Source organism: Clostridium acetobutylicum ATCC 824, from assembly GCF_000008765.1.
Taxonomy (GTDB): Bacteria; Bacillota; Clostridia; order Clostridiales; family Clostridiaceae; genus Clostridium_S; species Clostridium_S acetobutylicum.
The window spans coordinates 400,172-457,842 of record NC_003030.1 but is presented as its reverse complement, the minus strand read 5'-3'; the positions used below and the strand labels follow the sequence as shown (position 1 = coordinate 457,842).

Genomic DNA, 57,671 nt, shown 5'->3' with positions numbered 1-57,671 from the left:
GTTCTGTCAACCATGGATACAGGAATACCTCTCTCTTTTATGCTGAGCAAAAATTCCTCATTATAGCCCGTACTATTAACTATAATTCCCTCAACTCTTTGATCTAAAAGAGATTTTATATATTCCTCTTCCTGCTTAACATCATTATCTGAATTTGCAATAACCATGTTGTAACCCCTAGCCTTGCATTCATCTCCGATTCCTTTGATTATTATGGATGAAAATGGGTTTGTAAGGTCCGCTATTACAACTCCTATAAGTTTGCTTTTATTTGATTTTAAGCTTCTAGCTATGTTGTTAGGTCTATAATTAAGTTCTTCAATGGATTCTTTTATTCTGTCCTTAGTTTTTTCTGACATGTATTCAAATTTTCCATTTAGGTACCTAGATATAGTTGCCTTAGAAACTCCAGCTAATTTAGCCACGTCGTCTATTACTACCTTTTTATTATTGTCCATTTTTCACCATCCTTTAGTAACCGGTTTCCCAAATACATCATACTACTAAGACAAGTAGATTGCAATAAGGAAATTGAATTTTAAATTACAGATAAGGTATTTTTGATAGACTTTATCAGTAATAAAAAACTTTATTGGGTAGTATTATTACTTTTGTATTAATTATAGCTTAACAGATAATTTTTTTCAATTGTACAACTACAAATGTAATTTAAATATTTTACATTTATTTGAAATAACCTGTCTTATTTAAATCATTATAACAGAAAACGTTTAAATACAGTATTTTACATTTATGTATTTTAGATGTATGTTATATATGTATTAAAAATAAAATTTACAGGGGGATTAAAAATGAGAAACTTAAAAATGAAAGCTTTATCTTTAGGAATTATGTCTACTGTTTTAATTTCTTCAACTGCATTTGCTGCTACTGATAATACAAAAGCACAGGTACCTGCTACCGCTACTGCTACTGCTGCAAATACAATCCATGAGTCATTTAACTATGGTCCAAGCGGTGGTCCAAACATTGTTGCAATTTTAAATGGTGGCGGAATTGTTCAAGATGGTGATATTGGATATGCTGTCAAGGAAGTTCAAACTGGCCTCTACTATTACTTCAATAGACATCACATAGATGACGGTCAAAAATATGGTGCTACTGGATCTGAATCTGCTTTCGAAGATGGCATCTTCGGTTACAATACTCTATGCCTTGTAGAATTATTCCAAAAATATAACGGATTAGCTACAGATGGTAAGGTTGGTTCTCAAACTTGGGCTAAATTAGGCCCATGGGATCTATAGACGGCATTTTAGTTAGAAGATATATATAATAGCATACTTAATTGATAATTACTCTACCTCAAAACAAGACTTAGATTCTATACTCTAATTTTTGTTTTGGGGTAGTATTTTTATATTCATAATTAATATGTATTTACACACTATTCTGAAGTTTTACTGGTGAAAATACCCATGCCAACTTACATATCATATTAATTTTGTTTCCTTTTTTGAAAGACGGATTGCTTTGAGTTCATGATTCTAATGGGCTCCGCCCAAACCCCTGAAGGTGTACCAACGGTTTTAAGCCATTCCTTAAATTCATTATACTCCTCTATCACCATTAACAAATAATTTCCTTAAAATCTTTACAAAGCACATGAAAAAATCACCTGTAGGCTTTTATTATGAAAGCTTCACGGTGATTTTATTTTTTCTTTAGAATGGAAAAATCAATAAAAATTCTTCCATTCTTGATTCGATCATAAATTGAATATCATTTTTTCAATAAATAATTATAAATTAACTTACCCATGAGAATATTTTCTACTCAAGTGCTATTTTGAAATTCTCAATTAAATCTTCTATGTCCTCAAGTCCAACAGATACTCTTATTAGATTGTCACCTATTCCAAGTTTAATCCTTTCATTATGAGGGATTTCTGCATGGGACATTTTAGCTGGATATGAGACTATAGTTTCTACTCCCCCAAGACTTACGCCAACGGCAGCACATTTCACTTTTTTCATAAAGCTTTTTGCTTTTTCAGTGCTGCATGCTTCAAAGGACAATACAGCTCCTGCTCCTGAGGCTTGGGAAAGGTGTATTTCTCTGCCTTCATGGCTAGGCATTCCTGGATAGTGTACTCTATCAACAAATTTGTTAAGTAGAAGCCATTTTGCAAGCTCTGTGGCATTATTTTGTTGATAATTTAGCCTTACCTTAAGGGTTTTCATTCCTCTCAATAATAACCATGAATCTTGTGGACTAAGCACTGCTCCAAAGGCATTTTGAACAAAGTAAATCTTATCCGCTAGCTCTTTATTTTTCGCAACAACAAGGCCTGCAACAATGTCACTGTGTCCATTTAAAAATTTTGTAGCACTATGAACTACTATATCCGCTCCAAGCTCTAGTGGTCTTTGAAGATATGGTGACATAAATGTATTGTCTGCAATAACCAATAACTTGTATTCTCTTGCAAGTTCAACTATTGCCCTTATATCTGTTATTTTCATAAGTGGGTTTGATGGTGTTTCTATATAAATTGCTTTTGTGTTCTTTTTTATTGCTCTCTGAACTTCATTTATATCTGTTGTATCTACAAATTCACACTCAACTTCAAACCTTGAAAAAAATTGTGTTGTTATTCTGTAGGTTCCTCCATAAACGTCTTTTGGTACGATTATGTGATCATGGGCTGAAAAAATGCTCAAAACCGAGGAAATTGCCGCCATGCCTGATGAAAAAGCAAAGCCTTTGTAACCTCCTTCTAAAAGAGCTATTGTATTTTCTAATGCTTCACGTGTAGGATTTCCTGATCTTGCGTAATCATAAGTTACATGTCCATCTATGTTTTCTTGATGAAAGGTTGAAGTTTGATATATGGGAGTACTTATAGCTCCTGTTGCCTTATCTCCTTCAAATCCGCTGTGTATAAGCTTGGTTCCAAATTTCATTTTAAAATCCCCCTTAATATTTATGCTTGCAATGCTTTATCTAAGTCTTTTATTAAATCATCTACATTTTCGATTCCCACAGAAAATCTAAGAAGCTTATCTGTAACGCCTAGCCTTTTCCTTATATCATCTGGAATATCTGCATGAGTTTGAGTATAAGGATAGGTTATTAAACTTTCCACTCCACCAAGGCTTTCAGCAAAAATTATTACTTTTACGCTTTCAAGTACTTTTTCTACGGTTTCTTTACTATCTACGTAAAAGGAAATCATTGCTCCAAAACCTGATGCTTCACTTTTTAAAATATCATGACCAACGTGCTCCTCTAATCCTGGATAAAGAACCTTTGTAATTTTCTTATGTTTTTTTAAGAAGTTTGCTATTTTAATTGCGTTTTCCTGCTGTCTATCAAGTCTTATGTGAAGGGTTTTTATTCCTCTTAAAATTAGCCAACTATCAAAAGGTGCAAGCACAGCTCCAACAGAGTTTTGTATAAATCTAAGCTTTTCAATTAACCTTTCATCATTTAAAATGACAAAACCTGCTAAGGCATCATTATGTCCACAAAGATACTTAGTTCCGCTGTGAAGAACTATGTCTGCTCCAAGCTCTAGTGGTTTTTGATAGTAAGGCGTCATAAAAGTATTGTCCACTATAAGTAAAGTATTATGTTCTTTTGCTAATTTACTAACCTCTCTTATATCAGTAATTTTCATAAGAGGGTTTGTTGGAGTTTCTAGGTATATGGCTTTTGTATTTTCCCTCAATTCCTTTTCTATATTTTCAGTGCTTGTTGTATCTGTATATGTGACTTCAATTCCATAATGTTCATATATCTCCTCAAATATTCTATAGGTTCCTCCATACAAGTCATCTGAAACGATTATATGATCTCCACCTTTAAATATGGTAAGAACACTTGATATTGCAGCCATACCAGAGGAGTATGCGAGACACGCTCTACCATTTTCAAGTGCTGCAACTGTCTTTTCAACTTCATCTCTAGTGGGATTTCCTGTTCTTGAATAATCATATCCAGTTCCTTTATTTAAGCCTTCATGTCTAAAGGTAGAACTTTGGTATATTGGGTAGCTTATTGCCCCAGTTCTGCTCTCAAAACCACTCTCCCCATGAACTGCTTTTGTCTCAAAATTTCTACAATCTATTTCTCCCATAATCTTCTCCTCCTAATAATAAAAAAATAAAACTGCTTCTTATCCATTAAAAAATAAGAAGCAGTTTTAAAAACATTCTCATCTCTCAGGATAAACCTGTAGGAATTAGCACATCTCCAAAATAATTGGATGTTGCCGGACTTCATAGGGCCTATCCCTCCGTCACTCTTGATAAGAAACAATTATTTAGTTTTCGAACTTGTTTAATATGATTATTATATGTTCTATTATTTTAATTGTCAAGAATATTTTTCTATGCTAGCTTATTAGCCACTCTAAATATTCCTTTAATGCAATGTTTTATGTTTTTAATTTATTTCGCTGATAATTTTAGTCGGTATATTTTTATTTGATAAAAGACGGATTGATTGGGGTTTATGATTCTAATGGGCTCTGCCAAAACCTCTGGCCTAATTTATATGTTGTATTAGAGTTTATTAGCTTTGATAAAAGATGAGTTAATTTGAGTTCATAATCCTAATGTACTTTGTCACCCTCCCTATACTAACTTACATATCTTATTAATTTTATTTTCTTTGAACTATTTGAATTGATATTTTGAAGTTTTAATACCTATTATTAGCCTTAGCACAAAACATTTTTCTTTATAAATACCTATATGTAGTGCTTGACTCCTAAATTTTCTACCTTTATAATATGTTTTAAATGTAAACTTTAATATTAGTTATAATAATTTTAAATAATTATATTATAATATAAACAAGTTTTTACAATTAACAAAGGATGTGTAATTTAGTGAAAGAAAAAAAGATAAAAATTCTTTGCAGTATTGCTATAATGTTTATGATACTATTATCAGTAGGTTGCTCAAAAACAGGTCAATCCGACGATAATTCATCAAAGTCTAAAGCTTCCGTTAAATCAAAGTGGATACCTAGTAACACTAGTACTAATTTAAAATCAAAATATAGCGTAACTCGAAGTAAATTTGTATCTCAAGGACAAAATATAATAGATAAATTGAAATTAATATGTGATAAATATGGAATTAAATATACTTTGAATGATAAATATTCTAAAGGTAATTGGTTAGCTTTTAATGCTAAAGATATAAAAGAAAATGGCAATAATGGAAATGTGTATGATATTTCATATACTGGTGATATTATAACTGATGGAAAGGGAAATACAACAGCTTATAACAATGTTGAGTTGGATGTAAGACAAAAAAACAATAAACATTTTGATACTAGATATTGTAAGTTTCTAAGGGAATTTATAACCAGCTTAACTGGAAATAGCAATTATGATTTTAAAGACTTTAATTCTTCGGTAAAGCAGGTAGATAAAGATTATACTAAAAAAGTTTTAGCAAATAGAGTAAAAAATAATGCTAAATCCTTTGAGACTATAAGAGTTGTTCAATATAATGATAATGAAAATACTTTAGAATATAGATTTGTTACGGGCTCAATGCCTTTAAAATAATTAAAAAACACGCCCTAGCTTTCATATGAAATTTATTTTTCATTAGCTAAGACGTGTTTTTTAGGTTGTTACCCCATTGCAACTTATTTGTCTTTTAATACTACCTATATTAAAGGTAGAGGTGTATTTATATGAATTTTTGTAGCTAGCATTATTATTTGAGTGATAATCGTAGAAATAGTATAGCGTAATGATGGATTTACGCTATCTTTCCAACCCCCTTTATTAACAACATCCTTAATTAGCTTATTTTCTTTTTTGAATGACGTGTTTTTTCTAAGTTCATGATTATAATGGGCTCCGCCCAAACCTCTTTATTAACGACATCCTTAATTAGTTTATTTTCTTTTTTGAATGACGTGTTTTTTCTAAGTTCATGAATATAATGGGCTCCGCCCAAACCTCTTTATTAACGACATCCTTAATTAGTTTATTTTCTTTTTTGAATGACGTGTTTTTTCTAAGTTCATGAATATAATGGGCTCCGCCCAAACCTCTTTATTAACGACATCCTTAATTAGTTTATTTTCTTTTTTGAATGACGTGTTTTTTCTAAGTTCATGAATATAATGGGCTCCGCCCAAACCTCTTTATTAACGACATCCTTAATTAGTTTATTTTCTTTTTTGAATGACGTGTTTTTTCTAAGTTCATGAATATAATGGGCTCCGCCCAAACCTCTTTAGGTGTACATTTTTTTGACGAAGTCTTGGACATTCTTTAATTTTAGGAGATCCTTTTTAGGGAACGCTCTATCCATTACACCATTTGACATTTTTAATTTTATGTTTAGTGGCTGAGGTCCTCCATTTGTTTTTAAATCCTCATAGAATTGATCGTATCTTTCTTGTTCTGTTCCTTCATAAGTACACTCTTTGTAGTTAAAGTAATCTGTTGAGAAAGAGTACTCAATTTTAAATTCCTCTAAGCTTCCTGTGATTTTTATCTTAAATAATTTCATTTTAATCCTCCTAAAATAATATAGTTTGTGGGTTTATGTATATGAAAACCAGGCAAACTTAACTATCCACACTGTTCCCCCCTGAATACTAATATGGGTAAGCTAAGTTTTACCTTAGTTTTCCTTCAGTACATATTCTTTACAGGGTTAATCCAAAGCTTAATTTAGATTAACCTTAGATTTCTATTCTGCTTCTCCAGATATCTCTTCTTGATAGTATTGTTTATCAAGACTTTTGAAGAATGGGAAGTAAACTATAGCAGCTATTGCAATTATTATAAGCTGGAGTACCGCTCCTCTCCAACCTGCAACTATAAGACCCGATAGTACAGGCGGTGTAGTCCATATTGCTTGAACAGCTGTAAAGCAAGGTACTAAACCAGTATATATTGCGAAGTAAGTTAGTATTCCTGAAACAAGAGGACAAATCAAAAATGGTATAAACATAAGTGGATTTAAAACTATTGGTAAACCAAATAGAACTGGCTCATTTATATTAAAGCAACCTGGAACTAAGGCTAATTTACCTAACTGTTTAAGACGTTGTGATCTAGCGAATAAGAAACATGCTGCAACTAGTCCTAAAGTTATTCCTGAACCTCCTAAGGTTACAAAGTTATCTTGGAACTGCTGACATACTATGTGAGCATTTTTTCCAGCTCCTGAAGCTATTAATTTATGTCCAGCTTTGAAAACATCCTGGTTTGCTAATGTATTTGCTTGGTATATAGAGTTCATAACACCACCGATAAGAGTAGCACCATGAACACCAAACCACCAGAAGAAAGATATAACAAATGGTATTGCTATTGCTCCACCTAATGAGTCCGTTATTCCTTGTAGTGGAATTTGTAATACTTTATAAATCCATTCAAGTGCAGTTGCACCTGTAACAATATTAAAGAATATGAATATTAACATAGAACCTGTTATAATAACAGCACCTGGAATTAATGCTGAGAAAGCATTTGAAACACCTGATGGTACGCTTTCTGGAAGTTTGATTCTTATATCACGTTTTAAGAACCACGAATAAATATAACCTGTAAGTACACCAATAATTAAAGCGGCTATCATTCCTTTACCGCCGGTCCAAGCTTTTGGTATTACACTTTGAACCTTGTCGGCATGTTTCATAACAATTCCACCAACTTTATCACCTATATTTATTGGTGAATAACTTGGCATGATAATTAAAAATGCTACTGCACCTAAAAGTCCTGCTGTAACTGGATCCTGGCCTTCATTTTTTGAATATTGAGCTGCTATTCCTATTACAGCCGCAATTGCCATTATATCGAAGGTTGAACCTGAAACCTGAGTTAATGGAACAGCCCAATTTGGTCCAAATATTGCTGTCATCCAAGAGTTCCAGGATTTAATTGGAAAGTTAGCAATCAATAAAAATATTGATCCAACTAGAGTAAGTGGCATTGTGATTATAACTCCATCCTTTATGGCAGTTATAATTTTAGAGTTAGCAAATTTCATTATTGGCGGTATGAGTTTTTCTTGAATGGTATCTACTTTACTCATTATTATAATTCCTCCTCGATAATTTTATATGGTATATAAATTAAGTCCTGTTTAAACTATATATTTTTACCTCTTTCTTCTATTACTTTTTTATACCAATAAAATGATAATTTCTTCTTTCTATCTAAATTGTGTTTATGGTCTACATATATAAAACCATACTGTTTTTTGTATCCGTTAAGCCAACTTAAAAGATCGATTACTGACCAAGCGTAATATCCTTTAAGGTTTATCCCCCTACTTATAGCTTCTTTTATTGCTCTTAAATGAGCTTCTATGAATTTTATTCTAGGCATATCAAGAATTTCATCTTCTATTATTGGATCCTGATCGCCTAAACCGTTTTCAGTAATATAAATTTTGATATCACCATACTGTTCTTTCAATTTCTCAAGCCCCAAAATTAATGATTCAGGTGATATCTCCCAGCCCCATTTAGTGTAAGTTTTGTCGTCCATTTTTACTGTTCTATAAAATCCATCAAAGGATGCATTTCCAGGTGCCCCTGTAGAGTTCTCCCTTGTTCTTTCAATTTTTTCCCCTGTGTCATGATTTTTAATTACTCTTTGAGGTTGATAGTAGTTAAGTCCTATAAAGTCATTAAGCGGAGCTGCCTCCCTTAATGTATTCAATTCCTCATCTGTCCAATCTGGTAAAAATCCTTGTTTTTCTATATTTTTAATTACATATTCGGGGTATTTTCCCTTTAATATTGGATCGTAATACCAGGTAATCTCATATTGATTTGCATGATATGCAGCAGCCTTATTTTCTTCCTTATCATCAACACTGAAGGCTGGTGAGAATACATGCGTTATTCCTATTTCGCCATACTGTTTTAATTTTTTATATTCAATAACTGATCTGGCATGAGCTGTAAATACATTGTGTGTTGCTTGAAAATACTTTTTAACATCTCCTGTTATACCAGGCGGGTGAGCTCCACTTAAGTATCCATTGCTGCAAAACACTATAGTCTCATTAAAAGTAATCCAGCGCTTTACCCTATCTCCAAACGCTTCAAAACACGCTTTAGCATACTTTACAAAGGCATCTACAGTTTTTTTATTTGTCCATCCTCCAGCCTTCTCCAGTACCTCTGGCATATCCCAGTGATACAAGGTAACAAATGGTACAATGCCATATTTAAGGCACTCATCGATCAAATTATTGTAAAACTCTATTCCCTTTTGATTTATTTCTCCATCACCATCTGGTATTATTCTTGGCCAAGAAACGGAGAATCTGTATGAATCAAGTCCCATTTCTGCCATCAGTTTTACGTCTTCTTTGTATCTATGGTAGTGGTCTACTGCAACATCTCCATTAGTACCTTCAAAAGTTTTTCCTGGTATTTTGGTAAATACATCCCAGTTAGATACTCCCTTTCCATCTTCATTCCAGGCACCCTCTACCTGGTATGATGCAGAAGCAGCACCTAAAAAGAAATCCTTTGGAAATTTCATTTTCTACCTCCTTAAGTTTGTCTTTTATTTTCCTAAAACCTTTAATGCATGATCTAAAACCTTTTCACCATTGAGCATTCCATAATCAGCTGAATTTATTACTTCTACTGGTACTCCCTTTGGATCAAATACTCCTTTTGCTTTTGGTAAAAGAAATTTAATTTGAGGCCCAAGTAATGCTATATCAGCCTTGTCGGCATAATCAGCCATCTGTGCTTGAGGATAAGCCTCTATAAATGCTTCTATATTTTTTGCTTCAGCTGCCTTTTTCATTTTTGAAACTAACATACTAGTTGACATTCCTGCACTACAAAATAATAAAATTCTAACCATAATTGTTCCTCCTAACATTTTCTTTTTATTTATTGGACAAAGCATTTATATCCTTTGTCATTTCAATCATTTCAGTTATAAGATTTTTTTCTGAAATTGTGGTCATTAATTGATCCTGCGCATGTACAAATAATATTGAAACCTTTAGTGCCTCGCCCTCTGCTTCTTTTTGAAGCATTGAAGTCTGTATATCATGAGCCTTTCCTATAGCATCATTTGCTTGCTTTATTAAGCCATTTATCTCATCATACTTTCCTTCTCTTGCCTTGCTAAGCGCTTCATACATGTAGCTCCTAGCATCGCCGGAATAAATTATTATATTCATTATTATTTGCTCTATATCCATTCGTACCCCTCCAGTCAAATACTTTTTTTCTCACTTAACTATTAAAGCAAACATCATGCCAAACACTTTTTTGCTTCTTAAAGTCTTTATTTATCAACAATTTTATTTAGTGTTTAAATTAAAAGCATAGTGTTTATATGTAAACATTTTAGTGTTCAAACACTTTTATACAATACATAGAAATAGTGATTTTTTTGTTGTATAATCAATATTAAGTAATTTTATACGGGGGATTACATTATGAATAGAAAAGAACAAATATACAATAAATTGTATGAGATGCCTGAGGGCACTAAGATAAGTGCGAAGGAGCTTGCTGAAGTACTAAATATGAGCAGAGCTAACGTAAGTCATGAACTAAATAACCTGTGCAAGGAAGGAAAAATATTTAAAACAAATGGCAGACCTGTTTTATTTTTTATTTCAAACACTATAAACACTAAAATAAAAAAAAGCAAATTAGATGAATTCGTAAAAAATAATTTAAGTTTGAGGCAGGCCGTTGAACAATTAAAGGCGGCTATACTTTACCCTCCAAACGGTATGAACTGTTTAATACTAGGAAACACTGGAGTAGGTAAATCAATGTTTGCTTCTCTTATGCACGAATATGCAGTTGAAATGAGAGTAAAGGAAAAAGGCTCTCCTTTTATAACCTTCAATTGTGCAGATTACAGCAACAACCCTCAACTTCTAACTTCACAGCTTTTTGGAATAAAGAAAGGAACTTATACTGGTGCAGATAGTGACAGAATCGGTTTAATAGAAAAAGCAAATGGAGGTATATTGTTTTTAGACGAGGTTCACAGATTACCTCCAGAAGGCCAGGAAGCACTTTTTACCTTTCTAGATAAAGGAATTTTTAGACGAATGGGAGACGATAAATCAAGAAGTTCCAATGTTTTAATAATATCAGCAACCACTGAAAATCCTAACTCTTCTCTTTTAAAGACCTTTACTAGAAGAATTCCAATGCTAATTACAATACCTTCTCTTTCTGAAAGAACACTCGAAGAAAGATTATATTTAGTGAAAACCTTTTTTAAAGATGAAAGCAAAAAGCTTAATAGAGACATTTCTGTATCTCTTAATACAGTGAGAGCCTTCCTTTCGTATGATTGTCCCAATAATATAGGACAGCTTAAAAGCGACGTTCAACTTGTATGTGCTAGGGCCTATTCTGAATTTTTAACTGGCTCTATAAAAGATGTTAGAATTAATAGTCGCCTTATTCCTATTTATGTTAAAGAGGGTCTTTTTAAAGAAAAGGAACACAGAATACTTTGGAACAAGCTAATGGGTGATGAAATAGAATACTTTAAATTTTCAAGTAATGAAGCCTATGATATCAATGAAGATTCTCAAAATGCAAAAAAAAGCAATATTTATGAATATATAGAGCAAAAACTTCAAGCCCTAAAGCATAATGGCATTTCCAATATAGATATAGAAAACATTCTTGAAAAGGATATAACAAAATACTTCACAAAATATATTAGTGGTATTTCTGAAGAGTTGAACAAAAAAAATCTTATTACAATACTAGGAGAGGATACTTTAAACTTTGTAGATAAAATAATTTATCAAATCGTAACCTCCCTTAGAAAAAATATTAATAATAATGTGTATACTGCTCTTGCTCTTCATATAAACACTCTTATAACAAGAATAAACAGCAATAAAACTATAATTAATCCTGAACTTAGAAAAATAAAAAGTCTGTATCCTACAGAATACAAAATAGCCTTAAATGCAAAAAAACAGATTGAAAATTATATTAATCATCCTATTCCAGATGACGAAGCAGGTTATATAGCTTTATTCATTGTTAATAATGATGAAAAGTCTCCTTCAAAAGTAATAGACACTGTAAAAATAATTATAATTGCACATGGAAAATCAACTGCTACTTCTATGGCAGAGGTTGCCAACACACTTCTAGAGGAGAATTTTGTTATAGGTATAAACTGTCCTTTGGACATGAAACCATCAGTTGTACTTGGAGAACTTAAAGAGACCGTAAAAAGTAATTTATCAACAAGTGGTTATATACTTCTTGTTGATATGGGTTCCCTTACAACCTTTGGAGAGATTATAAAGAAGGAATTTAATATACCAGTAAAGGTTTTTCCTCTTGTATCAACTCTGCATGTAATTGAAGCTGCCAGAAAAGCCATGCTTGGACTTTCAATAGATGAGATTTTTAACAACATACTTACAATAAATTCATATCAACATATAACCCAACATTCTAGCGAACTTAACAATAAACCAATAAGAAAGAAAATAGCCATAGTAACTGCTTGTCTTACTGGCGAAGGAGGTTCTCTTGCTATAAAAAGCTTTCTAAATAGCAATTTAAAATACGATAAGGATTTATTTGAAATACTATGTTTAAATTGCCTTGATAAAAATCACTTTAAGAAGGAACTTTTATCAATAATTGAGCAAAAGGAAATTTTATTTTTAGTCTCCTCTTTTCCTGTTGACTTAAATATAAAACAGTATAATATGCATGATGTTTTAAGTATGAATGTGATTGACGAAATTCAACAGCTAGTGGATACAAAATCCGTAATTTTAAAGCTTTCCTTAATACTTAAAGAAAACATTGATAATATTGATGGAAAGCAGCTTTATGATGATATATATAGATTTGTAAAAAGAGTTGAATTCAAATTAAAATTAAAAGTAGATGATGAGGTTTTTATAGGTTTAGTACTTCACATTGCCTTTGCTATAAGTAGATTAAAGAAAGGAAGCCATTCCGCAGAATATCCTGATAAAGAAGACTTTATAAAAGACAATATGAAAGTTTACTCTGTTATAAAAGAAAATTTCGTTTATTTGTACAACAAGTATCTAGTAGATTTTTCAGATAATGAATTGTGCTATATTACAAATTTCTTTTTGAATTCACCAGCTTCTTAAAAATTAAAAAGATCATTTATAATTATGTCATATATAAATGATCTTTTTACTATCCAAAAGTATCAAACTTCTAATTGCATTTGCATCGTGTTAGTATTAAACTTATTATAGGTAAATTATTGAACTTAATGAAAAAAAGGGGAGAATTTATTATGGAAAATTCAAATGAAGTCATTCTAAATTTAATGAAAACTATTGCTGAAAATATGCCCGTTGTTTTTGATAACAAAGCCTGTATATTAGTAACCGATAAGGAAAAATACATAAAAGTAGTTAAAAGTTCTGGTTTATCCTTAAATGTTAACGAAGGTGAACCAATCACCAATGATTTAAAACAAATTATAAATAGTGGTACTCCTACTACAAAGGATATCAACGAAAGTTCTTTAAAAATACCTATTAGACGCTATACCTTACCAATTAAAAATGGTCATGGTGAATTTATAGGTTCTATTTCCATATCTAAAAGCATTGATGCAAAAAATAAACTTTTAGATTTATCTAGTGATTTAGCAGATACTATATCTAATGTATCAGCTGCTGTAGAAGAGTCTACTGCAAACATTCAAACGTTAAGTGAAAATAATAAGGATATTTTAGTAAATGTACATAAAGCAATAGAGCATACCAAAAATAGTGGAAGTGTATTAAAATTTGTACAGGGTGTTGCAAAAGAAACAAATCTTCTTGGCATAAATGCCGCCATTGAAGCAGCTAGAGCTGGTGAAGCTGGAAAAGGCTTTAGCGTTGTAGCTCAACATATTAGAAAATTATCTAATTCTACAAGCGATTCTATTAAGGAAATAAATGAAGTATTAAAAAATATAGAAGAATCTGTTCAACAAATAGCTGATAAAATCAGGAATTCCAACGAATCTTTTGACACACAAGCTGCTGCCCTTGAAGAAATTTCAGCTTCTGTTCAGGAAGTAAACAATAACGCAAAAACAGTTGAAGAAACTGCTAGAACTCTTTAATATATATTTTCAAATATATATAATGCAGAAGCCATCCTTAGCTTCTGCATTATCCATATTATAAAAACCCTACTCCCCATAATATATATACTTTTCTAAATAAATAAATTTACATTTCAATCCTCAGCTCTTTCAGCAACACCCCCCACTATAATAACTTTTTTCATCTTTATCCCTCCTTTACTATATTATTATATTAGAATATTCTAATATAATAGTCAATATAAATTTGATTTTATTTCAAAAAATAAAAATCCGATTTCATAAATTGAAATCGGATTTTTAAATATTTACTTATTTTGTGAACTATAGATATCATAACCAAACCATTTATTTGATAGTTTAGACAATGTTCCGTCCTTTTTAAGTTCATTATATGCCTTTTGATATGCATCTTTAAGAGTTTTATCTTGTTTTCTGAAAGCTGCTCCAACTGGCTCTTTTCCTAAGTACTTGCTTATTTTCTCATACTTGCCAGGATTCTTAGTAGTGTAATAATCTCCAACCATTGGGTCTGCTACTACTGCTTCTATTCTGTTATTTTCTAAATCTAAAAATGCATCTGTTGTCTGCTGATATTTCTTAGTTTCCTTTAAGCCATTAAACTTTTTAAGAGCATCTTCTGCTGTTGTACCAGCTTGACAGCCTACTACCTTACCCTTTAAATCCTCTGGTTTTTTTATTGTTGTGTTTGACTTTTTCACGAATACTGCAACTCCGCCATATATATACGGATCTGAAAATAGTAATGTACTTTTTCTTTCATCAGTTATACTTACACAGGATTGAACCATATCAAATTTTTTCGCTTTAAGTGCTACAAATATTCCATCAAAGGAGTTAGTAACTATTTGAACCTTTACTCCCATCTTTTTTCCTATAGCATTTATCATATCTATATCAAAACCCGATACTTTATTATTGCTATCTCTAAATTCCATTGGTGGATAATCATCTGAAAGTCCAACTTTAAGAACTCCAGCCTTTTTCACTTTACTGAGTGATTCATCGTTACTTGAACTTCCTGTACTTGAACATCCTGCTAGAAGTCCCACGCCGATTACTGCTGTTAATATTACTGCCATTATCTTTTTAACCGATTTTTTCATCAACCAAACACCTCTTTGAATTTTTATTCATATTATTTTAAACATAATTTCCTCACAACATAGTTATATTATACAAAAGCTTTTTAATTTAATCAAGCATTTTTATGCAAAATATACGAATATTTATTCAAACAAATCTATTTTGTCCTTTTATTCTTACCCTCCACTTCATATTTATATTCATTAATTTATTTAAGCATTCTACTTGATACATTTGATATATGACACTTCATACTTTCCACCGCTTTATCATAATTTCCTTGTCTTATTTCAGAAATTATTACTTCGTGCTCCTTAATTGCAACTTCTTTATACTTATTTAAGCTTCCTGATAATATAAGATATCTTTGTACAATAGTATTTATATCCTTAAGCATTCCATGTAGCCACTTATTATGCGTTAGCTCTCCTATAGCCACATGAAATTCATATTCCATTTTAATAAGTTCTTCATAGTTATCTTCCAAAACTGCTTTCTTCTGCCTACAAAGTATTTCTTCAAGCTTTTTAAGTTCATCTTCCCCTATATTATTCTCTAACTCTTTTACTGCTAAAGGCTCTAAAACCTCTCTAACAACAGTTATTTCTTCAACATCCTTTTGACCTATGTTTGCTACAATTACATTTCTAGATGAATTTATTTCAACCAAATGGTCATACGCTAATTTTCTTAGAGCAGCTCTAAGTGGAGTTCTACTTATTGCAAGCTGTTCTGCTAATTTTTCTTCAATTAAAAGTTCACCTGGTTTAAAAATATTAGTCATAATAGCATCTTTGATTATTTCATAAGCTTTATCTGTTAGCGAAATCTTTGTCCCTATCTCTGGTAACTTACTCATACTATTCCCCTCTGCTTCAAGATTGTATTTTTATGCAATAATACTTATAACAATTATGCTATCATATTAACCTCGAAATTTAAAGAATTTTGTTCAAAAAAGCCCTTGTTCTCTCTTCTTTAGGATTATTAAATATATCCTCTGGCTTTCCTTCTTCTACGATTTTTCCTCCATCCATGAATATAACCCTATCGGAAACCTCTCTTGCAAATCCCATCTCGTGTGTAACCACAACCATAGTCATTCCCTCTCTTGCAAGATCTTTCATTACGTTCAAAACTTCTCCAACAAGCTCTGGATCAAGTGCAGAAGTTGGTTCATCAAAGAGCATTATATCTGGCTGCATGCAAAGAGCTCTTGCTATTGCTACTCTTTGTTTTTGACCTCCTGAAAGCTTTGAAGGATATACATTACACTTATCAATAAGTCCAACTTTATCTATCAATTCTTCCGCTCTCTTTTTTACCACAGCTTTAGCTTCTTTTTTTACTGTTATTGGTGCCTCCATAACATTTTCTAGCACAGTCATATGAGGAAAAAGATTAAATCCTTGAAACACCATTCCCATCTTTTCTATTATTCCTTTATAAGTCTTCTTATTTTTACTATCTATTTTTTCTCCCTCTATTACAACACTTCCCTTCTCTGGAATTTCTAAATGATTAATACATCTTAAAAAAGTACTTTTGCCAGAACCTGAAGGTCCTATTATAACAAGCACCTCTCCTCTTTTTACCTTTATGTTCAAATCTTTAAATACTGTAAGCTTTCCAAATACTTTTGTTAATCCACAGGTCTCTATCATTGACATAATATCACCTCCTAATACAAAGATAATTTTTTCTCGATACGTGAAAATAAAAATGTAAATACTGTTGTAAGTACAAGATAAAATACTCCTGTTATAACATATGGTGTAACTGCATCACCTGAAGACGAAACCAAAAGCTGAGCTTTTCTTAAAAGTTCCTCCATCGTTATTACTGAAACTAATGATGTATCTTTTATAAGTGCTATAAACTCATTTCCCATTGGGGGGTTAATGACCTCTAACAGCTTGAGGCAAATATAACCTTCCTCATTGGTGGGCCCTTCCGGGAATCCTAACGCTTTTGACGCCTCAAACTGTCCCTTATCTATAGCAATTATTCCTCCTCTTATTATCTCTGCTATATAAGCTCCCGAATTTAGACTAAGGCCTAATATTGCAGCCTGAGTTGCACTTATATTTATATTTAACGCTGGAAGCCCATAGTAGAATACATATAATTGTAGTAGGAGTGGGGTCCCCCTAAATATCCATGTATAAAATCCTCCTACTGCATTTAGAAACTTATTAGCTGATACCTTTAAGATTGCTACTAAAAGAGCTATTATGCATCCAAAAATTATTGCCATGAAGGTAAGCTTTATTGTTACAAGTGTTCCCCGTAGTAATACTGGTATTACCTTATCCAATGTATTAAAATCCATTCTTTTCCCTCCTTTTTAAGCTATTCTCTTATTATAGGAAATGTCATGCAGTGTATTCCTCCACCACTTTTTAATAACTCATTTAAACTTATTTTTATAACTTCTATACCATAAGCTTCAAGCTTTTCATTTACTTTTTTATTATTGTAAAAAGACATAACCTTATTATTTCCTAAAGCTTCAATATTACAATAATGTTTAGCTATCCCTTCTTTAGGAACATCTATTAATTGAAATTTCTTTTCCTTTAAAACTCTAAGGAAATCCTGAGATAAAACTTCCACGCATGCTACTGCTAACCTTTCTGCAACAACATTAAAACACATGTCGAGATGTAAATTACCTTTTTCTGCTCTAGCAGCTATAACCTCATATCCAAACCGTTCTATCTGACGCCTAATCTCTTCTATCCCCTCTAAATTAGTCCTGTCCACAGTTCCAATGGCAATAGTTTTGTCATCTAGAAACCAAAAATCTCCTCCTTCAAATACTCCCTTTTCACACTTAGCTACACATGGAATTTCAAGTTCTTTTAATTTATCCTCATATTCTTTTGTTTCTTCTTTTCTTACAGTCTCTTTAAAATTTCCAAGTATATATCCCTCTTTTATAGTTGCTCCAAAATCTCTTGAAAATACTTGATTTTTTAATTTAGGCTTTCCATCAATTAATATTACCTCAATTCCATTTTGCTGATACGCTTGTACTAACTCCTCATGTTCTTTAATACATTCCTCTTTATTTATCTCATATTCTTTTTCATACCATGATTTTGATATCTCATCTATTGGTTCAATTTCAATATAATCTGGTCTGCAAAGTAATACCTTTTTTAAAACTCCTGTAGAATTAACAACAAAATTTCTTTCCATTATAGGACTAGCACTAAAGTTTCTTTCCATACTCAACACTCCTAACAAAACACTGTATTTGTATTTGTATACAATACTATTTAATATTTATACGAATATTTATTTATTAACTACGTTCCTTATTTATTAATTATTTTTTTAGTTTAGCACACTTATTTTAATACTTTAATAATATTATATTAATAATTTTGTTGATATGTTATCACTTTTTCTTTTGATTTACAATATGTTTTTTTAATTTGCTTTATATTTTTTACCATCTGGTACTGTTTTATTAATTTATCAATACTTTTTTATACTAAAATGTATTTTTGTTGAAGTATTTTTTAGCATTTCATTATTTTTAACATAGTGTTATTAATAATAGTCTATTTAAATATTAAGTAAATTTTATAATCATTAACTCATTGGTATTTTGCATAAATATGTATTGCGTTTTTTTGATATTATCTTAAAAAATGGTATTATTAATTAACAATATAGCATTTTATCGCAGTAATTTTAGACATTTTTCTTGACTTCATTATTATATAAATGTAAAATTACATTATACGAATTTGGATACAATGATTACAACTACTTCCTGTTAGTGGTCTTTTACACTATATTTATTTGCTTAGCACATTTAAATAAATTTAAGGAGAGTCCTAAAAATGAGTTGTACAATTAATCCATTAGTAAAAAAAATTGAATTATCGCCTATTAGAGAAATTTCTGATGCAGCCTTAAAATATAGTGATGCAATTAATCTTACTGTTGGACAACCTGATTTCACAACCCCTGAACACATAAAATTATCAGCCAAAAAAGCTATTGATAATAATCATACTTCCTATACTGCAAATTCAGGTATTTGTGAACTAAGAAAAGCTGCCAGCAATTTTATAAACAAAAAATATAATCTTAATTATAATTCTGATAAAGAAATCATTGTTACAAATGGTGCTACAGAAGCAATTGACATATCTCTTAGAACTATACTTGAAAAAGATGATGAAGTTCTTCTTCCTGCTCCAATCTATGTTGGTTACGAGCCCGTAATAAATTTTTGTGGTGCAAAGCCAGTATATATGGATACCTCCTCTAATAATTTCATTCTAAATGCAGAAATACTAGAAAAATACTTAACTCCAAAAACCAAGTGTTTAATTTTATGTTATCCTTGCAACCCTACAGGAAGTGCAATGGACAAAAATGCTTTAACTGAAATAGTGAATTTGCTAAAAAATAAAGACATATTCGTAATATCTGATGAGATTTACAGCGAATTGACTTTTAAAAAAAGGCACTTTTCAATAGCTGGTTTTGAAGACATGAGAAATAAAACAATTCTATTAAATGGTGTATCAAAATCCCATTCAATGACAGGTTGGAGAATAGGCTTTATTTTTGCTCCAGAATATCTAACTTCTGAAATATTTAAACTCCATCAATACGGTTCTACTTGTTCTTGCTCTATAAGCCAATATGCTGCTTTAGAGGCTCTTACAAACGGCTTTAATGACTCAGAATATATGAAAAAAGAATACATTAAAAGAAGGGATTTCATATACAAAGAACTGGTTTCTATGGATTTTGATGTTGTTAAACCTGAAGGAGCTTTTTATATCTTCCCATCAATAAAAAAATTTAATATGACCTCATTAAACTTTTCTCTTAAACTTTTAGAAAAAGAACATTTGGCCGTAGTTCCAGGAAGTGCCTTTTCTCATTATGGTGAAGGTTATATAAGAATTTCCTACGCTGCTTCCATGAAGGATTTAAAGGAAGGAATGATTAGATTAAGGAGATTCATACAATCCGTTAAATTATAATAGTAAGGGGATGCTTCTCTTACTATATAGCCATCCCCTTACTATTAAATACTTCTTTTTTATATTTTTTTTCTGCGCCAAAATACCCTATTAAGAGTGAAATAAAATATACCAAATATATAAATGCAGTTCCAAAGGAGAAATTAAACTTTAGATTAGAAATCTCAATATACACTACGCTCATAAATAAACTAAGAATAAGAGGTTTAAAAAATATAATAAAAAGTTTAAGTCTAATAAATCTTTTGAATTCATTTTGAGTAATTCCAATTATAAACATTTTATAATATAGTCTCTTAACTGAACGTATGTCAAAGGAAGTTTTGCAAAAAATAATACTTGAAAAAATAATAAAGCATAACAATATAGTAAACACATATATGAAAGTTACAAAATAGCCTTTATTTGCTGCAAACACATTACTCATGCCTTGATATCCTGTATCATACGTGTAGTAATTTATTCGTACATAAGATATGATTATAAAGCTCATAACTGAAAGCAAAAAAGTAAGCTTTTTATCCATTTCAAACATACTCTTGACACTTTTCATCTGCATGTATATATTATTTTTGCTTTTCTTTACTACTTTCCGTACAATCCACATAAACGGACTTGAAGATAAATATGCAAGAAATACACTTATAAAAATATTTGTCATGTAAAACTCCATATTTTGAGAAAAACCTTTTGACATCTTTTTATAAAGTATACACCCTAAAACTATAAGAATGAAAATTCTAAGCTTTCTATTTTCATGCTTCATTAATATAGGCGTACCTTTGTATTTAAGCAGTCTTTTTGCATCAAGAAAACTTGATATCTTATAACTTCTATATAGCATTAATGCAAGCATCCATAAAAAAAGAGATATGACATTAACATAATTCTTATATGTTATTTGAAAAGCCACATTTCTAAGACCACACAATTTAATTATTGAAAGGAAGAATATCTTAGAAAAAACAATTCCCAAAGACGCCCCTATAATAAATGCTACGCTTACTAAAATGAAACTTTCCATTATGAGTAATCGTCTCAATTCTACCTTTGTTACTCCAATTAAAATAAGAGCCTTAAATTCATCAGTTCTCCATTTAATATAATTATTATAAGAATACGTAATAAATATACCTATACATATTATTATGCATATAATCGAAAGCTTTACTACATAGTTTATAAAGGTTCTCCCATTGTTTTGGGGCATATGGGTACTTAAAGTTACAGTAGAATATATAAAAGTTATCATTATAGCAAAGCTTGAAGATATAATAAAGCCAACATAACTGAAAAAATTAATTTTCAAACTATTACTTAGAACCTTTTTATACTTCATCTACTTCACCGCCAATTATAGCAAGACAATCCAATATCCTATTAAAAAAATCCTCTTTTCCTTCTTTTTTACGAATTTCAGTATACATTTTTCCATCTTTTATAAAGAGTACTCTTTTACAAAAGCTTGCAGCATAAGAATCATGTGTAACCATAATTATAGTGCTATTTCTATTTTCATTTATCATTTGCATATACTTCATAAATTTAGTAGATGCCTTAGAATCCAAATTTCCTGTAGGCTCATCTGCCATTACTATTTTAGGATTTGTAATGAGTGCCCTACAAGCCGCTGCTCTTTGCTGCTGTCCCCCTGATACATTATGAGGATACTTATTTCTTTGTTCCCATATATTAAAAAATTTAAATAACTCTTCAACCCTATCCTTAACGTTTTCACTACTATCATCTTTAATAAAAAGAGGTAATACAGCATTTTCCTCCAAAGTCAAATCATCAAGCAAGTTAAAATCTTGAGATATTATTCCTAAATTTTCGCGTCTAAAGATAGCCATTTCATCTCTTGTAAACTTTGTTATATCCTTGCCCATTATTTTAATTTTTCCACGAGTAGCTTCATCTATTCCACTTAATATATTTAAAAGAGTTGTTTTTCCACTTCCCGAGGGCCCCATAATTGCAGTAAATTCTCCATCTTCAATATTTAAACTTATACCGTTTAGAGCATTGTTTGAATTAACCTCAAGCCTTCCGCCATAAACCTTGGTTACATTTTCTGCTTGAAGAACATACAAATTTTTCACATCCCTTACACAAAAATTATATATAAACAATTTAAAATTCAAATATTTTTCTCTATAATTATAGAAAAATTATATAAGTAAAGAAATCTTATTGTATTAATATTGACTTACATTTTTGTAAGCTAACTTTAAATCAAACTTTAGCCATGTATGTAATTTTAACTATAGTACCCTTATTAATTTCAGATTCTACTGATATTTCATGTCCAAGATTATCGGCTATTTTCTTACATATGTAAAGTCCTATACCTGTAGAATTTTCAAAATTCCTCCCATTTTCACCAGTAAAAAATGGCTCAAAAATTCTTTTCAAATCATACTTTGGTATTCCTACACCGTTATCTTTTATAACTAAATGCGTCTTATTATTAGACTGAACTATATTAAAATAAACATATCCCTTCTCCTCTTTTTTAGAGTACTTTATTGAATTTGAAATTATTTGATCGATTATAAAGGTACTCCACTTCTTATCTGTAAGCACCAATGCCTTATCTACATGAAATTCAACTTTAGGAAATGCATTTCCATATATGAATTGGTTTTTCTTTAAATTAATTGTCCTTTTTACAAGCTCTACTATATCAACTATCTCAGGTTCATAATCTCTTGAAAACTCATCTAGCCTTATTATATTTAGCACCTGATCCATACCATTTTTTATTTTATAATTTTCTTCTTCAATGTTCTTTATAACATCTCCGCTAAGTTTTTCTTTCTCCCTCTGCACTATTAAATCTATTACAGAAACGGGCGTTTTCATATTGTGAATCCATTGAGAAATAAAGTATTTTATATCAGAATTTTTATAATCTATCTCACTTATTTTAGCCGCATAATTTTTATGTATTTTAAGAATAGCTTCTTGTGCCATCCTTTGCTCAGGAGTCACTGATTCTAAATCATAGTACTCTCTTTCTATTCCCCTGGTTAAGTTAGCATTAAATCTGTAATATTTAAACCATTCGGTAACTATAAAAATAATATATATAGAAACCACCATAAAAATTGGATAAACCACATCTGTTATGTTCTTAGAAACGTAAAAATAAAAAAGTATAATTCCTGAACTTAAAAAAAAACTTATACTATATGAAAGCTTTTCCTTCATAAAATTCTTAATAATCTTTTTGTACATAAAAAAACCCCTAACACAATATAGTCTTTACCCCTTAAAGTCTAAGTAATATCCAATGCCCCTTTTATTTTTAACAACATTTTTTATCCCAACTTCACTTAGTTTATTCTTTATTCTTGTTACATTTACAGTTAGAGTATTATCATCCACAAAGGAAGATTCATCCCATAATTCTTCTAAAAGCTCCTCCCTTGTAACAACCTTGTTTATATTTTTTAAGAGCTTAGTTATAAGCTTAAGTTCATTTTTTGTAAGCTCTACCTCTTTATCTTTGTAGGTCATCTTAAAGGTGTTTTTATCTACTATAATACCACTAACTGTTAAAACCTCAGAGTTATCTTCAGAGTACTCTCCATAGGTTCTTCTAATAGATGCCTGAACCTTTGCCAAAAGTAATTCAAAACTAAAAGGCTTTGTTATATAATCGTCTGCACCCATCTCAAGACCTCTTATTTGCTCAATTTCACTGCTTCTAGCTGACATAAATATTATTGGTGCTTTTGATTTTCTTCTAAATATTCTACACAAATTAAAACCATCATAGTAAGGTAAGTTAACATCTAGAAGCACAAGCTCTGGATTTATTTTTTCAAATTCTTCCTCAACCTTCTTGAAATCAAATATTTTAAAAACCTCATAGTTATACCGTTTAAGATACTCCTCTGTAAATTCAGCAAGCTTTTTATCATCTTCTATAATTAAAATTTTATACATAGCTTCCTCCAATTGCAGTTCTTATAATGAATATGATCTTTATTGTCTCTATTATATACTCAAACAAGTTTTTAGCATATATTTCATTTGATTTTTTAATGTATATTTCTATTTTCCCAATAAACATATAGAAATATTTGTGTTTAAAAATTTAGTTTCATTATCCTTACTATAATTATACAAATCAAAACAGCAGGCTATTAGCTACAGCCTGCTGTTTCAATATTAAAAATTAATTTAGATTAATCTCTTTCAAGAACACTATACATTACTGGAACTATTATAAGTGTAAGTATTGTGGATACCACAAGACCTCCTATAACTACTATACCAAGACCTTGTGAAATTACTGCTCCCTCTGAGAAACCTGCCGCAAGAGGTGTAAGTGCCATTACTGTTGCTATTGCTGTCATAAATATAGGTCTCATTCTTATAGCTCCTGCTTCAATAAGTGCCTCACGTACCAGCATCCCTTTTTTCCTATTGCTCTGCACCCTATCTAACAGAACTATAGCATTGGTTACCACTATTCCTATGAGCATAAGCATTCCTATAAGCCCTGGAATACCCAAAGGTTGTCTTGTTATAAATAAAGCTACTATTGCTCCGATAGCTGCAAATGGTAGTGAGAATAATATTGCAAATGGTGCTTTAGGTTCTCCAAAGGCAAGTACCATTACTATATAAACCATAAACACAGCCACAAGCATTGCCATTCCCATTTGTGAGAAACTATCACTTATGCTCTTAGCACTTCCGTTCTGGGTAAAAGTAACCCCGTTTGGAATTCCCTTAATTGATTTTATTTTTTCCATCGCATTTTTAGATGCTGTTTGAGTATCCTTTGTTTTTACATCTGCTGTAATTGATGCATATTGGTTTCCGTTAAGCTCCTCTACGCTTACAGGTCCATCTGCAACCTGAACATCTGCTATATCGCTTAAATTAAAGCTTCCAGATGCTCCTTGAAGTTGTATTGTTTTAACCTTATCTAGGGAATTAATGTCCTTATTGTCATATCCCAAATACACATTTACATTATTTTTTCCTGATTGTATTGTAGTAACATTATTGTAGTTCATGATACCCTGAACCATTCCTGCTGCAATCATTGGAGATAGCCCTTCATTTGCTGCTTTTGCGCTATCTATTGCAACTGAAATTTCTGGTTTTTTGCTTGAAAGCGTATTGTTTACATTTGTAAGTTCTTTTACTCCTTTAAGAGCTTCTGTTGCCTTACTTGCTGCCGCTGTTATATCCTTCATGTTATTTCCGTTTACAACTATTTCAACATTATCCTTACTGCCACTTGTAAAGCTTTGAACTGTAACAGCAAATTTAGTATTTTTGCTTGACATATCTGTAGCTTTTTTTATAATTTCATCTGCTGATTTATCGTTATTAACTCCGTCTTTAAGAACTATAGTTATCTTACCAGAATTTCCTCCCTGCATAGACATTGCAGAGGATGAACTTGAACTATTATCACCAATTGAACTTACCACTGTTTTTACATCACTTCTATTTAAAAGATATTTCTCGAATTTTAAAGCTTCTTCATTAGTTTTTTCTGCGGAAGTTCCTGGTGCTGTAGTTATTGTTCCATTTAACACATTTGATGAACTAGAAGGTAAAAATTGAATACCTATACCTTTAATGAGGAAAAGCGATAGTACAAATAAAACTACTGAAACTCCCATAACTGCTGCTCTATGATTAAGTGCTCCATTAAGAACTTTCTTGTAGAAACCTACTATAGCTCCTTCACCTTTTTCAGGCTTCGGTTTTTCATTTAATATCATAAGTCTGCTCATTACAGGAACTACTGTTACTGCAACTAAAAGTGAAGCTAAAATACATATTACTACTGTTACCGCAAAAGGCACAAATACTTTTCCAACCATTCCGCTTATCATAGCTAGTGGTAAGAATACCGCTACAGTGGTTACTGTTGATGATGTAATTGCAGAGGAAACCTCGTCTGCTGCTACTTGAATTATCTTGCCCTTTTCAACATCATCTTTTAGAATCCTTCGATGAATATTTTCAATAACAACAATGGAGTCATCAACTATACGCCCTACTGCCACCGCCATTCCCGAAAGTGACATTATATTTAAAGTTATTCCAAATCTAGGTAGAAGTATAAGTGCTATAAGTATTGAAAGTGGTATAGAAACTACAGCTATTATGGTAGCCTTTATATTTTTTAAGAAAAATGCTATAACTACTATTGCAAAAAGAGCTCCTAAAACTCCCTCTCTAACCATTCCATTTACAGAATCCTTAACGTATTTTGATGAATCACTTATCTTATTAAACTTAATGCCGTTGTTGGATTTTTGTAAATCTTCAAGAGCACTTGCTACATCTTTTGCAACATTTACTGTATTTCCATCATCTGTCTTATAAATGTTAAGTATGATACTGTTTTTACTATTTGATCTTATAAAATAACTTTTATCTGCACTTCCTCTTGTTACAGTTGCCACATCTTTAAGGTATACAACTTTAATCTGCGATGCATTTGAACTGCTTGAAGAAGAACTACTGCCTAAGCTTGGTGCAGAGCTTGATTTTGCTGTTCCTTGGCTTGGAGCTGCGGTTTTCAATGATCCAGCTGAGCTGCTTAAAGCTTTACTACTTTCTATTTGCGCGCCCATAAGTTTATCAAGCTGAGCTTGAGCCTGCTGAAGCATACCTTGAGCTGCTGTTATAGTTGCCTGCGCCTTAGTCTTATCTTGAGCTGATGAGGTAGGGTTAGTCAAAACCTCCTGCTCTAATAATATTTGAGATTGCGCTTTTTGCATTTGATTTAATATTGCGATGGACTGTGTGTTTCCTCCAACCATCTGCCCCATTTGTCCCATGCCTTGGCCCATTTGACCAACAGCCTGTCCTAATTGTCCCATATTTTGTCCTAGTTGACCGACAGCCTGTCCTAATTGTGTCATTCCTCCCTGAACCTGTTGAAATGCCTCTCCTACAACCTTGGTTTGATTTGGAATAACAGCTATAGGCATAGCTTCTATATCCGCAGTAGTATACAGCTTCTTGGTCATTTCTATTGGAAGAGTACTATCTCCCACGTTTACACTTCCTGCTGGAATAGATATATTATTTCCCTGAAGTGCAGTCTTCACATCTGATAAAGTAAGTCCATTATTTTTAAGTTTATCATTATCAACTTTTACATATATATCATCATTGGAAGTTCCTTGCATCTCTACACTTGAAACTCCAGAAATTCCGCTGAGCTTTGGCTCAATCTTATCATTAACAATCTTAGTTAATTCATCTATACTTTTAGTGCTATTTATAGAATAAGTCATTATAGGTGCACTTCCCATACTTATTCTAGAAATTGTTGACTTCTTAGCACTCTCTGGAAATTTAATCTTATTAACAGCATCCTCTACATTTTTCTGAGCTTTATCCATATCAGCCGAATAATCAAATTGAGCAACTACTACAGATACATTTTCATTTGATGTAGTTTTTACATCCTGTATGCCCTGTATCCCTGAAATTGCTTTTTGTACTGGCCTCGATATATCGCTTGCAACCTGTTCTGGCGATGCACCTGGATAAACCGTTACTGCTGTTACAACTGGTATGTTTATATTAGGCATAGACTCCATATTTATAGTTTTTGTGGAATAAAGTCCTCCAACTGTAATCAAAATTATTATAAGAAATATTACAAACATATTCTTAAGCGAAAACTTGGTTAATCGATTCAATATTAATATCCCCCATTCATATAAAGCTTTTATTATATACCATTCTATATGATAAGGTGATGTTATAAAATTTATTATACTTAAAAAAGGCTTACAAAGTTGTAAGTCTTCTATAACATCAATTTAAATCAACAAACAAGTACTATATAATGAATATATATAATTTAAAAATGGAGGTGACCTTTAGCGGGAGTTTTTAAGAATATTTTATCTTCTCTCCCTAAAAACAAATATGAATAAAATAATATTAGAATCAGAAAGACTACTTTTGCGCCCATTGTCCTTTGATGACCTTATAAATATTGAAAAAGGAACTATTAATCTTATTAAAGTCCACATTAATCAAAACGCAATATTTGACTTTACTAAATCAGCAATCTCAAAAAAGATTAAAAAGATGGAGAAAGTACCTAAAGATATACATGAGTGGTATACTTACTGGCTCATTGTAGATAAGAATACCAAAAGTGGCATAGGTTTTATTGGTTTTAAAGGAACTCCAGATGAAGGAGGACACGTAGAAGTAGGTTACAGTATATCTTGTGCTTATAGAAAACAAGGTCTTATGACTGAAGCCCTATCTTTATTATCAAACTGGGCCTCAAAAAATCCTGACCTAAAGGGCATAACTGCTTGTAAGGTTTTAAAAACAAATACTGGCTCTAACAGAGTTCTTAAAAATTGCAATTTTAAGTTAGCTAGTTCTTCAGAAGAATTCAATTATTACCTTCTTGATATACACTAAAATGACTTGAGAGAAATAACAAAGCTTCTCTCAAGTCATTTTACCTTACTTATTTAAATATTCTACAATACCTTTTTCAACTATGGATATTGCCATATCTATTTCACTTTTTTCCACAGTAAGTGGTGCTATAAATCTAAGTACGTTATGCTCTGTTCCACAACCTAAAAGTATTAGATTATTATTTACTGCAACTTCTCTAATAAACGTTACTATATCACCATCTGGATTATTATTTTCTTTGCAAAACTCCATACCTATCATAAGTCCAATTCCTCTTATATCTCCTATACAAGCATATTTGTCCTTAAGCTTTAAAAGTTCTTCCTTTAAGTAATTTCCCATGTTATTTGCATTATCTAAAACTCCACTTTCTAGTTCCTTTATAGTCGCAAGTGAAGCTGCACAAGCCACAGGGTTTCCTCCAAAGGTTCCACCATGAGCCCCTGCTGGCCATTTTTCCATAAGTTCTTTTTTACCTATAACTGCGCTTAAAGGAAAACCTGAGGCAATTGCCTTTGCACAAGTAAAAATATCTGGCTCTACTTCAAAGTTCTCATGGGCAAAGATTTTTCCCGTTCTTCCAAAACCACATTGAACTTCATCAAAAATAAGGCATATTCCATACTTGTCGCAAATTTCTCTAACAGCTTTTAAGAACTTTTTAGGTGGAACAATATAGCCTCCCTCTCCTTGTACTGGCTCCATTATAATTGCAGCAACACTTTCAGGCTCAATAAGCTTTTTAAACATATCTTCAAATTGACTAATGCATTCCATATTGCAGCTTTCTTTATTTTGTTTATACGGGCATCTAAAACAATATGGATATTCTGCAAAATATACGCTTGGAAGAAGTCCTTCATAATTTTTTCTGTACTTAGAGCTTGAACCTGTTATAGAGGTTGTAGCTAAAGTTCTTCCATGAAAAGATCCTTTAAAAGATATTATAGCCTGCCTTTTAGTTATGTATTTTGCTAATTTTATAGCTCCTTCATTGGCTTCCGCACCACTGTTACTGAAATAAACCATTGTTTTATTACCTGTGAGTTCAACTATTTTTTCCGCAAGTTTTACATATGATTCATAGTAGACAACATTATGGCCACCATGTATAAGCTTGTCCATTTGTTCCTTTGCTGCCTTGATAACCGCTGGATTATTGTGCCCTAAGTTGCATACAGCAACGCCACTAGCAAAATCCAAGACCTTTCTACCATCCTCAGTATAAAGGTATGCCCCCTCTCCTCTTACTACTCCAAGTTTTGTAGCTCTTCCTGCTACCGGTGGGATAACCTTAAGACTTCTTTCATATAAACTGCTCATTTTCATTCTCTCCTATCTATATGTAGGAAACCAAATGTAAAATTAGCTTACATGGTCTCCTCTTTTTTTAATCTATAAAAACTTCTCTATTGTAAGCATTATTAATTTTGGAAGAACCTCAAAAGAATATGGCTTATAAACTCTTTCCGTCCACTTATGAGCATCCTTACCATAACATCCGTAGTTTATTGCTGGTATATTAAGATCTTTTATTTTTTGAACAGGAACGCCATATACCCTGTCCCACCCAGGAAAATTAGAGGTTAAGCTTTCTATTCCCTCACTATCATCATCTATTTTAAGATAGCTGCTATCTGATAAGCTAGGGAAGAATTGCATAACTTTAAATTCTTCATTTATACCTTCTTTTTCTTTTAACTGCTGAGCACACTCTTTTATTTTATTGATAATTTCCTTTTCCTTTTCATTCTTCACATTTAAAGTATTATGAGGACAATATGGTGGTGCAAAAAACATTACTATGCAGGGTTTCTTCTCTCCCCATATATTAAAAACTTTATCCACAACTCTAAGTGATATTTCCCTAATATCCACATAGTTATCAACAAGCCTTTGTTCGTAACTTTTAATTTCTTTGTCTAAATCCCCAGAAAATCTAGCTTTAGCTAAGGTGTACAACTGTGTATAAGTTATAACCTTTGCCTGAAAATTTAGAGGTTCGTACTTTTGATTTGTCATTTCACAATATTTTTTGTACCTATCATCATTCCTTTTAATCACTCTCTCAAAAGCCCTTTTAGCTGCTTTTTTTAATTTTTCTGACGCTTGTTTTGGTGATTCACTATGAACTGTATAATTAAAGTATGCAAATGATGAAAAAGGCGTTTGAACATTATAGCTTTCTTTTAAATCCTTAAACTTTAGAACTGAAGGCGGAAGTGTGTACTCTCCATTGTATTCATCACATAAATCTACATTTAAATCAATTTCATTTATTACCTCCGAAGCAATTACATCTGCATTTATTCCTTCAAAACATTGTCCAACATGAGTTTCCTTACCTACAAAATAAAAAGCAGGCAACAGCTTTCCAACTGTTCCAGTATATAAATACCTTGTATTATCTCCCTTATACATTGGACATATATAATCATTGTTTATTGCTAAGGTATATTCTAAACTATATTTTTCCTTTAACTTTTCAAGTGTGTCAAGAGCTTCACGAATTCCGTTATGCTCATTTTCCTCTACTGGATTTGACATAAATAATATATTGCCAGAGATATCCTTAACTCTTTTAGATAATTCCTTTAATACTACAAGATGAACTGCATCCCCACTTTTCATATCTGATGCTCCTCGTCCAAACATCCAATCACCACTATCAAGATCTTCTCTAACTTCTTCTGGCAATTCAATTTCTTTAAGCTTTTTTTGAAGAATATCTGGATCAAAAGCATAGTCCTTTAATGAACCATAATCATCTACTGCAACAGTATCCATGTGTCCATGTAAAATTATAGTTCTATTTGATTGTCCTTTTTCTCCTCTTATCAAAGCAAAAACATTACCTCTTCCAAGCTTGTCATTCTTAAGAGGTATTCTAAATGCATACTCCTCATGCTCCTTAAAATAATCAATCTCCTTTAAGTAACTTAAAATTTTATTTCCTATATTGCCCTCTCCCTCTGTTCCATTTACACTTGGCACCTTTACCAGCTCCACAGTTAAATTCTCTATTTCTTCACTGATTCTACTCATTTAAATCATCTCCAAATAAAATTCTATATTTTTAAAAACAAAGTCATAAATGGTATAGTCATCATTGATAAAATTGTTGTTATAAGCACTATCTTTGACGCATACTTAAAATTTCTATTGCAACTTTTTGCAAGTATAGGACAAAGGGTTCCTCCTGGCATAGCTTCACAAATAATAATTACCCCAATAACAATTTTATTAATCTGAAAGGGTTTAAGTGCAAAATAAATTATAAGAGGTATTATAATTAATCTTAAAATTGCTATATAATAAAGGCTCCAATCCTTAAAAATATCATTAAAATCTACACCTGCTAGTATAGAACCAATTACTATCATAGATAACGGTGCTGTCATAGACCCTATTAAATTGAAGGCTGAACTCATAACGTATGGTATTTTTATAGATAAGAGCATCAGAAAAACTCCAACAATAACCGCTATTATATTATGATTAAATAATATTTTCTTATAATCAATTTTTTCTCTCTTATCATTTATAATCACTATTCCAATTGTCCAAATAAATACGTTATATACCAGATTGAATATAGATGTATAAAGTACTCCTTTATTTCCATACACAACTTTTAGTACCGGAAATCCTATAAAACCACAGTTAGAAAATATACTCATAAACATCAATATATCTCTCTTATCCATAGCAAATTTAAATGAAATAATTTTTCCTATTACAATTGAAATAATGAAAGCTGCAACTGAAAATACAAGAAGATTTATGATAGTAATAACAGTTTTTCTTGAATACTCAACGTTAAAAGAAGTCAATATCATTAACGGAAGAGTTATGCTAACTATAAAATTTGATAAATGGCTTGTAGTGTCATCATCAATTATTTTTGACTTTGCAGCATAATATCCAATACCCATTATTAAAAATAGAATAACAATTTGCTCAAAAACATACATACTCTTCATAATTATTTATTATTTTTATCCTTTCATCTTATATGTAAAAACTCTGTATTTGTATTTGTATACAATGTGCCTTTAAAAAATTTAATCCTAATATCCCTTTTGTAAATCCACTATATTTTTAAGCTGTTCTCCTGCTTTATATCTTCTCATGTTTTCATAAACTAACTTATACTTTCTTTTAGCCATGTTTTGTGAAATCCAAGAATTGTGCGGAGTTATAATCACATTATTCATTTGCCAAAGAGGACTATCCTTACTTAAAGGCTCTTCTTCAACAACATCCAAAGCTGCAGCACGTATTTTACCATTCTTAAGAAACTTTATTAATTTCTCTTCTTCAACTACCTTACCCCTTGATGCATTTACAAAAACCACTCCATTTTTCATCAATAAAAAAATTCTTTCATTAATAAAGTGATGTGTCTCATCTGTAATAGGTAGAAGTGATACTACTACATCACACTCTTTAATCATTTCCTCTACCCTATCCTTAGCATAACATTCATTGAAATACTCTACTTTTCTGCCTGTAGTATTAAGTCCCAAAACATTAACCCCAAAAGCTTGAAGTCTTTTTGCTGTTTCAATAGCTATATGTCCAGTGCCAAGTATTCCTACAGTTTCTCCAAAAATCTCTCTAAGAGAGGTTCTAAGCTTCCATTTTTTATCCTGCTTATTCTGAAAGAAAATATTTGCCTCTTTGTAGGTAGATAAAATGCTCCAAACTATCCACTCTGAAATAGGCACACTATAGCCATTTTTATTATTAGTAACTATAATTCCGTTATTTTTAGTATACTCCTTTGGAATTTGTTCAAAACCATCACTTTCAAGTTGAATCCACTTTAATTTTTTAAGCTTAGCTATATCGAAATGCTTAAATGGATTATAGGTAAACATAAACTCTACATCTTCAAGCTCTTTTGTATATTTTAAGTCTTTTTCTCTTCTCAAGATTATTTCAAACCCAAGTTCTTCAAGATTTTTTATTTCATCCTCAGAAAAATGAAAAGTAAATAAAGCCTTAGTTTTCAATCCGCACTCTCCCTTCGCCTTTTATCATTTTGTCAATTTATTGTGGTTTATTTTAATAATATGTTATCATATTTATGTATTTTTTACAACATATTATTAATTTTTAGGATATTTTATATTTTGTATAAATAAATTTTATTTATACAAAACTGAGACATTAAAGCCCTCATTTTTTATCTCTTCTTCTGTTATATTTTCATCAAGATGCATACAAAACACCTTATTTCTAAACTCCTTTGGAATTGCTTCACAAAGCTTTTTTAAGGATAGATGAACATTTCCCTCATAATTTAAACCACACGTATCCTGGTATGCCATGGAAATACAACCGCTCTTAATTTTATTTATAATTTTTTTCTGGTAATTTGTTACCATCTCCACTGTAATAAACTAAGTTATCAGACATTCCAATTAAAAAACCATATGCTGGTATTACTCCTACATGAGATGCAGGTATAAATTCTATATTTAAATCTCCAAACTCCGGAGCTGTTAAATTAACCTTATTATCACTAACAAGCTCATACATTTCATCTCCAACTCCTATAATATTAAAAAAGTCTGTAATAATATCTTTATTGGGATAAATAATAGTTGGTTTAAACTTCAATATATAGTAACAATAGAATATCAAGTCCCCGAGACTTCCAATGTGATCCGGATGTGTATGTGTTATTATAATATATAAATTTTTAATATCCTGAAGTAAATTAAGCTGCTTTATTCTGTGAAAAACTGTACCTCCACAATCTACAAGTATCATACTGCTATTTTTCTTTATAAATGCACTATTGTTACCTCTCTCTGTATTAAAAGCACTTCCATTTCCAATAAAATCAAACATATATTCTCCTCCTCAGTTTTAGGATAGTTCACTTCTTCTTTTATGCGTTTCTAAATCCGCTAATCTAACTGTAATTGGCAATCTACTATCATTATTTATAAGCTTACTGCATATTTTCGTGCATGTTTCTAAGTCTATGTAATTTCCGCAGGATACAAATATAGGCTTAACATCTTTTTTAGTTCTTAATACTCTTCCATATACCTCTTCATTTATTACAATATCTTTAAAGGCACCCTCAAAACTTTCAGGCATTTCGAAGTCTACTCCTGCTACTTTTAAATAACTTTTAGCAACTCCTATTGTAGGTTTATTTAAGAAAAATGATGCGTGTGTAGCTATTCCCATATGATTATAATGTAAGTATCCATTTCCATCAAACATAAATATATCTGGCTCATTCTTTAGCTTTTTAACGGTTTTGATAACTAGTGGAAGCTCCCTAAAGGCTAAAAATCCCGGCATATATGGCACTTCTATCTCCCCATAATCATAGGCCTTTTCTATTATCTCACCTGTATTATAATCGATCACAATGATGCAGCATACACCATACTGTTTCTCACCTTTTGTCCAATATGCTAAATCCACACCTGCACAAAGTTTTATATCCTCTTCTTTAAAATCACTTATTAATTTAATTCTCTTCACTAAACTGCTTTGAATTACTTGAAATTCTTCCTTTGAGCTTGCCTCAAACCCATGAACATTTACTGTTTTCATCTTAATTTCTCCCTTATATAACAAAAAACTAACACAGAAGAATTTCTCTGAAATTAGCTTTTTTATTTATTCCCTCATATTTCTAGGTTTTGCCATAGCTCATTATATCATATTACATTTAACTATTATAGTACTTAATTTATCAAAGGATACAGAGCTTTATCTTCCTTATTGAGCCTATTTACAAGTAAGTTTAAAACTTCCTCAGTATCTTTCTTTAAACTTAAAACATTGTCACATACCTTAATTTTAGTATTATACTTATTTTTATATTCCTCAAATTTCTTGCCGATATTGCCCATATCATCTATATATTCTTTTGCCATATTACTTATAGCCTCATCCTTGTTTTTCAATAACTCTGGATACAGGAATTTGTCCTCTGACTGAAGATGAACTTTTAAAATCCCAGCTAATACACTAACTGTTTTAGCCATTTCTGCGTAGTCCTCTTCACTCATTTTTTTATCTATAAATCCCTTCAGCATCTTTATGCTGCTATATATCTCTGTATGTTGTCTTTTAAGATTATCAATATACATTGTAAAACCACTCCTAACTATTTAAATCTTATGTAACCAATTATAAATAATTTAATTTGAACCTTCTGTAACTTATGTTACTAATTTAAATATTTAATTTACGGTGTACATTATCTTTACTGTATTCTTCCTCTACTATTTCCATTACTTATACAACTATACTATATATAAATACAAATTAACGCATCCTTTTATAAATAAAGAACGTACATAAATCTGCTCACACCAAATCTATGTACGTTCTTATTTTAACTTTATCTAACTAGCCATCCACCATCTACTGCTAAAATATGGCCATTAATATAGTCCGAAGCCCTTGAAGCTAAAAATACTACCGTTCCCATTACATCAAATGGATATCCCCATTTCCCTGCTGGTATCCTTGATAATATTTCATTATTTCTTGACTCATCATTTCTTATAGCTTCAGTATTTTTAGTAACAATATAACCTGGAGCTATTGCATTTATTTGAATGTTTTTGTCAGCTAATTCATTTGCAAATGCTTTAGTCAAACCAGCAACTCCATGCTTTGAGGCTGTATATGGAGGTACAAACTTACCACCTTGAAAAGAAAGCATAGATGCAATATTTATAATCTTACCGGAACCTTGTTTTATCATAATCTTTGCTGCTCTCTGACTCAAATGATAAATAGAATTCAAATTCGTATTTATTATATATTCCCAATCTTCATCTCTATATTCTGTAATAGGGGCTCTTCTTATGGTTCCTGCATTATTGACAAGTATATCTAATCTTCCGTAAAGCTCCATGCATTTGTCAAATATTCCTGGTATACTTTCTTTTTTAGATAAATCCGCCTTATAAAACTCAACTTTTCTTCCTTCGTCTTCTATGAGTTTTCTGGTTTCATCCCAGTTAGTACCATGAGTAACTATAAATAAATCAGCGCCTGCCTTAGCAAGTGCAAGTGCGTATCCTTGTCCGAGACCTGTATTTCCACCTGTAACTATTGCAACCTTTCCTTTTAATGAAAAAAAGTCCATTGAAAAATCCTGTATAGAAAAGTTCATGTTATTACAACCTCCCTTCTTTTAGTCTAATAACAATACCTGCTCTTTAAGTTGTATAACTAATTTTGTATCATTTTTAAGAAATTTTTCCTTAACACTCATTTATATGTACATACCTTATTTAGTTAGTAACTTTTTCACAAAATAGAACGAATATCTTTTCTATCCAAATTACCTATATATCTAAAACTTAGCTTATTATAAAAATCTTTTTAAGCACAAAAAAATATATTATACAATTTTTCGTTAACGTTAACACAATATGCTTAGATTATACAACGTATTGTTTTTCCAGTCAATACCCATTAAAAGTCATTCACCACATGATTTTCTTATAACAAGAGTCGGTTCTAATATAATCTTTTCAGTTTTCTTTGCATTTCCCTTAATAGCATCTACAAGCATTTTAGCCGCTATTGTGCCAATCTTTTTATTATCTTGATCTACAGTTGTAAGTGGAATTGTTAGCATAGCTGCCTGCTCTATATTGTCGTATCCTGCAAGTCCAAGTTCCTCTGGAAGCTTTATTCCCTTCTCATAGCAATATTTTATAACTCCCATGGCTACAGTATCATTTATTGCAAAAATACTATCCACACCTTTTTCTATAAGTATGCTTGCTATATTGAAACCATCTTCAAAGGTTGAATTACTGTGTATAACTATATCCTCGTTATATGATATACCTTTATCCTCAAGTACTTTTTTATAGCCGTTAAGTCTTTCACTAGAAGCAGTAGAATCTTTATCTCCCAGTATTACTCCTATCTTTTTATACCCTTGATTAACCATGTGCGTTATAATTTTAATAGCTCCAGCGTAGTTATCAATACCTACAAAATTAACCTCTAGCCCCTTAGCAAAGTTATCTGCCATAACCATTGGAATTTGCCTTGATATATCTTCATAATCTTCTTTTCTCGGCTTTACTGGAAGAATAATTATCCCATCCACTCTGCCCTCACTTAAAAAATCCAAATACTTAACCTCATTTGGCTTTTTTCTATTACTGTTACATAATATTAAACCATAACCGTGCTTTTCTATGTACGAACTTACACCTTTGCTGATATTTGCGTAATATTGATTTGCAATATCTGGTATAATAAGTCCAATCATATTTGTTTTCTTAGTTATTAAGCTTTTAGCTGCTGAATTAGGCTTATACTTTAATTCTTCACATACCTTTAAAATTTTTTCTTTTGTAGCTTCTGCTATATCATCACTATTGTTAAGTGCTCTAGACACTGTCATAGCCGAAACTCCACAATACCTTGCTATATCTTTAATACTAACCATATAAACCCGATTTACAAAATTTACAAATCGGTATCTCACCTACCTATTCTATTACATACTTTGTTCCATATATTTTTTTATATAAACCATATATACTATATATACAAAAATTATATCATATCATTATTGTTTTTTGTATACTATGAGTTTATTTATAGATGTGTACTCTTTTTATTAACTTTTATACCATAAAAATTACCATTCAAATTATTGACAAATGCACTTCATTAATGTTACTATAGCTTTGTTAACGTTAACGTAATAATTTATTAACTATAATAAACTTATTATGTTATATGACATTTTGTAATATTTTACTACAACTTGCTATTTGTGCAAGTGTTATTCTATATTAAACACTAAAATATTGATAACGTGAACACTATAATTCAAACGATTACATTACCATAAAGAAAAGAATTACAAGGGGTGTTACTATGCAAAAATATTCTAAATTAATGGCAGATTCCATTATAGCCAAAAACATAACTTTAACTGACCATTGGGGTTACGAATATGGATTGACTCTAGATGGAATTGCTAAAGTTTATGAATGGACAAAGGATAAGAAATACTTAGACTTTATCATTAAAACAATGGACACTTTTATAAATGAAGATGGAACAATAAACGGTTATAAATTAGAGGAATATAATATAGATCATCTTAATAACGGAAAAATACTAATAACTCTATTTAAGGAAACAGGCAAAGAAAAGTATAGAAAAGCTTTAATCAATCTAAGAAAACAAATAGATAATCATCCTAGAACTAAGGAAAACGTTTTTTGGCATAAAAATATTTATCCACACCAAATATGGTTAGATGGTTTATACATGGGAGCTACTTTTTACGCTAAATATGTAAAAGAATTTGGTGAAGAAAAGGAGTTCGATGATATAACTCATCAGTTTATAATAACTGAAAAAAATTTAAAGGATAATAAGACAGGCCTTCTCTATCATGCTTATGATGAATCTAAAACTGAACCTTGGTCAAACAGTGAAACTGGACTATCACCTCACTTCTGGGGAAGAGCTATGGGCTGGTATGTTATGGCCTTAGCTGATACAATTGAAGTTTTACCTAAAAATCACAAGGATAGAAATGCCTTAATAAAAATATTAAATAATTGTGTAACCGCTTTACTTAAAGTTCAGGATAATGCCAGCAAAGTATGGTATCAAGTTTTAGATGAAGGCGAAAGAAAAGGAAATTACTTAGAAGCTTCTGGTTCTTCCATGATAGTTTATGCATTACTTAAAGGAGTAAGGCTAGGATATCTACCTGAATCTCTTAAAGAGACAGCAAAAGAAGCTTACAAAGGACTTATAAATGAATTTATCTTAGAAACAAAGGACGGACTTATAAACCTAAATAAAATTTGCTATGTAGCCGGTCTTGGTGGTAAAGACAAAAGAGATGGAAGCTTTGCTTATTATATAAGTGAACCAATAGTAAGTAATGAACCAAAAGGCTTAGGGCCATTCTTACTTGCATCTTACGAATACGAAACACTTTAATGATATACTTTTACTATAATTTAAAACCTTTAGCAATGTGATTGCATTAATATTTAAGTTAAATATTTAGAGAATTCATTAAGGAGATTTTTAAAATGAATAAAATTTTTAAATGTTTCCCAGACGGAAAATTTAAAGTCTTAACCATGAGCTATGATGATGGAAAGTTATCTGATAAAAAACTTGTGAGCATTTTTAATAAATATGGTATCAAGGGGACCTTTCACATAAACTCAGGACTTATCGGATCTTATAACCGTTTAACTAAGGCTGAAATCAAGACCTTATATAGTGGACATGAGGTTTCTGCCCACACTCTAACTCACCCTACAATTGCTAGATGTCCTATGGAACAAGTAACAAAAGAAATACTTATGGACAGGGAAAATTTAGAGGAAATTGTTGGATACCCCGTACGCGGTCTATCCTATCCTAACGGTTCGTACAATGATTCTATAAGAAACCTCCTTAAATATCTTGGTATAGAGTATTCAAGAATAGTTGGCAATTCTGATTCCTTTGATCTTCCTTCTGATTTTACAGCTTGGAAAGCTACCTGCCATCATAACCATAACTTGATGGAACATGCTAAGGAATTTGTTTTTCTATACAAAAAACAATATCTATACATGATGTATGTTTGGGGACACAGTTATGAATTTGATAGAGATAATAATTGGCATCTTATAGAAAACTTCTGCAGCTATATATCAAATAAGGACGATATTTGGTATGCAACAAACATCGAAATAGTAGACTACAAAAACGTACTTGATAATCTCAAATTTTCAGCAAAGAGTGATTTTGTTTACAATCCATCAGCAAAATCTGCTTGGATCACTGTAAACGATGAGATTGTAGAAATTAAAGGTGGTACGCAGTTAAAACTATCTTAAATTTAGAAAAAGTATATCTACTTTATTAAGGGGTGTAAATTATGAAAGAGAAAATAAAATTAAGCAATATACTCGGCTACTCAAGTATAAACTTTCTCGGAAGTGGCGCTCAAGGCTTAATGTCTGCATGGCTATTATTCTTTTATAGTAGTGTCTGTGGCATTAATTCAGTAAAAGCGGCATCAATATTTGCAATAGCACGGCTTATAGATGCTGTTGGTAACCCGGTACTTGGCTTTATAAGCGACGGTTTTGGTAAAACAAAACTTGGTAGGAGATTTGGTAGAAGAAAACCTTTTATCGCTCTCGGAATAATCGGAATAGCTATTGTTTTCCCTCTATTATGGATATCAGGCAAATCCTTTATCTATTACTTTGTAGTTAACATGATTTATGAAGTATCTTACACCTTAGTTTTTGTTCCTGGAACAACTCTTCCAGCTGAAATGACACAAGATGCTGCCGAAAAAGCAAAACTTATCGGTGGAAAACAATATTGTGGTAACATAGCAAATACTATTACTGGATTCTTAACAGGTTTTATATTTGGTTCCTTTGGAAAAACCTCTACTAAATCCTTTTGGTATATAGGTCTTAGTTGGGGAATTATAACTACAATTGCTTTACTATTCTTTATCTTTAACGTGTATGAGAGAGATCCAAAAACAGCTGTATACGAAGATGATGCTGGTTCTCTTATAGAAGTATTTAAAAAGCTTGGAATAGATTTAGTTTCATGTATGAGAAATAAAGCTTTCAGACTTCACTCCGTTATGTGGTTCTTGGGTAGTGTTTACAAACAACTTGCACAAGGTGTACTTACCTTCTTTGCAGTATATGTACTAAGCTTAACAACAGTTGCAGTATCAAACGTAAACGGTGTTTCTTCATTAGTTTCATGTATTGCATTATTAGCATATATATTACTTGCATACAAAATTGGTGCTCCTAAAACATTTAAACTAGGAATAGTAATAATCTTTGTATCACTTTTAGGTTATGTATACCTTGTATTTACAGGTCATAATTCGTTGACATTAACTTTATTTGTAGTGTTCTCAATAATTAATATTGTAGGTAAGGCTGCTGTTGACTACATTCCTACCTATCAGATGGGCTTTATTGCTGATATTGATGAAGCAATAACTCTAAAGAGAAGAGAAGGTGTATACAATGGTATCAATGGTTTATTTGGTAAACTTGCAACATCAATAGAATCAATGGTACTTGGTATTGGTTTAGGCGCTTTTGGTTTCATAAGTACAAGCGCAAAAGCAAAACATATGCCTCACCAGCCACACAGTGCAATAGTTGGAATATCTATAGTTACAATCGTATTCCCTCTTGTACTTCTTACAATAACTTGGATTGCTGCTTCAAGATTTAAGCTTACAAAAGAAAATCACAAATTATTAATAGATGAAGTAGACAGAATTAAAGCTGGTGGCTCATTAAATGAGGTATCTCCTGAAGCTAAAACAGCTGTTGAAGCACTAACTGGTTGGAAATACGAGAAATGTTTTGGAAACAACAACGTAGCTTACTCAAATAAAAAGAATACTTCTGGTTCTCTATCAGTGTAGTATGTTAAATTCATATGGGGTTTTTGCAAATACATGTACTATATTTGCTAAAACCCTATATGCTTTTATATTATAGATGAAATTTAATTTCATTTATCACCTACTCTTAAAATAATTTGGAGGTAAATCTTATGGATGAAATAAAAAAATGGAAAAATGTATGCAAAGCAAAAAAAATAACTGAAACTCTTAATAAAAGACACTTTAAAGCTTCTTACGTAGAAACTCTTGAAGAAGCTAAAGAAAAACTAATTTCAATGATTGAAGAAGGTTCAAGTGTTGCTATTGGAGGTTCTACCACCTTAAGCCAAATGGGAATGGTTGACGTCTTAAGAAACGGCAATTATAAGTTTTTTGACAGATATCAAAACCTCCCTTTTGATCCTGATATAGTAGAAATACATCGCAAATCTTTAACTGCAGATTACTTAATAACTGGAACTAACGCAATAACTGAAAATGGTGAACTAGTTAATACTGACTGTACTGGTAATAGAGTAGCTCCAATGATTTTTGGACCTAAAAACGTTATAATTGTAGCTGGAATAAATAAAATTGTAGAAAATATAGATGCTGCATTAAAAAGAATTCGTGAAATTGCTCCTATGAATTCAAAAAGAATAAAACACGAAACACCTTGTGTTGAGACGGGTTTTTGTGTAGACTGTGATTGTAAGAAAAGAATTTGTAACTTCACCACAATTATCCACAACGGAATAAAGTTTGAGGGAAGGATAAAAATTATAATAATAGCTGACGAGCTTGGATACTAATGACAATATAATTTTAAGAATGGAGGATGGCTAATAATGAATTTTAACTTAGTCACAGCAACTTCAACATCTGCATCATTTGAAATAGAGAACAATAAGTGTTTTTATTTAGAAAGTACAGCAGATGTATATATGAACAACGAAAGGATTTTAACAACAGATAAAAATGTATTTACACTAAACAATTTAACACCGGGTACAGAGTACAGTATCTTTATAGAGGATACTGAAAGCAAAGCTAAAAGCCCTGTTATAAGCATAAAAACGAAATTAGAATCTGCAGTTGTTAACATATTAGATTTTGGAGCTGTTGGAGATGGAAATCATGTTAATACAGCATTTATACAAGCTGCTATACAAGTATGTCCTGCTTTTGGAAGAGTTATTATACCTAAGGGCACTTACCTAACCGGTCCTTTGTTCCTTAAAAGCAACATAACCTTAGAGCTTGAAGAAGGCTCCGTACTTTTAGGTTTAAAGGAAAGAGAACACTATCCAATTTTGAAGGCAAATATATCTATGACTAATAGAGATTTTTATCTTGGATCTTGGGAAGGAAATGAAGCAGACTGCTTTGCAAGCTTAATTACAGCTATCAATGTTGAAAATGTAAACATTATAGGAAAAGGCACCATTGATGGAAATTCTGATTTCGATACTTGGTGGTTTAAGGCAAAAGAAAAGAGAATAGCTTGGAGACCAAGAACTCTATTCCTTAATGCCTGCAAAAATATATTAGTTGAGGGTGTAACAATTAAAAATTCTCCATCTTGGACTATTCATCCTTTAATGAGCGATCATTTGAAATTTATAAACTTAAGCATAGAAAATCCCTTCAATGCCCCAAATACTGATGCTTTAGATCCCGAATCTTGTAAAAATGTTTTAATACTCGGAGATACTTTTTCAGTTGGCGATGACTGCATAGCAATAAAATCGGGAAAAATAGATATAAGCAAAAAGAATCCAGTTTCCTCTGAAAACATAAATATAAGAAATTGTAATATGCGTTCAGGTCATGGAGCTGTTGTACTTGGAAGTGAAATGTCTTCTGGACTTAAATCTATATTTATAGAAAAATGCATCTTTAATGCCACTGATAGAGGTCTTAGAATTAAAACAAGACGTGGCAGAGGTTCCAAAGGTATTATAGATAATATTCACATGAAAAATATAAAGATGGACAAGGTGCTAACACCATTTTCAATTAACTCCTTCTACTTCTGCGATGACGATGGAAAAACAGAATATGTTTGGAGTAAAGAAAAATTACCCGTTGATGATAAAACCCCTTACATAGGAAGTATATACGTAGAAGATGTAACTTGTACAAACGCTCATGTATGTGCTGCATTCATGTACGGTCTTCCAGAACAGAAAATAGAAAAAGTTTCTATGAAAAATGTATCTGTATCCTTCGATGAAAATGCAAAGGAAGATTATGCTGATATGATGAGCTTTTTAGAACCAATGAAAAGAAACGGTATGTACTTCAACAATATTAAAGATTTAGTTCTTGAGAATGTTACTGTAGAAAAAGCTCTAAATGAAGAAATTACAAAACTTAATATTGGCTAGCTTTACTTAAATAATATAATTTCTAAACTGTGTTGATATTACCTATCAACACAGTTTTTTGTTTTCACATATATTTCACACAATAATTTGATATTGAAACGACAATTCATATATATAATTCAAATATACGGAAGCTTAATATATAGATATACAACCCCCAGTGGTATATCTATATATTAACTTTCATATGATACAGTACCCATAAATAAAGAAACTAGTCTAATTATCAATTTATACATTTCTCCAATCTTTTAAAGCCTTATATGTATAAATTGCTTTTAGATTAGTTTCCCTGCATTTTATCATTAAGGAGGTTTTTCTATGGAAACTTTGAAGAAGAATTGGACTAAATTCATTTTATCGTTTATCATGCTTGTCTTGGCAATTATATGTGTTTACACTTTATCTACATACAAAAGCAGCGAAAAAAATACAGGTTTTCTTAAAATGGGGGGTGGATTTAACAAAAGCTTTAACAGCTCTTCAAGAAAGCTTAACGGTCAACCCAATATGAAAGGTGCTCCAGCACAACACCCTTCTAATTCCAATGCAAACTCTAAATCCGCTCCACCTAATAACTTTAACCACAATGTATCAAAACCTCAGAGAATGATGGGTGGAGGTGAGTTTAACTCCAGCAGTAAATATTCCTCGGAAGTACTAATCTACTCCTTAGGCTTCTTTGCTATAGTTATTTGTGCATATCTTGCTATAGTTAAAAAGAAAATAAAAATAAGCACTGAAAACAGAGGGTTTATACTTGCAGCTTTTCTCGTAATTGGATTTCTATTTAGAATTATTGTGGGACTTTTAATAACTGGGTATGTTACAGACATAGGTCTTTATAAACAATGGGCCTTAACCGCTGCTAAAAATCTTGCAGCCGTATACACTAATGGATCTGTAGACTATCCTCCTGTGTACCTCTACGTTCTATCTATTATTGGTAAAATAGCTTCTAGCTCATTTATGAGTAATTACTCAACGCTACTTATAAAACTTCCATCTATAATTGCAGATATATTTTCAGCCTACTTTGTGTATAGACTCTCTATAAAGCGTTTTTCTTATGAAACAAGCTTTGCACTTACGCTATTTTATTTATTTAATCCAGCAATATTAATAAATTCAACCTTATGGGGTCAAGCAGATTCTTTCTTTACACTATTAGTTATACTTGCAGTTTACTTTATATCTGAGGATAAGATAGTACCGTCTTCTATATTCTTTGCTTTGTCTGTATTAATGAAACCACAAGGAATCATCTTTCTTCCACTAGTTTTGTTCTGGTATATAAAAAATAAAAATTTAAAGTCTATTTTTAAATCCATAGCTTCAGGGTTTATAACGACAATAATTGTACTTGCACCTTTTTCCATATCAAAGGGAAATATAACTTGGATTTTTGACCTTTATACAAGAGAGGTTTCAGAATATCCATATGCATCAAATAATGCTTTTAATTTTTATTCTTTAATTGGAGCCAATAGAGTAAAAGACTCAAACACAATGTTTATATTCAGTTATCATACTTGGGGAATGCTTTTTATAGTTTTAATAACTTTAATTTCAGGCTTTTTCTATTTAAAAAGTAAAAACAAATACGCTTCAACCTTAGCTGCCTTAATACAAGTAGTTGGTGTATTTAACTTTTCGGTTGGAATGCATGAAAGATACATGTTTACAGCAGTTTTAGCATCAATTTTAGCTTATATATACTTTAAAGATAAAAGACTTCTCTTGATTTCTCTCTTACTAAGCTTTATAAATTACGCTAATATGCACACAATCTTGTTTAACAGGCTTAATATGAATGTTAATTCATCGAGTTCAATGCTAATAGTATTTATATCACTCTTAAACATAACCACCTTTGTATACCTAATAAAAGTTTGCTTTGATTTATGTTTAAAAAAGGATATTAAAGTCACAGAAGACATCCAAAATACTTTATAATATAAAATTCACCAAATCAATTTAGGATTGCCCTTTTTATAAAGGCAATCCTTTTCTTCTTACAGCTGTTTATATTAATAATTTCCAACATTCTTCACCATTCTCTATTATACTTTTGTAATTCGTCAAAACGTAATTCCTATCGAAAATAGTCAAAATTACCACATGTTAATATTCCTTAAACATTTTTTACTTATATTAATAAATTTTAACATTAATTTAATTAATTTCATAATTTTTGTGATAAAATTAATATAAAACTACCAAATGGGGGGATATAATTTGTCTAAACAAAAAAAATTAAATTATCTAACAGCAAGGATGCTATTGATATTTTTCGTGATTTTCACCTTGCTTGGAAATTTCCCACTAAGATCTTTTGCAGCTTCTAATGACAAAACTTTTGACTTAGTTGAAATCAACGATTTTCACGGTGCACTAGAAGATACAAGCAATCCCGCAAATCCTGTTGCTTCAGTTCTTGGAAATAGGGTAAAAGCTGTTAGCGCTTCTAACCCCGATACCATTGTTTTTGGCGGTGGTGATCTTTATCAAGGCTCTGCTCTATCCAACATTTTAAAAGGTGTTCCAGTTCAAAAGGTTATGGACAGCCTTGGAATGCAGTTTACTACTCTTGGAAATCATGAATTTGATTGGGGCTTAGACACTTTAACAAATACAACTATGCAAGGTGCTAATTACAACATAATATGTTCAAATCTATATAACAAAAATCCAGATGGCAGTAAAGGCAGTAGAGTTTTCGACCCTTATAAAATAATAACAAAAGATGGTGTTAGAATAGCATTTATAGGTGGAATAACAAATGAAACACCTAATATCGTTACGCCTTCCTATGTATCAGATAAAATTTTTACTGACTTAGCAACTGAAATTAACAGTGTTGCTAGTGATATTAAAAATAATAATAAGGCAGATGTAATCATTGCTGTAGTTCATGAAGGTGAAGACAATCTAGATAACATAGTAAGCAAACTTTCAAATGTAAATGCAGTATTTGGAGGTCACACCAACACTATTGAAGAAAAGCTGGTTAACAATATACCTGTCATAAATGCAAATTGCAACGGTAAAGGTTTTGCAGATTTAAAGATGACTGTAGCCGCTGATGGAAGTGTACATTTTTTAAATACAACCTCTAGCTATATTGCTTTAGATAATGCAAATGGCTACAAGTCTTCTAATCCAACAACCGATCCTGATATTTCTAGTATTGTAAATGATGCTAAGGCGTCTGTTGGTCCCACATTAAATCAAGTTTTAGGTAATATCAAAAATACTATAACTAGAACTCAAACCTCTAATCCCTATGGTGAATCGGCTTTAGGCAATTGGGCATCGGATGTTATAAAAAATTATGCCAATGCTGATATAGGGATATCTAATAATGGTGGTTTAAGAACAGATTTAAGCAGTGGTGATGTTACCTATGGAGACATATATGCCTTAATGCCTTTTGACAACGACATAGAAACGGTTACCCTAAACAAAGCTCAACTAAAGGATATTCTAGAACAAGCTGTTGGAAACTATCAAGATTCAAGCTATCCTAATACCACTCTTGGTGGAAAAGGGCTTCAAGTCTCAGGAATTAAATTCACTTATGATCCATCAAAATCCTACGGAAACAAAATAACTTCTATAACCAGAGAAAATGAAACTCCAATAAATGACACAGAAACTTTAAAGCTTGCAGGTCCTGATTTCGTACTTACTGGCGGAGATGGCTTTTTAAGATTCAATAAATCTGATATAAAATCAACCTTAGCTGATACTCATAAGCTTGTGCGTGATGCTTTAATGGATAATGTAAAAGCAAATAACACAGTTAACTACACAATGGATAACAGGATTGTAAACTCAGCTACACAAATACCATCTACAATTTCTATCCTTGCAACCTCTGATATCCATGGAAATGTTCTCAATTACGACTATGCAACAGGAAAAGCACCAACAAACACTCAAGGCTTAGCTAAAGTATCCTCATATGTTAATTCTGTTCGTGCTTCAAAACCTAACGTAATGCTTATAGATGATGGCGATACTATTCAAGGAACTCCCCTTTCGTACTATTATGATAAGATAGATACAACTTCTGAATATCCTCTTATGAAGATTATGGGAGCTATGAAATACGATACTTGGACACTTGGAAACCACGAATTCAATTATGGTTTGCCAACTTTAAACAGAGTTATAAGTGATGCACGTAAGGAAAATATAAATGTTTTATCCGCAAATACTTATAATAGTGACAATACAAACTTTGTTAATCCCTACTATATTAAGACCTTTAACATAAATGGTAAAACAGTAAATGTGGGAATATTAGGTCTTACAACTAAATGCATACCCGATTGGGAAGACCCTTCTCACTATGCAGGGCTTCATTTTAATGATCTAGTTGACGAAGCTAAACTTTGGGTTCCTAGAATGAAAGCGGCAGGAGCAAATGTAGTTATAGTAGCTGCCCATAGTGGTGAAGAAGGTGCAGCTGATACAATTCCAGAAAATCAAATTAAAGCAATAGCTACAAATGTTTCAGGTATTGATGCCATAGTTGCAGGTCACGCTCATGTTACTGTTAATGATACAAGCTTAAAAAATCCAAATGGAAAAACTGTACCTGTTGTTGAACCAAACAAATGGGGAACTTTTGTATCACAAATAGATATAACCCTAGATAACAGCGGAAATGCCTCAACTATAAATACCCAAAACGTTAAGATGACAGATTCGATTCCCGAAGACCCTAATATAGTTAATATAATTCAGCCCTATCAAAATAAAACCTTGGACTATATATCAACTAAACTAGGAACCTCCACGGGAGAATTTACAGGCAGTAACCAAACAACTCAACCTACTGCCATAATGGAATTAATAAACAAAGTGCAAAAGGATGCAGCTAATGCTCAACTTTCAATAGCAGCTCCTTTAAGTTCTTCTGCTTACATTCCAAAAGGTGATGTAACTATAAAAGATATTATGTCTGTATATGTTTATGAGAATTATTTATATGGCATAAAAATGACTGGAAAACAGCTAAAAGATTGGCTTGAATACTCCGTAAGATATTATAAACAGGTTTCAAGTCCTAATGATTCAATTGCAAAAGACCCTGCCTTAAATGTTCCTGACTATAATTTAGATCAGCTATATGGTGCTACCTACGATATAGACTTAACGCAGCCTGCTTGCACAATTGATCCTTCAACAGGAAGAATTGCCTCTGGAGACAGAATAAAAAATCTCAAGATTAACGGAGTACCAATTAAAGATTCTGATGTCTTTACTGTAGCAATAAATGACTACAGATACAATGGAGGTGGTGGTTTCATGAAAGCTGCTGGTATAAGCAATACCGATCCAAGTATTGTAACCTACAGCTCCGCCAAAGCTCTTGGAGATGATGGTCAGGTTAGAAGCTTAATGCAAAGTTATATCAAAAACAATCAGACTATATCCCCTGAAAACTCAAATAATTGGAAGTTATATACTACACCTGTTTCGGATACAAGCACTGTTCCCGTTGCTCCTACACCAATCGTAAATCCTTTGCCAACAAATAATAGCACTACATCTACAGGTTCAAACATACCAGGTGAAGCAACTACAGGAGCACAACCATCGTCTACTACAACAAGTGATGCTCCAAATTGTCAATTGTCTCCTAACTCTGAATGTCAAGAAAATACGACTTCTATTAAAACGCTTCCTAAAACAGGTTCTATGATAGATAGCACTGTACTTCTTATTATAGGAACACTGCTTCTACTCTTAGGTTTGGCTTTTATTATTTGGAATAAATTTAAGAATAAACAAAAGTCTGTTCAATAAATTTATCTGTAGGATGTTTTAAATAACTTAAAGCATCCTACAGTATGCATTAATAATTTCAAACAATGAATGGAGTTCAAAAGAAAATGGATGTTAATAGTTTTATTGTTTTATTAAAATATATGTCATTAAGTGTTTTTATTTTTATTATCATAATTCTTATATTAATCAACTTATATCCACTTTTATTTTATAAGTCTCCTATAACAAAATTGAGAAGAGATAGTTTTGATGTGATAATTATTTTAGGATTTCCTGCTTTGCAGAACGGAAAGCCCTCTCCTATAATGAGAGAACGAGTTATAAAAGCAGTTAAATTATTTAATAAAGGATACGCTAATAAGATTATATGTTCTGGTGGAGGAGTATATAATAAATATATTGAATCGGATGTTATGGCTAATTTCGCAAAATCATTAGGTATTCCAAATGGTTGTTTGATTAAAGAGGATAAATCAAGAAACACCTATCAAAATATACAAAATTCAATAAAGATAATGGAGAATAAACATTGGTCATCAGCAATAGTAGTAACTTCTCCTTGGCATTTAAGACGTTCTAACTATTTTCTATCAAAATTTAACATAGCATATCGAATGGAGAAATCCGACTATCCAAAAGAATTCTCTTATCTTTATATTATTGCTATGTACATGTGGGAGAATTATGTAATGACTAAAACTAAAATGAATTTACTTCTTTCTTTTCTACTATTAGAAATTTATCTAGGTTATTTATCATACGTTTATTATTATCTTCAATAGAATGAGTAACTGAATTATTCTTAGCTGGCATATATGCTATAAATTGTTCCATATCTTGTGGATAATTAAAATCTGCATATACCTCTTCAACCTTTCTAAGAAGTTCATTATCATCTTTTATTGTACTTCTTAGATAATTTAATATTCCATACCTTAATTTTCTTATTTCTAACTCCCAACTTGCACTTTGTGGAACTAGCATATCAATTTTAAATTTAAAAAGCATTTTTGTCAGTATTTCACCTTTTAAATTATCTTCAATCCCCCATGCTAATTCATTTATAAATTCATCATCCTCGTATTTATCATCATTCATCATTTTAAGCGCATAAGTTGTTAATTCATCACACTTTACTAGATTAATGCTTATACCAACGTATAATGTTCTCCAATCGTAATCTATTCCACTCTTATCTAGCATGTCCATATTTATAATCATAAGTTATTACCTTTCTTTTATAGTATTTGAGTTGGAATCCCGTTAACAAAATCACTACTAACATGTAAAAAGGAAGAACCTACCATTCCAATACCGTGTCCAACTATAGCAATTCAACCCATATTTGCTTTTTAAACTTAACTTTTAAAATGCTTTTCATTCTACTATTTATTACCATATAATCATCTACTTTGCTAAGGGTTTCTACATCTTCAATTTTACAAGTAAAAACTATTAATTCTTGATAAGTTATTGTTACTTCACAAATTTTCCTATATACATCCATGAACATAACTATTTCAAATCCCTTATCATCTTTTAAAGAATAAATAAGTTCACCTGCTTCTACCTCTCCAATGCTAACAGGTTCATTGCAAAACAACTCTAATAACTCATACTCATCATATTTAATACATATATATTCTTCCACCCTATTTGTTTTCATTTGTCATTAGTAAATTCGATACCACAAATATAAAAAATCACTTGCCGATTTATAGCAATGGCTTTTTACTGCATTTTATTGCTTTTTACTGCATCTAGTATAATAAAAGTACAAAAGAATTGAACCGAAATTACAGCAATACAAGTTATAGCACCAACGGCATCACCACTATTTATAAAATTAGAAAAAACTAATAGAAATATGTATGATACAACAATTCCTAATATGACAGATTTAGCAATATTTTTAATAACATTAATTAAATTAAATTTCATTTGATAACTCCTTTAATTTACTTCCTTAAATTTTTTTATTACTTTCCTTCTTCTCTTGCGGATACTTCTAGCATGAAATCTTCTATAAAACTATCAACTATGTTTCGAAATAATTCAAATGGTATATACTATATTCCTTTGGGATTGTTAAACTTTACTTCACTATACAATTCCGTATTGTCCCATGCTATTTCTATAGTATCTTCAACAATTTGTTCTTTGATCCTAGGCATTTGATTTAATTATTCAATCCATTCCTGCGGTAAATCTCTTAAGTCTTCTTCAATAAAGTTCCCTATATTTTGCACCTCCAAATTAAAATATTATTTCTAATGCTTGTTTCTTGACAATTTCACTATCAAACTATTTCACTATATCTTCATATCTTCATCTCCATTACCATTCAACAGAATCGGGATAATATCCCTATTCTTTATCCTACCTTAATATAACATTAACAACAATAAATTTCATGATATTTAATATTTCCTTGTATTGAATGGATTTATTACGAATTTCAATCTCATAATCATTAAAAGTATCAAATCCTGTTGTATATTCATTTAGTTTTCCTTCATAATCATGTACTTTAATGTTAACATACCAGTTTAAATGTTAGTCATTGCACCTTGTTATTCATTTTATAATTGAGCTGTATTTTTGTACTTATTTACAATAAAACACCTTTACTTTTCCATTTGGGAAGTTACCTTCCCATCCGCATGGCCATCCTCCAGATAAATAGATTTGAAAAATTTTTTCAAAGAAATAATTCTTTTTTCCAAGTATTGCTCTAACTTTTATGCAGTTCATTAAATCGTTATATACATCATCCCATACTTCCTTACATTCATCACTTAATGCTATTTTACTTACATTTTTTATACCTATTTTCCTTAGCTCCTCATTTATAGTCTTATAATTTTCATATTTATATATTTCTTCATTAAAACTGGACATTTGCAAATCTTTTATATCCTGCCAAGTATAATATTCATCGTCCATCAAGTATTCATCATAGTCATATGCAAATTCTTTGCATTTTTCAAAATCACAATATTCTACTATTTCTTCTACCACCTTCTGTTTATTAGTAAATAGTTTAATATTATCTACTAAACTTAGACTTTCCTTAACCAAACTATTATTAAGCTTAAGCATTATTTATTAAACCACCTTTCCCAAAAATGAATGGTGTAATCTCCATAATTTTGTCCTATATTTTCTCTTATAATTAGACATCATCCATAAACTTATAGAATTTCTATTTCATAATTCTTAATATTAATTTTGTTTTCAATCTGCATTACTTCCCATAGTCCTTCTTTTAAGGATTCCCCTTCATATTCCTTACGTTTTTTTATTTTATCTTTATTTATCTTAAATGGTGATTTATTATTTAATTCCATTTTTAATTGATAGCTAAGAACTGAAAATACTGCAAATACTCCAATACCTGATTTCCATGTTAACCAATCTAGTAATGTATCCTCTAATGTTAAATTCACCCTTTTTCAGGTTCATCAATATAATATTCATATATTTCTGCCATTGCATTATCTAAATCTAACATAGAACTTCCTGGCTTATATGGATTAAATCCAAAAGAATACACTCCTCTTCCTACTAAGAAATCATCCTGTTCATTTCTTTTTATCGCAAGTAATAAACCTTCTCTGTTTAATTTCTCATTCATCTACTTATAATCTCCTCTACCTTAAATTTATTTTTTTACATTATTAATAATTATATTATATAATTCCCTGTCATTGTCCTTCTTTATTTGTCTAATTATGCCTTCCCGTTGTTCCACCTAATGTTTTTCCTCCTGGAATCCATTGATAATTACATCCATCTTCAATTCCTTTTACTATATGCAAATCAATGCCCCATCCAATGGAACTTCAACTCTCACTATTCCATTAGCAAAAACATCTTTAGGTAATCCTAGCTCCTTAGCAAGTTGTAGTTTAAATTCCGGCGTAGAATTTGAAATAGAATCTTCAATTCTTTGTGGAAGTACAAATTGCCTACCTTTCTTCCCTGAACTACCTCTAGACGGCTTTCGTTGATTCACTTTACGGTATCTCTCTCTGCACAAATGCCTGTTCTAATTATCTAGGAAATCCTTTATAAACGCTTATACTTGAGGAGTTACTAAAAAATAATGAAGCAGCTTACTTAAATTCAGCCGCTTCATTTCATCTTTTCACTGCATTATTACAATTATGAAGTATATTCTTTAATAATTTTTTATCAAAATTACTGCTATTAAGTAGTTCTTTGTAATCCCATCCATAATTTTATTTTGCCACTTTTCCCATTGTTATCATGTATAAAAATTTAAAGATTCTATCTTCATTACCATTTTCAACAATTGAAAAGTTTTGTCTTTCATCTACACCATACAAAATCCAATTTTCATCTTCAAAGTAACACCCTATAGAATTAGGTATATTTGTTTTTCTTCCAACTACAATATTTAATCTTTCTAAATTTATTCCTAATTGATTAACCTTTTTCATATATTCATCTTGTTTCATTACTTACCATCCCCATATGTTTCTTAAGATGCCTACGTCTTCTAACGACTTTACTTTAATTGGTGTATTAATTTGTCCTGTTCCACCATAACTTCTTGTGACTAAAGCTATTGAACTATGACCAAACATCATCATATTCTTTGTAAGTCTCATTCATACTTTTTATCAACTCTTCTATTTTTATATTATTTCAATCTCGTCTGTTTTTTCCTATTGTATTTAAAGCTCCTGGTTTTTTAATTATACATAACTTGAGTAAACAGCTTATATTTAATTTTTCACCTAATATTATCCTAATACCTTTCAAATTAATATTTTTATTTTATATATATTCTTACAATACGCATAATGTCATAAACTATTTTCTCGTATTCTATTTTAATAAGCCTAAATCTCCTATATACCAACAATTTCATCATGAGCATCTATAGATTTTTCGTGTCCAAAGTATGCCTAATTTATGATCTTATTATGTCCAAGTTCAACCTTAAAAAGAACTCCAACAGACACCATTACAGCATCTACTGGAGCTTTACTAGTTGCTTATTTCAGCCACGAAAAGAAGTTTCTGCTGAATTTGCTATATTTATTGATAACTATTATTAAAAAAGCTAGTTAATATTTATTTTTGTAGTCAGTTAACAATATACCTTAATATCGGTGCTAAATCTATCTATTTTTTATGGTGTACTTTAATATTGAATATATTGCTTTTTCCTACAACCACAATACTCAATTTATCCTTAACTCCATTACCTCAAAAATCCTCTTCTTCCCAATAAATATTCTCGGCTTCACTTATATCTATCCATTTTTCAAAACTATCATAATCTGTTCTTGTAAAACCCAAATCTGATAATAGATACGACCTTGGTCCGCTCATTAACAACACACGCCCTTTATCTTTTTTCTTAACAGCAAATACATCACCTTTATATTTGCAAACCAACGATCTTCTGTAAATTCTTTCTACATCTGTCTTTTTAAGTTCTAAATAGTATATACCAAATGGCGATTTAGCAAATCCATTTTCATAAATATCACTATATAATTCTACTTTATCTTTGTGTCTATTACATTCATATTCTTTATTATTATATATTGCATAATAACCTGTTAATTTTCCCATGTTTTACTCTCCTTAATCAATAATTTCATACCACTTACCTTTATTTCTTACAGCTACTAATATTTCTTTACTACTACCTCTTTCAAGTTTATAAATAGCTGCTCCATCATGTACTTCACAGAAATTTCTTTTTTGGTCATAAACTCTAATTTACCAATTCCACCATCTATATCCTTAGTTACACCTGTACCTAAATACGGACTATCCATTTTAAATGTACTTCTAGCATCTAACCCTAAAACATTTTGTGCCATCTTAACATCTTCATCTATAGTACCGCCATAACTATGTACAACATAATCCTCTGTATCTTCTGATGTAAATCTTTCAATGTATAATGCTTGTGTATCAGGATTAGTGTATACACTTACGGTTCCATCCCAATTAATATAATTCAAACCAAGCTTTTTATAATAATCATCATATGAATAACAATCTTGCATATCTTGAGCCCTAGTAATACAATTTCCAACTGTATCACTAAACTCTCCATTATTTATACAGTTTTTATATGCATTTTCAAGAATAACTTTTGACATCAACGTATCATTATTTGGCATTTCAACAGATTGATTAATCCTATCAATTTTTCTAATCGTATCTTCCGATAAATCTTTCATATTTGTATGAGTTATGTTTATATATTCACCCTTTGTCATTCCTTCATCATCTAATGCCTTACTAAAATTTTCTTCGAATGATGCAAGTTCACTGTTTCTTATACCCTCAATAGATGTTTTTGATTTAATCTCTTTAACATAATGATTTTCCCTGGACACTTTTAGTATATTATCTAATTCTTCAGCTTCACTTAACTCCCCAGTTTATTCTAAATTTTCCATAATTTTAGCTTCATCGGCCCCAGTACCACATGCTTTATATACCTTACCAGCTGTAAATACTGATGTAGCAAAACCAGTCCCAATACCGATGTCATTCGCCCAGATTGAGTCAATACCCGCAGATTTCGCGAGACTTTTTGCTATAGGTGCAACCACAAAGTTAGTTCCTACACCAACGGCTGTTGTTACAGCTGTTTTCCCAACACCTGCTATGACTGCTCCAGATACTGCTTGACCTGCTTTCAAAGCAGCTCCAACTGCAATCACTGAACCTACCACAAATACTGCCACATTTCCAAAGGTATCATAAGCACTTTGATTTCCTTGAAAAAGAGTATCTCTCAGCGGATTGAAAGCTTTATCTGCACCAGTAACCATGATTTGGCCACCCTCAACAACATTGGATACCCCATAGGCTCCAGCACTCAAACCAGCTGTCGCAAAAATTGCAACTGCTCCTATTACCACTGCACCAACTCCAAATAACTTTCCAAACACCTTTATGCTGATTCGCTTCCTTCTGTCTAGCATCAGCCATTCGTTTCTGGTCAGTACCATAGTTCTTACTAATTCTATCCCAATTAGCGCTAAAGTCTTTCTGATTATCTTGTACATACTTGGCATTAACCTCAAAAGCATTCACAAAATCCTTACTTATAAGCTTACTAAAGCTTCCTGGACTATAAGAATAACCACGTGGAACCGAAAGCGTACTCTTCAAGAGAGATGTTGTCTGTGCAATTAAATCTTGAACTTGATTGAATCCTGGGTCTGACTGTTCGTAATCATTCCATTTATTATTGAGATTGCTTACTATTTCTTTCATGGTGCCCATATCTTTAGCAACATTAAAGAGACGTTTGCTGCCTGCTCCACTTAGAGATATAATATCCTCCGCTTCATCTGAAATAGCTTTTAATTGGTTGCTCGTTTTAAACGAAAAAA

55 protein-coding genes and 1 riboswitch (1 of these 56 cut by a window edge) are annotated in these 57,671 nt (G+C 31.2%); of the genes, 14 read left to right on the top strand and 41 right to left on the bottom strand.

Annotation, left to right across the window (positions count from 1 at the left end):
* Positions 1-458, bottom strand: partial view of a LacI family DNA-binding transcriptional regulator gene (locus CA_RS02210; RefSeq protein ID WP_010963715.1) — the 5' portion only. 577 nt of this gene lie to the left of the window's left edge; 458 of the gene's 1,035 nt are visible here — the first part of the coding sequence; it begins with the start codon at positions 456-458; its stop codon lies off the left edge, out of view.
* Between the two features lie 354 nt (positions 459-812).
* Between CA_RS02210 and CA_RS02205 the strand changes: the two genes are divergently transcribed.
* The gene (locus CA_RS02205; protein ID WP_010963714.1) at positions 813-1,268 is read left to right on the top strand and encodes a peptidoglycan-binding domain-containing protein; all 456 of its coding nucleotides are present in this window, start codon (positions 813-815) and stop codon (positions 1,266-1,268) included.
* A gap of 525 nt (positions 1,269-1,793) precedes the next feature.
* On the opposite strand, the gene CA_RS02200 is transcribed toward CA_RS02205, so the two are convergent.
* Both CA_RS02200 and CA_RS02195 read right to left on the bottom strand, forming a co-directional pair.
* Positions 1,794-2,927 (bottom strand): trans-sulfuration enzyme family protein, encoded by a 1,134-nt coding sequence (locus CA_RS02200; RefSeq protein ID WP_010963713.1) that lies wholly within the window; start codon positions 2,925-2,927, stop codon positions 1,794-1,796.
* Between the two features lie 20 nt (positions 2,928-2,947).
* Complete coding sequence (locus tag CA_RS02195) at positions 2,948-4,102, bottom strand: trans-sulfuration enzyme family protein (protein ID WP_010963712.1); 1,155 nt, start codon at positions 4,100-4,102, stop codon at positions 2,948-2,950.
* Between the two features lie 75 nt (positions 4,103-4,177).
* Positions 4,178-4,280, bottom strand: a riboswitch (SAM riboswitch).
* Between the two features lie 578 nt (positions 4,281-4,858).
* Between CA_RS02195 and CA_RS02190 the strand changes: the two genes are divergently transcribed.
* Positions 4,859-5,551 carry a hypothetical protein gene (locus CA_RS02190; RefSeq protein ID WP_010963710.1) on the top strand — a complete coding sequence of 231 codons (693 nt, stop codon included), beginning with the start codon at positions 4,859-4,861 and terminating at the stop codon, positions 5,549-5,551.
* A gap of 682 nt (positions 5,552-6,233) precedes the next feature.
* On the opposite strand, the gene CA_RS02185 is transcribed toward CA_RS02190, so the two are convergent.
* From CA_RS02185 to CA_RS02165, 5 genes are all read right to left on the bottom strand, one after another.
* Positions 6,234-6,512 (bottom strand): hypothetical protein, encoded by a 279-nt coding sequence (locus CA_RS02185; protein WP_010963709.1) that lies wholly within the window; start codon positions 6,510-6,512, stop codon positions 6,234-6,236.
* A 183-nt stretch (positions 6,513-6,695) separates the two neighbouring features.
* A complete protein-coding gene (locus CA_RS02180) occupies positions 6,696-8,048 on the bottom strand; it encodes a PTS sugar transporter subunit IIC (RefSeq protein WP_010963708.1) in 1,353 nt (450 codons plus the stop codon).
* A 56-nt stretch (positions 8,049-8,104) separates the two neighbouring features.
* Positions 8,105-9,514 carry a GH1 family beta-glucosidase gene (locus tag CA_RS02175; protein ID WP_010963707.1) on the bottom strand — a complete coding sequence of 470 codons (1,410 nt, stop codon included), beginning with the start codon at positions 9,512-9,514 and terminating at the stop codon, positions 8,105-8,107.
* 24 nt (positions 9,515-9,538) lie between these two features.
* A complete protein-coding gene (locus tag CA_RS02170) occupies positions 9,539-9,847 on the bottom strand; it encodes a PTS sugar transporter subunit IIB (protein ID WP_010963706.1) in 309 nt (102 codons plus the stop codon).
* 25 nt (positions 9,848-9,872) lie between these two features.
* Positions 9,873-10,193 (bottom strand): PTS lactose/cellobiose transporter subunit IIA, encoded by a 321-nt coding sequence (locus CA_RS02165; protein WP_010963705.1) that lies wholly within the window; start codon positions 10,191-10,193, stop codon positions 9,873-9,875.
* Between the two features lie 240 nt (positions 10,194-10,433).
* Here CA_RS02165 and CA_RS02160 point away from each other — a divergent pair, with 240 nt between their 5' ends.
* Together CA_RS02160 and CA_RS02155 are read left to right on the top strand one after the other, a co-directional pair.
* Positions 10,434-13,124 (top strand): sigma 54-interacting transcriptional regulator, encoded by a 2,691-nt coding sequence (locus tag CA_RS02160; protein ID WP_010963704.1) that lies wholly within the window; start codon positions 10,434-10,436, stop codon positions 13,122-13,124.
* Between the two features lie 152 nt (positions 13,125-13,276).
* Positions 13,277-14,101: a methyl-accepting chemotaxis protein gene (locus CA_RS02155; protein ID WP_014518836.1), complete on the top strand. Its 825-nt coding sequence runs from the start codon at positions 13,277-13,279 to the stop codon at positions 14,099-14,101.
* A gap of 290 nt (positions 14,102-14,391) precedes the next feature.
* Here CA_RS02155 and CA_RS02150 read toward each other — a convergent pair whose 3' ends face one another.
* The 5 genes from CA_RS02150 to CA_RS02130 all read right to left on the bottom strand — a co-directional run bounded on the left by CA_RS02150 (position 14,392) and on the right by CA_RS02130 (position 18,424).
* A complete protein-coding gene (locus tag CA_RS02150) occupies positions 14,392-15,210 on the bottom strand; it encodes an ABC transporter substrate-binding protein (protein WP_010963702.1) in 819 nt (272 codons plus the stop codon).
* Positions 15,211-15,398: 188 nt separating this feature from the next.
* Positions 15,399-16,049, bottom strand: coding sequence for a GntR family transcriptional regulator (locus CA_RS02145; RefSeq protein WP_010963701.1), 651 nt, complete (start codon positions 16,047-16,049; stop codon positions 15,399-15,401).
* Between the two features lie 79 nt (positions 16,050-16,128).
* On the bottom strand, positions 16,129-16,860 hold the full coding sequence (locus tag CA_RS02140; protein WP_010963700.1) for an amino acid ABC transporter ATP-binding protein: 732 nt from the start codon (positions 16,858-16,860) through the stop codon (positions 16,129-16,131).
* 11 nt (positions 16,861-16,871) lie between these two features.
* Positions 16,872-17,522 carry an amino acid ABC transporter permease gene (locus tag CA_RS02135; protein ID WP_010963699.1) on the bottom strand — a complete coding sequence of 217 codons (651 nt, stop codon included), beginning with the start codon at positions 17,520-17,522 and terminating at the stop codon, positions 16,872-16,874.
* Between the two features lie 20 nt (positions 17,523-17,542).
* The gene (locus CA_RS02130) at positions 17,543-18,424 is read right to left on the bottom strand and encodes a dimethylarginine dimethylaminohydrolase family protein (RefSeq protein WP_010963698.1); all 882 of its coding nucleotides are present in this window, start codon (positions 18,422-18,424) and stop codon (positions 17,543-17,545) included.
* A gap of 623 nt (positions 18,425-19,047) precedes the next feature.
* On the opposite strand from CA_RS02130, the gene CA_RS02125 reads away from it, so the two are divergent.
* Positions 19,048-20,208: an aminotransferase A gene (locus CA_RS02125; protein WP_010963697.1), complete on the top strand. Its 1,161-nt coding sequence runs from the start codon at positions 19,048-19,050 to the stop codon at positions 20,206-20,208.
* Between the two features lie 22 nt (positions 20,209-20,230).
* On the opposite strand, the gene CA_RS02120 is transcribed toward CA_RS02125, so the two are convergent.
* The 5 genes from CA_RS02120 to CA_RS02100 all read right to left on the bottom strand — a co-directional run bounded on the left by CA_RS02120 (position 20,231) and on the right by CA_RS02100 (position 27,905).
* A complete protein-coding gene (locus CA_RS02120) occupies positions 20,231-21,547 on the bottom strand; it encodes an FtsX-like permease family protein (RefSeq protein ID WP_010963696.1) in 1,317 nt (438 codons plus the stop codon).
* A complete protein-coding gene (locus CA_RS02115; RefSeq protein WP_010963695.1) occupies positions 21,537-22,301 on the bottom strand; it encodes an ABC transporter ATP-binding protein in 765 nt (254 codons plus the stop codon). Before CA_RS02115 ends, CA_RS02120 begins: the two co-directional genes overlap by 11 nt.
* A 142-nt stretch (positions 22,302-22,443) precedes the next feature.
* Positions 22,444-23,448: a sensor histidine kinase gene (locus CA_RS02110; protein WP_010963694.1), complete on the bottom strand. Its 1,005-nt coding sequence runs from the start codon at positions 23,446-23,448 to the stop codon at positions 22,444-22,446.
* 27 nt (positions 23,449-23,475) lie between these two features.
* Complete coding sequence (locus CA_RS02105) at positions 23,476-24,162, bottom strand: response regulator transcription factor (protein WP_010963693.1); 687 nt, start codon at positions 24,160-24,162, stop codon at positions 23,476-23,478.
* A 242-nt stretch (positions 24,163-24,404) separates the two neighbouring features.
* The gene (locus CA_RS02100; RefSeq protein WP_010963692.1) at positions 24,405-27,905 is read right to left on the bottom strand and encodes an efflux RND transporter permease subunit; all 3,501 of its coding nucleotides are present in this window, start codon (positions 27,903-27,905) and stop codon (positions 24,405-24,407) included.
* Between the two features lie 232 nt (positions 27,906-28,137).
* Between CA_RS02100 and CA_RS02095 the strand changes: the two genes are divergently transcribed.
* Positions 28,138-28,650, top strand: coding sequence for a GNAT family N-acetyltransferase (locus tag CA_RS02095; RefSeq protein WP_010963691.1), 513 nt, complete (start codon positions 28,138-28,140; stop codon positions 28,648-28,650).
* A gap of 45 nt (positions 28,651-28,695) precedes the next feature.
* Here CA_RS02095 and CA_RS02090 read toward each other — a convergent pair whose 3' ends face one another.
* The 10 genes from CA_RS02090 to CA_RS02050 form a co-directional block, all read right to left on the bottom strand.
* Positions 28,696-29,976, bottom strand: coding sequence for an aspartate aminotransferase family protein (locus CA_RS02090; protein ID WP_014518834.1), 1,281 nt, complete (start codon positions 29,974-29,976; stop codon positions 28,696-28,698).
* Between the two features lie 72 nt (positions 29,977-30,048).
* Complete coding sequence (locus tag CA_RS02085) at positions 30,049-31,698, bottom strand: M20/M25/M40 family metallo-hydrolase (RefSeq protein ID WP_010963689.1); 1,650 nt, start codon at positions 31,696-31,698, stop codon at positions 30,049-30,051.
* 23 nt (positions 31,699-31,721) lie between these two features.
* Positions 31,722-32,627 carry an AEC family transporter gene (locus CA_RS02080; RefSeq protein WP_010963688.1) on the bottom strand — a complete coding sequence of 302 codons (906 nt, stop codon included), beginning with the start codon at positions 32,625-32,627 and terminating at the stop codon, positions 31,722-31,724.
* A gap of 96 nt (positions 32,628-32,723) precedes the next feature.
* Positions 32,724-33,671 (bottom strand): phosphoglycerate dehydrogenase, encoded by a 948-nt coding sequence (locus CA_RS02075; protein WP_010963687.1) that lies wholly within the window; start codon positions 33,669-33,671, stop codon positions 32,724-32,726.
* A gap of 135 nt (positions 33,672-33,806) precedes the next feature.
* Entirely contained in the window at positions 33,807-33,989 is a 183-nt protein-coding gene (locus CA_RS20400) for a hypothetical protein (protein ID WP_341271485.1), read from the bottom strand.
* A gap of 22 nt (positions 33,990-34,011) precedes the next feature.
* On the bottom strand, positions 34,012-34,515 hold the full coding sequence (locus CA_RS02070; RefSeq protein WP_010963686.1) for an MBL fold metallo-hydrolase: 504 nt from the start codon (positions 34,513-34,515) through the stop codon (positions 34,012-34,014).
* Between the two features lie 18 nt (positions 34,516-34,533).
* Positions 34,534-35,238 carry an endonuclease V gene (locus CA_RS02065; protein WP_010963685.1) on the bottom strand — a complete coding sequence of 235 codons (705 nt, stop codon included), beginning with the start codon at positions 35,236-35,238 and terminating at the stop codon, positions 34,534-34,536.
* A gap of 134 nt (positions 35,239-35,372) precedes the next feature.
* Positions 35,373-35,780 carry a hemerythrin domain-containing protein gene (locus CA_RS02060; RefSeq protein WP_010963684.1) on the bottom strand — a complete coding sequence of 136 codons (408 nt, stop codon included), beginning with the start codon at positions 35,778-35,780 and terminating at the stop codon, positions 35,373-35,375.
* Between the two features lie 254 nt (positions 35,781-36,034).
* On the bottom strand, positions 36,035-36,817 hold the full coding sequence (gene kduD / locus CA_RS02055) for a 2-dehydro-3-deoxy-D-gluconate 5-dehydrogenase KduD (RefSeq protein ID WP_010963683.1): 783 nt from the start codon (positions 36,815-36,817) through the stop codon (positions 36,035-36,037).
* Between the two features lie 312 nt (positions 36,818-37,129).
* On the bottom strand, positions 37,130-38,116 hold the full coding sequence (locus tag CA_RS02050) for a LacI family DNA-binding transcriptional regulator (RefSeq protein WP_010963682.1): 987 nt from the start codon (positions 38,114-38,116) through the stop codon (positions 37,130-37,132).
* Between the two features lie 437 nt (positions 38,117-38,553).
* On the opposite strand from CA_RS02050, the gene CA_RS02045 reads away from it, so the two are divergent.
* The 8 genes from CA_RS02045 to CA_RS02010 all read left to right on the top strand — a co-directional run bounded on the left by CA_RS02045 (position 38,554) and on the right by CA_RS02010 (position 51,053).
* Positions 38,554-39,639 (top strand): glycoside hydrolase family 88/105 protein, encoded by a 1,086-nt coding sequence (locus CA_RS02045; protein ID WP_010963681.1) that lies wholly within the window; start codon positions 38,554-38,556, stop codon positions 39,637-39,639.
* Positions 39,640-39,734: 95 nt separating this feature from the next.
* Complete coding sequence (locus CA_RS02040) at positions 39,735-40,535, top strand: polysaccharide deacetylase family protein (protein ID WP_010963680.1); 801 nt, start codon at positions 39,735-39,737, stop codon at positions 40,533-40,535.
* A 41-nt stretch (positions 40,536-40,576) separates the two neighbouring features.
* Positions 40,577-42,118, top strand: coding sequence for an MFS transporter (locus tag CA_RS02035; RefSeq protein ID WP_010963679.1), 1,542 nt, complete (start codon positions 40,577-40,579; stop codon positions 42,116-42,118).
* A 131-nt stretch (positions 42,119-42,249) separates the two neighbouring features.
* On the top strand, positions 42,250-42,891 hold the full coding sequence (locus tag CA_RS02030) for a lactate utilization protein (protein WP_010963678.1): 642 nt from the start codon (positions 42,250-42,252) through the stop codon (positions 42,889-42,891).
* Between the two features lie 36 nt (positions 42,892-42,927).
* Positions 42,928-44,469: a glycoside hydrolase family 28 protein gene (locus CA_RS02025; RefSeq protein ID WP_010963677.1), complete on the top strand. Its 1,542-nt coding sequence runs from the start codon at positions 42,928-42,930 to the stop codon at positions 44,467-44,469.
* Between the two features lie 321 nt (positions 44,470-44,790).
* Positions 44,791-46,425, top strand: a complete 1,635-nt coding sequence (locus tag CA_RS02020; protein ID WP_010963676.1) for a glycosyltransferase 87 family protein — start codon at positions 44,791-44,793, stop codon at positions 46,423-46,425.
* A 282-nt stretch (positions 46,426-46,707) separates the two neighbouring features.
* Positions 46,708-50,289: a bifunctional metallophosphatase/5'-nucleotidase gene (locus CA_RS02015; RefSeq protein WP_010963675.1), complete on the top strand. Its 3,582-nt coding sequence runs from the start codon at positions 46,708-46,710 to the stop codon at positions 50,287-50,289.
* Positions 50,290-50,375: 86 nt separating this feature from the next.
* Positions 50,376-51,053 (top strand): YdcF family protein, encoded by a 678-nt coding sequence (locus CA_RS02010; RefSeq protein WP_010963674.1) that lies wholly within the window; start codon positions 50,376-50,378, stop codon positions 51,051-51,053.
* Here the strand turns inward: CA_RS02010 and CA_RS02005 are convergent.
* The 13 genes from CA_RS02005 to CA_RS01945 form a co-directional block, all read right to left on the bottom strand.
* Positions 50,971-51,492 (bottom strand): DUF2247 family protein, encoded by a 522-nt coding sequence (locus CA_RS02005; RefSeq protein WP_010963673.1) that lies wholly within the window; start codon positions 51,490-51,492, stop codon positions 50,971-50,973. The two genes, CA_RS02010 and CA_RS02005, sit on opposite strands and share 83 nt — an antisense overlap.
* A gap of 103 nt (positions 51,493-51,595) precedes the next feature.
* On the bottom strand, positions 51,596-51,937 hold the full coding sequence (locus tag CA_RS02000) for a hypothetical protein (protein ID WP_010963672.1): 342 nt from the start codon (positions 51,935-51,937) through the stop codon (positions 51,596-51,598).
* A 65-nt stretch (positions 51,938-52,002) separates the two neighbouring features.
* A complete protein-coding gene (locus CA_RS01995) occupies positions 52,003-52,212 on the bottom strand; it encodes a hypothetical protein (protein WP_010963671.1) in 210 nt (69 codons plus the stop codon).
* A gap of 666 nt (positions 52,213-52,878) precedes the next feature.
* Entirely contained in the window at positions 52,879-53,373 is a 495-nt protein-coding gene (locus CA_RS01990; RefSeq protein WP_010963670.1) for a hypothetical protein, read from the bottom strand.
* A 92-nt stretch (positions 53,374-53,465) separates the two neighbouring features.
* Complete coding sequence (locus tag CA_RS01985) at positions 53,466-53,720, bottom strand: hypothetical protein (RefSeq protein ID WP_010963669.1); 255 nt, start codon at positions 53,718-53,720, stop codon at positions 53,466-53,468.
* Positions 53,717-53,908, bottom strand: coding sequence for a hypothetical protein (locus CA_RS01980; protein WP_010963668.1), 192 nt, complete (start codon positions 53,906-53,908; stop codon positions 53,717-53,719). Before CA_RS01980 ends, CA_RS01985 begins: the two co-directional genes overlap by 4 nt.
* A 174-nt stretch (positions 53,909-54,082) precedes the next feature.
* The gene (locus tag CA_RS01975; RefSeq protein WP_010963667.1) at positions 54,083-54,289 is read right to left on the bottom strand and encodes a hypothetical protein; all 207 of its coding nucleotides are present in this window, start codon (positions 54,287-54,289) and stop codon (positions 54,083-54,085) included.
* Positions 54,290-54,515: 226 nt separating this feature from the next.
* Positions 54,516-54,755, bottom strand: a complete 240-nt coding sequence (locus CA_RS01970; RefSeq protein WP_010963666.1) for a hypothetical protein — start codon at positions 54,753-54,755, stop codon at positions 54,516-54,518.
* 3 nt (positions 54,756-54,758) lie between these two features.
* On the bottom strand, positions 54,759-54,908 hold the full coding sequence (locus CA_RS01965) for a hypothetical protein (RefSeq protein WP_158306557.1): 150 nt from the start codon (positions 54,906-54,908) through the stop codon (positions 54,759-54,761).
* Between the two features lie 604 nt (positions 54,909-55,512).
* Positions 55,513-55,884 (bottom strand): hypothetical protein, encoded by a 372-nt coding sequence (locus CA_RS01960; protein WP_010963665.1) that lies wholly within the window; start codon positions 55,882-55,884, stop codon positions 55,513-55,515.
* A gap of 56 nt (positions 55,885-55,940) precedes the next feature.
* On the bottom strand, positions 55,941-56,663 hold the full coding sequence (locus CA_RS01955; RefSeq protein ID WP_010963664.1) for a hypothetical protein: 723 nt from the start codon (positions 56,661-56,663) through the stop codon (positions 55,941-55,943).
* A gap of 45 nt (positions 56,664-56,708) precedes the next feature.
* Positions 56,709-57,194 carry a hypothetical protein gene (locus tag CA_RS01950; protein ID WP_141104730.1) on the bottom strand — a complete coding sequence of 162 codons (486 nt, stop codon included), beginning with the start codon at positions 57,192-57,194 and terminating at the stop codon, positions 56,709-56,711.
* On the bottom strand, positions 57,118-57,552 hold the full coding sequence (locus CA_RS01945) for a hypothetical protein (protein ID WP_241428632.1): 435 nt from the start codon (positions 57,550-57,552) through the stop codon (positions 57,118-57,120). Before CA_RS01945 ends, CA_RS01950 begins: the two co-directional genes overlap by 77 nt.
* Positions 57,553-57,671: the final 119 nt, after the last annotated feature.

Excerpts from the sequence above, each read along its gene's own strand:
- CA_RS02205 (WP_010963714.1), top strand. The coding sequence starts at position 813 with ATGAGAAACTTAAAAATGAAAGCTTTATCTTTAGGAATTATGTCTACT.
- CA_RS02200 (WP_010963713.1), bottom strand. The coding sequence starts at position 2,927 with ATGAAATTTGGAACCAAGCTTATACACAGCGGATTTGAAGGAGATAAG.
- CA_RS02195 (WP_010963712.1), bottom strand. The coding sequence starts at position 4,102 with ATGGGAGAAATAGATTGTAGAAATTTTGAGACAAAAGCAGTTCATGGG.
- CA_RS02185 (WP_010963709.1), bottom strand. The coding sequence starts at position 6,512 with ATGAAATTATTTAAGATAAAAATCACAGGAAGCTTAGAGGAATTTAAA.
- CA_RS02180 (WP_010963708.1), bottom strand. The coding sequence starts at position 8,048 with ATGAGTAAAGTAGATACCATTCAAGAAAAACTCATACCGCCAATAATG.
- CA_RS02175 (WP_010963707.1), bottom strand. The coding sequence starts at position 9,514 with ATGAAATTTCCAAAGGATTTCTTTTTAGGTGCTGCTTCTGCATCATAC.
- CA_RS02170 (WP_010963706.1), bottom strand. The coding sequence starts at position 9,847 with ATGGTTAGAATTTTATTATTTTGTAGTGCAGGAATGTCAACTAGTATG.
- CA_RS02165 (WP_010963705.1), bottom strand. The coding sequence starts at position 10,193 with ATGGATATAGAGCAAATAATAATGAATATAATAATTTATTCCGGCGAT.
- CA_RS02160 (WP_010963704.1), top strand. The coding sequence starts at position 10,434 with ATGAATAGAAAAGAACAAATATACAATAAATTGTATGAGATGCCTGAG.
- CA_RS02155 (WP_014518836.1), top strand. The coding sequence starts at position 13,277 with ATGGAAAATTCAAATGAAGTCATTCTAAATTTAATGAAAACTATTGCT.
- CA_RS02150 (WP_010963702.1), bottom strand. The coding sequence starts at position 15,210 with ATGAAAAAATCGGTTAAAAAGATAATGGCAGTAATATTAACAGCAGTA.
- CA_RS02145 (WP_010963701.1), bottom strand. The coding sequence starts at position 16,049 with ATGAGTAAGTTACCAGAGATAGGGACAAAGATTTCGCTAACAGATAAA.
- CA_RS02140 (WP_010963700.1), bottom strand. The coding sequence starts at position 16,860 with ATGTCAATGATAGAGACCTGTGGATTAACAAAAGTATTTGGAAAGCTT.
- CA_RS02135 (WP_010963699.1), bottom strand. The coding sequence starts at position 17,522 with ATGGATTTTAATACATTGGATAAGGTAATACCAGTATTACTACGGGGA.
- CA_RS02130 (WP_010963698.1), bottom strand. The coding sequence starts at position 18,424 with ATGGAAAGAAACTTTAGTGCTAGTCCTATAATGGAAAGAAATTTTGTT.
- CA_RS02125 (WP_010963697.1), top strand. The coding sequence starts at position 19,048 with ATGAGTTGTACAATTAATCCATTAGTAAAAAAAATTGAATTATCGCCT.
- CA_RS02120 (WP_010963696.1), bottom strand. The coding sequence starts at position 21,547 with ATGAAGTATAAAAAGGTTCTAAGTAATAGTTTGAAAATTAATTTTTTC.
- CA_RS02110 (WP_010963694.1), bottom strand. The coding sequence starts at position 23,448 with ATGTACAAAAAGATTATTAAGAATTTTATGAAGGAAAAGCTTTCATAT.
- CA_RS02105 (WP_010963693.1), bottom strand. The coding sequence starts at position 24,162 with ATGTATAAAATTTTAATTATAGAAGATGATAAAAAGCTTGCTGAATTT.
- CA_RS02095 (WP_010963691.1), top strand. The coding sequence starts at position 28,138 with ATGAATAAAATAATATTAGAATCAGAAAGACTACTTTTGCGCCCATTG.
- CA_RS02090 (WP_014518834.1), bottom strand. The coding sequence starts at position 29,976 with ATGAGCAGTTTATATGAAAGAAGTCTTAAGGTTATCCCACCGGTAGCA.
- CA_RS02085 (WP_010963689.1), bottom strand. The coding sequence starts at position 31,698 with ATGAGTAGAATCAGTGAAGAAATAGAGAATTTAACTGTGGAGCTGGTA.
- CA_RS02080 (WP_010963688.1), bottom strand. The coding sequence starts at position 32,627 with ATGTATGTTTTTGAGCAAATTGTTATTCTATTTTTAATAATGGGTATT.
- CA_RS20400 (WP_341271485.1), bottom strand. The coding sequence starts at position 33,989 with ATGGCATACCAGGATACGTGTGGTTTAAATTATGAGGGAAATGTTCAT.
- CA_RS02070 (WP_010963686.1), bottom strand. The coding sequence starts at position 34,515 with ATGTTTGATTTTATTGGAAATGGAAGTGCTTTTAATACAGAGAGAGGT.
- CA_RS02065 (WP_010963685.1), bottom strand. The coding sequence starts at position 35,238 with ATGAAAACAGTAAATGTTCATGGGTTTGAGGCAAGCTCAAAGGAAGAA.
- CA_RS02060 (WP_010963684.1), bottom strand. The coding sequence starts at position 35,780 with ATGTATATTGATAATCTTAAAAGACAACATACAGAGATATATAGCAGC.
- kduD (WP_010963683.1), bottom strand. The coding sequence starts at position 36,817 with ATGAACTTTTCTATACAGGATTTTTCAATGGACTTTTTTTCATTAAAA.
- CA_RS02050 (WP_010963682.1), bottom strand. The coding sequence starts at position 38,116 with ATGGTTAGTATTAAAGATATAGCAAGGTATTGTGGAGTTTCGGCTATG.
- CA_RS02045 (WP_010963681.1), top strand. The coding sequence starts at position 38,554 with ATGCAAAAATATTCTAAATTAATGGCAGATTCCATTATAGCCAAAAAC.
- CA_RS02040 (WP_010963680.1), top strand. The coding sequence starts at position 39,735 with ATGAATAAAATTTTTAAATGTTTCCCAGACGGAAAATTTAAAGTCTTA.
- CA_RS02035 (WP_010963679.1), top strand. The coding sequence starts at position 40,577 with ATGAAAGAGAAAATAAAATTAAGCAATATACTCGGCTACTCAAGTATA.
- CA_RS02030 (WP_010963678.1), top strand. The coding sequence starts at position 42,250 with ATGGATGAAATAAAAAAATGGAAAAATGTATGCAAAGCAAAAAAAATA.
- CA_RS02025 (WP_010963677.1), top strand. The coding sequence starts at position 42,928 with ATGAATTTTAACTTAGTCACAGCAACTTCAACATCTGCATCATTTGAA.
- CA_RS02020 (WP_010963676.1), top strand. The coding sequence starts at position 44,791 with ATGGAAACTTTGAAGAAGAATTGGACTAAATTCATTTTATCGTTTATC.
- CA_RS02010 (WP_010963674.1), top strand. The coding sequence starts at position 50,376 with ATGGATGTTAATAGTTTTATTGTTTTATTAAAATATATGTCATTAAGT.
- CA_RS02005 (WP_010963673.1), bottom strand. The coding sequence starts at position 51,492 with ATGATTATAAATATGGACATGCTAGATAAGAGTGGAATAGATTACGAT.
- CA_RS02000 (WP_010963672.1), bottom strand. The coding sequence starts at position 51,937 with ATGAAAACAAATAGGGTGGAAGAATATATATGTATTAAATATGATGAG.
- CA_RS01995 (WP_010963671.1), bottom strand. The coding sequence starts at position 52,212 with ATGAAATTTAATTTAATTAATGTTATTAAAAATATTGCTAAATCTGTC.
- CA_RS01990 (WP_010963670.1), bottom strand. The coding sequence starts at position 53,373 with ATGCTTAAGCTTAATAATAGTTTGGTTAAGGAAAGTCTAAGTTTAGTA.
- CA_RS01980 (WP_010963668.1), bottom strand. The coding sequence starts at position 53,908 with ATGAATGAGAAATTAAACAGAGAAGGTTTATTACTTGCGATAAAAAGA.
- CA_RS01970 (WP_010963666.1), bottom strand. The coding sequence starts at position 54,755 with ATGAAACAAGATGAATATATGAAAAAGGTTAATCAATTAGGAATAAAT.
- CA_RS01965 (WP_158306557.1), bottom strand. The coding sequence starts at position 54,908 with ATGAGACTTACAAAGAATATGATGATGTTTGGTCATAGTTCAATAGCT.
- CA_RS01960 (WP_010963665.1), bottom strand. The coding sequence starts at position 55,884 with ATGGGAAAATTAACAGGTTATTATGCAATATATAATAATAAAGAATAT.
- CA_RS01945 (WP_241428632.1), bottom strand. The coding sequence starts at position 57,552 with ATGAAAGAAATAGTAAGCAATCTCAATAATAAATGGAATGATTACGAA.